Genomic DNA, 57671 nt, shown 5'->3' with positions numbered 1-57671 from the left:
CCGCCGGCAAAGGTGGCGTGATCAAACGTATCACTCAGCGTCTGAACCCTCGCACCTGCCGCGTGGCCGCGCTGCCGGCCCCGAACGATCGCGAACGCACCCAGTGGTATTTCCAACGCTTTATCGCCCATCTGCCGGCGGCCGGTGAAATGGTGCTGTTCGATCGTAGCTGGTACAACCGCGCCGGGGTGGAGAAAGTGATGGGCTTTTGTAATGACGAGGAATATGAAGAGTTTTTCCGTAGCGTACCTGAGTTCGAGAAAATGCTGACGCGCAGCGGCATTCAAATCGTCAAATACTGGTTCTCGATCACCGACGATGAGCAGGAGTTGCGTTTTCTCAGCCGCATCCACGATCCGTTAAAGCAATGGAAGCTCAGCCCGATGGATTTGGAAAGCCGCCGCCGCTGGGAAGACTACACCGAGGCCAAGGAAATCATGTTAGCGCGCACTAACATTCCGGAAGCGCCATGGTGGGTGGTTCAGGGGGTCGACAAGAAAAAGGCGCGTTTGAACTGCATCAGCCACCTGCTGGAACAACTGCCCTATGAAGAGGCGGAAGGCAATGTGATCACCCTGCCACCGCGCAAACGCAGCCCGGATTACAACCGCCACCCGGTGCCCGACACTATGGTAGTGCCTGAAGTGTATTGATTTATCCAGGGAGGCGGAACACCGCTTCCCTGCCTTTCGCCCGCAATAACGTCACCGCTGGATCCTCATCTCGTTACAACACCACCCTATTTTCTCCACATTTGCTGTGCAGACTCTTGCTGATATTCCTTCACCTGTCAGGACACAGTTACGGTCACCATGTCTTTATTTAATTCCCTTACTCGTCTCCCCATCCGCCGCTTCGGCGCCATTCTGGTTCTCTTTCTGTTGTTGGTTGCGTCAGCCGCGCAGGCCGCTGCACCGCTGGCGCTGCACTCAACATCGGTGTTGGTGGTCAATCAACGCACCGGCAAAACGCTTTATCAGAAACAGGCCAATCACGTGCAACCCATCGCCTCGCTAACCAAGCTGATGACCGCCATGGTCGCACTGGACAGCAAACGCCCGTTAGGCAACAGGATGCGGGTCACCCCCGCCGACCGGGATTTGCTGAAAAAAACTCACTCACGTCTGACCATCGGTTCCACCCTTAGCCGTCGCGATATGCTGCACATCGCATTGATGTCGTCGGAGAATCGCGCCGCGTCGGCACTGAGCCGCAACTATCCCGGTGGTCGCAAAGCCTTTGTAGCGAAAATGAATCAAAAAGCGCGTGCTATCGGCATGAAACATGCGCGTTTCTACGATCCGACCGGGCTGACACCGCGCAACGTCGCCAGTGCCAATGACCTGTTGAAAATGGTTAACCACGCTTACCGTTATCAGACCATCCGTCGTTTCAGTACCGACAAACAGCAAATCGTGCGTCCTGGCCGCGGTCAGTTGGTCTACCGTAGCTCCAACGGTCTGATCAATAATTCCGCCTGGAAAATCCAGTTGCAAAAGACCGGTTTCACCGACGAAGCCGGCCACTGTCTGGTGATGCGCACCCTGATCAAAGGGCAGCCGGTGGTGATAATCCTGCTCGGCTCGAAACAGCGCTACGGCTACTATAAAGACGCCATTCGCCTGAAGGCCTGGCTCGAATCCTGATCTGATTCGGGCGCGTCAATCACGCGCCCTTTTACCATTCTGAGCATATCTAAATCCGTTTTTTATCAATGGAATATCCTATCCAAAATCAGTATTAAGCCTGTTGGATTGGGCATGCTATTTGTCATGGATAATTGATGATAAAGGAGCAGGAAAATGGCTTATGCCCTGAGCGTGTTGGAAAAAAGTCCGATTGCCGAAGGAGAAACTGCCGCCCAGGCGTTGACGCGTACGCTGCATTTGGCGCAGCAGGCAGAAATCTGGGGCTACCGCCGTTTCTGGCTGGCCGAGCATCACAATACCGCGCAGTTGGCTTGCCCTTCGCCCGAAGTGTTGATCGCCTATTTGCTCGGACAAACCTCTCGTATCCGTATCGGCTCTGGCGGCGTCATGCTGCAACACTACAGCGCTTACAAAGTGGCGGAAAACTTCAATCTGCTGGCGACGCTGGCACCGGGTCGGGTCGATCTGGGGGTGGGCAAAGCGCCCGGCGGGCTACCGCTCTCCACCCAGGCACTGCAGGCCGCCCACGATCAACAGAATAAGCCGGACTTCCCGCAACAGTTGGCTCAGCTCAATGCCTACCTGAATGACGACGCGCAACCCGGCCTGAGTGCCACACCGCAACCAGTCCAGCCCGCACAGCGCTTTCTGTTGGGGGCCAGCAGCGAAAGTGCCCAACTGGCTGCCGAACACGGCTGGGCCTTTGTGTTTGCTGCGCAGCTCAATGGCAACCCAGAGGATATTCAGCGCGCGCTGGCACATTACTCTGAGCAGAGTGGTGGACGTAAAGCTCTGCTGGCGGTCGCGGTGATCGTCGCCAATACGACCGAACAGGCCCAGGCTTTGGCGGCCGGGATCCAACAATACCGGGTGCATGTGGCCGGAGGACAAAGCGTGACGGTCGGTAGCCTGGAGCAGGCTGAAAGTTATGTTCAGCAGGCCGGGGCTACCGATTACCGCATCGAACCGCGTGAAAGCCATATTTTGCTTGGTACCGCGCAGCAGGTGCGCAGTCAGTTAGACCAATTGCACCGGCAATATGGCGTAGAAGAGTTTGTGATCGATACACCGATCAGCGAACCCTCTGCCCGCCTGGCCTCTTTGCAACTGCTGGCGCAGGCCTGATCAGTTCACCACCGCACCAGAGCCTATAGCGACCGCCAGATCCTGCGCCAGTGTCTCCAACTGTGCCGGGATCAGGTTAGCCAGACTGACACGGATAGCCGGGCCGCTTTTCAGGCGGAACGGCTCGCCGCCCTGTACCAGCCAGCCGCGCTGCGCCATGATTTGGCCGGCGGCGGCTTCCGAACGCACCGGCAGCCAGATATGTACCCCTTCCCCCGCTGGCAATGGTGCACCGGTCAATGCCTGCAACCGTTCCGCCAACGCATCGCGCCGCTGTTGATAGGCTTGCTGCGCGCGAACCAGCAAACCCTCGCGCTGCGCCTGCGTCCATAATTTGACAGCAATTTGCTGCAGGATATGGCTGACCCAACGTTCGCGAATGTATTGATCGGCACGCATCGCCTGTAGCAATTGCGGCTTGCCGCAGGCCAGCGCAATACGCAGATCCGGGCTGAGGAATTTACTCAGCGACAGCACATACAGGCCATTGTCGGCAGTACAGGGCAAATGCAGCGGTTGTTGCGACAGCGGCCCCCAAAAGTCATCGACGATCGCCAGACAGCCCGGGTTTTGCGCCAGAAACTCACGCCAGTGGTTGGCGCGGGCCGCGCTAAGCGACATGCCGGTTGGGTTCTGCGCACGCGGTGTCAGGATCACTGCACACCCCTGCGGGCCGGCATCTTTCTCCGGCAATCGACACCCTTGCTCATCCACCAGCAACGGCAGTGGTTTGAGGCGAAGATGCCGCAGCAGCGTCAGTAACGGCGGCCAGCAGGGATCTTCCACCCACACCGACGCCCCCGGCGCCGCATGGCTGCGCAGCGCCTTTTCGATGGCGTCCAGCGCCCCCGAAAACACCGCTGTCTCACCCAGAGATGCACCCTGTTGGCTCAACCAGTCACTGGCAAGCTGACACAAAGCCGGTAAATCACCGCTAACGTCATAGCCATTCTGCTGCGGGAAGATGTCATCCACACTCATTGACAGCTCCGGTAGCAAAGCCCCATCCAGGTTGCCGCTGGCCAAATCACGCATGCCTTCGGGCACTTGACGGATATGGCGCGCCGCCATCAGGGGTTGCTCCAGCACCTGCGTACCGGCACGCCCGCGGGTAGCGACCAAACCGGCATCGCGCAGCTTGGCATACGCACTGGCGACGGTATTGGGATTCACCCCCAGTTGACCCGCCAGTTGACGCACCGGTGGCAACAGGTCACCCGGCTGCAAATCCCCCTGTTTGATCTGCGTGCTGATCTGCTCAGCAATCTGGACAGCGCTGCCGCCTTTTGCATACAATGAACCCATACATAAAACCTTTTTGTATTAGTTCAAAACAGATTACCTGTTTCGAATGGAAAAGTTAAGGGGTAAAGATGGAAAAACATTACGTACTCGATATTCAACACGGCGGGAAAGCGTTTGCCCGTTTGCAAATGTTCACCCCCTGGGCTGCCGACCAACTGCAGCAGGCCCAGGCACTGTTCCCTGCCGATCAGGGCTACCAATTGCACATCAGCCAGGTCAAAGAGCGTCGGATAGTTTATCAAAGCGGCATCAACGGCATCACCATCCTCGGCGATACGCTGGAACTGGAAGTTTATCCCCACAGCACAGAGGTACAGCAATGAAAAAAGTTGTCGCTATCAGGCATGTGAATTTTGAAAACCTCGGTATCCTGGGCTCACTGCTTTCACTGCGGGGTTATCAGATTGATTATTACGATGCCGGCCGTGACGATATCCGTGCCATCGATAATGAGGAGACCGACCTGCTGGTGGTGCTCGGCGGACCGATCAGCGCTGCGCAGCATTTTGCCGGCCAACAACACTATGCATTTCTCAACGACGAATTAGCACTGGTAACACAGCGACTTCAGCAAAAACGGCCTACGCTAGGCATCTGTCTTGGCGCACAGGTGATGGCTCAGGCTCTGGGTGCCGAGGTGGTTTCGCTGGGTGTCAAAGAGATCGGCTTCGAACCCTTGACGCTGGCAGAGCATAAAGACTCGGTACTGGCCCCCCTGGGGACAACGCCGGTACTGCATTGGCACGGCGATATGTTTATGATCCCAGAGGGCGCAACCTGCCTGGCTGCTACCGAAATTTGCCCTAATCAGGCATTTGAATATCAGGATTTCGCGCTTGGGCTACAGTTCCATCTGGAGGCCGATCATCGCGATCTGGAACGCTGGCTGGTTGGCCATGCTTGCGAGCTGGAGTTAGCCGGTATCCTGCCGCAGCGCCTGCGTCAGCAAGCCTCTCGCTACGGCACAGAATTAGAACAGCGCGCCCGCCAGGTATTTGCGCGGTGGCTGGATAAAATCGAACCAAGGAAGTTATAGATGCAACAAATGTCTCAATTACAGCCACCGCAGATTGATGTGATCAGCATTCAATCGCAGGTGGTTTACGGCAGCGTTGGCAATGGTATCGCTTATCGCACCCTGTTGAAAAAGGGGCTGGAAGCACTGCAAGTGCCCAGCGTACTGTTCGGTTGCCCGCCGTATTACGGCGCACCCAGCGGCGGCGTGATCCCTGCCGAGTGGTTCAGCGGCTTTCTGGAAGATTTGCTGGCACGCGGCGTGATGAAACGTACCCGGGCGGTGATCGTCGGTTATCTTGGCGATGTCGGCCAGTGCCACATGCTGGACACTTGGCTGCAACGCGTACGCACTATTAATCCGCAAATAAAAATCTATATCGATCCGGTGATGGGTGATTACGGTGAAGGCGTGTATGTGGATGAGCGTATCGTCAGTTGCTATCGCTCGCCGTTCCTGCAGTTGGCCAATGGTCTCACCCCCAACGGCTTCGAACTGGAGCAGCTTTGCGGGCACCCGCTGACCAGCCTGGAGCAAACACAGCATGCCGCACAGGCGTTGTTGAATGACACCACCGAGTGGGTCCTGGTGACCAGTGCGCCCGGCGTGGCAGAAAACGACGATCAGGTTGGGCTCCTGCTGGTCAGTCGCAGCCAGGTGCAAAGCTATACCCATCCTAAAATTAAATCGAAGGTTAAAGGCACCGGGGACATGTTCGCCGCGTTGCTGGTCAGCCACCTGCTGCACGGCAAAAGCCTCAATGACGCGATTGTCACTGCCAGTGGCGAGGTCTGCGATGTGCTGGCAGAAGCGGAGCATTTTGGTTGGGAGGAGATTGGCAGTCTGCGCGCCTTGAAATAGGCCGGGGTGATGGGGCAGCCTGCTGCCCCTCTGGTGACTATTTAACGTTTTTTCTTTTTATTAAAATCCAGTTCGAACGCAAATACCGCACTCTGAATTTTTCTTTCCATCGCCAGGCCCAGTTTCATAAAACGGCACGACAGGCGCGAGAAACGCACCAGTTGGTCGTCGTCATCCAGTTCCTGGTCTTCGTTGATCACTACCAGTTCCATATTGACCTTGAAACTGCCGTAGCTGCCAAAATCCAACAAAGCCTTTTTGAACTGGAATCCAGGCTGAAGGTTTTCCGGCAACGGACCGTCAACGCGCAAGCCAACGCCACCCGCAGAAAGATCGTGGATCCTCAACTGGTATTCGCTACCGTCAGCGTATTCGCCGCTGCAGAGAAACTCACGCCAGTGGGGAGTGGTCACACGAAACTGACGGCGGCGCTGGATGTACACCAGTTCCTTCGGCAGCCGGGTTGAACAGGCGTTAACGCCCTGATGGTTGGTAAATTCAGCCTGATCCACGGAGAATTCGATCTTCGCATCATGGCTTTCAATCACAATGGTACATTCACCGTCGACCGTCGTGTCCGCCTCATCGCCGCTGAACACAATATTATCCGGTCCGACGCTCAACAGCAGACTTTGAAACTGCTGCTGATCATTGACGACCTTCAGTGGCGTGCGCTGTTTACAAATTTCACGCAGGATCGCCAGTACTTCAAAGCGCTCCTGCTTGATAAACAATCCGTTATCATTCTGCTCCACTCGTCGCTCCTGACTCTTCCCAATGACGATTTACACTTTCCTTACAGTTATCATCACTGGGAATATTCCTAAAGTCAAATTTGCCAGCGATGCCAGGCCTGTGGCAGCAGTCTGGCGAAGCGTTCCGCCCAGGCTTGCTGACCCTGTTGATCGGCGATCAAATCCTGGCGGATCTCAATGCCAACGTAAGGAAGCTCCCGCCGCTCGGCATGCACCGGCAGGGTGTAATCCGTAGCATCGGTCATGGCGTAAGGCTCGTTAACGCCGACCTGCAAATCCCCTTCCTCCCGCAGCAGCTCTGCCAGCAGCAACGCAAACTCCGGCTGACGGTTAAACAGCAGCCCCACCTGCCATGGCCGCTCGTTGCCTTTGAATACCGGCGTGAAGCTGTGCATGGCGATAATCGCCGTCGGCAGTCCGCTGCGCTGGCGTTGATCCAGACTGTCGGTTATCGCCTGGTGATAAGGCCTAAAAATCTCATGCTCGCGCGCCTGCGCATGTCTGGCATCAATACCGACATTCCCAGGGATCGGCGTCAATTCTGACAGTGACGGGATCGAACTGGCGATGCCGGGCGTGCGGTTACAGTCAATGACCAAACGTGAGTAACGCTGATGAATCAACGTGGTGTCCAGCTGACGGCTGAGATGGCGCGAAACGCTTAATGCGCCGATGTCCCAACCGATATGACGGTCGATTTCACCGGGCGGCAGACCCAAGTTACCCAACTGCTGCGGTATCGCCTGGCCCGCGTGATCGCACAGCAATAAAAAGGGCGCGACGCCCCTGGGCGTTTCAATCGCCACGGCGGCGGGATCTTCGGCGGATAATAAAGACGAGACAAACGACTGTGGCATGCAAGACTCCGGCGGAGGAACAAAGCCTTATCTTAGGCTAGATCCCACCGCCGACGCCAAGTTTCGAATTAGATCAAAAATGCATGAATGAGAAGCCAATCATTCTATGCAAGCCTCCTGCGGCTGGTGCACCGCGATGTACCGTTGGAACCGTGCGGGCTTAAGCCGGGTGAGATCGACCAGCACCAGGCCGTCAATACAGTTATTGAAGGCGGGATCGGTGCCGAAATCAATAAACTGCACCCCGCCCGGTTCACACAGCTCGGTATATTGTTTATACAGCGTCGGGATCGAGCAGCCGATGTTGCTCAACAGGCTTTTCAGCCGAACCAAATCTTCCTGATAGTTATCGCCGGCAAACTGCGCCAACACCTGCGGCAGCGAGGCAGGATAAGGCTGACGCGACTGCGCCAACGCATGATTTGGCGAGAAATACAGCCGGTAGAAGGCAATCAACAGGTCACGCGCCGTCACCGGCATCCCGCCGGAAATAGAAACCGGACCAAACAGATAGCGATACTGCGGGTATTTTGCCAGGTATGCGCCAATGCCTAACCACAGATAGTCCAGCCCACGCTTGCCCCAGTAAGCCGGTTGAATGAAACTGCGGCCCAGTTCGATACCCTGCGCCAGGATCGGCGCCATCTCACGGTCATAATGGAACAGGCTGTTGCTGTAGATACTTTCCAGCCCCTTGCGCTCCAACTGCTCGGCGGTAGGAATAAAGCGATAGGCACCGACAATTTCCAGTTCGTCTGCATCCCACAGCACCAGGTGGTAATAGTCGTCGTCATAGCTGTCCAAATCACGACGACGGCCAGAGCCTTCCCCCACTGCACGGAAGGCAATCTCACGCAGGCGACCGAGTTCACGCAGAATAGGCGCACGCGCCTCACCCTGACGGCGATACAGGAAGATGATTTTTCCGTCCGGGGTGACCCCAAGACGCTCACAGTTTGCCAGCGCCTTTTTCAGCTCCAATCGGTCTTCAGGCAGGGCAATCGGCGATTCACTGGCGAACAGCCCTTCTTTGCCCTGGCCCAGGCGGTAAACGTGACGACGAAAGCGTTCGGCCAGATCTTTGGCGCTGGTGTGGCCGTCGTGCCAGTTGGTAAAGGGAATACGGCCACCTACGCGAATTTTGATGCGGCCACCCTGCTGCTGGAACATTTCGCGCACCAGCAATAACGTAGAAAGCGGTCGATAAACCATTGAGGTGAAATAGAACAGGTTGCTGTTACGCGCACTGATGTGGATCGGCACAATCGGCGCTCGTGCCTTGGCCGCCAGGCGTAAAAATCCGGTATGCCAGTGGCCGTCACGAATGCCTTTCGGGCTCATGCGTGACACCTCCCCGGCGGGGAACAGGATCAGCGCGCCCTGCTTATCCAACTGCGCCTGCATGCCTTCAATTTGCTTGCGGTTGGTCTTGTTGCCCACGTTGTCCACCGGCACAAACAGGTTGCGCAGCGGTTCTATGTAGGTCAACAGTTGGCTGGCGACCACTTTGACATCCGGTCTTACCGCCGCCACCGCACGCAGCAGCACCAGGCCGTCCAGCGAACCGATCGGGTGGTTAGCCACCAGCACCACCGGCCCCTGGCTCGGGATGTTTTCCAAATCGCCATCGACCAATTCACAGCTGAGGTTGAAGTAGTCCACCACCTGCTCGATCAAATCCAGCCCTTTCAGGTGCGGATAATCGGCGGCAAACTGTTTGAATTCTTTTTCGAAGAGTAAAGTTCTCAGCAGGCTACGCTGCCAGGCAGGGGTCTTGCGGTGTGGAAATGCATCATGCAACAGAGAGTCCAAGCTAAACATCGCGTTATCTCCTGGCTTAGTCGCTGCAAACTTAAGCCAGCGCCATGACCCTAACATGTCAGTAACATGACAAAAAAATGAATCCCTCAGCTATCAGTTATAGCAAATTATTGAAAACTTGGTGGCGAAGGGATCCCCATCGCCACCCTGCCGCATTTTATGCCACCGAAATTAAGGCTTCGATGCGCTGATTCACCACTTCCCGTAACCGCAAAAGCGGCTCCGCCTGATGGGGATAGCGTTTAAAAGTGATGTGCATCCCCAATTGTTGTTCAATCAAGGCTTCTACCGTCGCACGATCGGTCAGGCTTTCCAGCAGTTGCAGGGCTCGCATGTCCTGCAGGCCCTGATGCAGTACCCGTAAACGCAGTGACTCCACCGGCATCAGGTTTTCTCCGGGATAAACCACAAAGGCATCCCCTGAGGGAAACGCATTGCGGCAATCCGTCACCGCGTAGGGATTGAGCTTCTCCCGCGAATGCCCGCTGTTATAGAAATTAAAACCCCAATGCAGAAAACCGGCGATGTGGTACCGGTAAAGCTGGATACCCAAAATGCGGTTGCGCGCCGAAGGCTGGGCAAAGAAACGGTTGGCCACCTCGGTTTTTTGTACACAGCAATAATAAGCCCACAGGCCAGGTACCCGGTTTTCGATAAAAGGCTCGATATGGTCGGTGGCGGCCACCGGCGTTTCCACCAGACCCTGCTGGTAAAAAGCATAATCTGACAACGCATCAAAAGTATGAAAGCCGGCCAATAGCGGGCGCAAGGTAGCGCTGGCACGCTGGTAAACAGCAATATTTTCCAGCGTCGGCTCATCAGAAATGTGAAACCACACTCGTTGTTGTAACTGCCGCTCGCGGAACCAGCCGGTCAGAGCCGGCAACAAGGCTTGCAGGAACTGTTGATACTCTTCAGCATGGGCATCGGTATGCCAGCCGAACAGTGGACTAAGCGTGCCGTCTGTCTCCACCATGATTTTTGGCGCATGGGCGGCCCCCCACTGGGTAAACAACGGGGCAATCTCAAAGTGTTCAATGCCCTCTTCCTGCGCCATATCCACCCATTGGGCCAGACGCTGGAAATCGAACCGGTAGCCCTGCGCAGAGCGCTGCACGCCCACCAGTTGCACCGTGGTGCGCTCACCACCGACGGCGGTATCCAGCGGTGGCGTGAAGATCGGCGTCAACAGCATATTTACTCCGCTGTTAACCGCGGTACGGACAAAGTTGCGCGTCGCCAGCCAGTATTCTGGGCTGAACACCGCAAGATGGTAATAATCTGCCAGGCAATCGGAATGCAGCCATTCGGTGTGCAGCAAGGTTTGCGGCGGCAGTGCGGCCGCCACGATATGCAGCGTCAACTCAGCACTGGCCAGTACCTCCTCACTGGCCACATCAAACAGCGTCAGCGTCAGGGGGTAATCCCCGCCCGCCACCGGTATCGACGGTGGGGTTAAGGTTAACCACAGGCTGCCGTAATAATTGCAGGCGGCAAAGAAACGCCGATCGACCAGCGGTACCAGCGGGTCGGGAAATAACCCCGGCTCGGTGCGTAGATAGTTTTCATCGGTCTGGGCATAACAGGGAAAGTGGCTGGGTACCGACTGCACCTGACGCACGCTGATATACTCCGCCAATGGTCCCTCAATACGGTAGCCTAATTCACGTCGCGTTTCGTTATCGGCCCGCTGCAGGCAATAAACCCCCTGCCAACACATCATTTCGTTATTCAGCCCGTTGAGTTTATTTATCTGTGTGATCTGCGGAGCGTTATGGCTATGAAATATTTTTTCCAGGCAATGGGTAAAGGTCAATGAAAGACGCATAACCGTAATCTCGCTTTAATTGTAAAATACCGTGGAGTGATTTTCAGGCTAAACCAATTTATCGATTCAAACAATAGACCTCATTCAAAAACCGACGGCAAGAGGCTTCGAATGAAGTCATATACGATTTTTTTGTTTATTTGCATCACAAAAATGAAAGATAACCCGGCATGCACAATAAAAATGTTTTTAATCCCCATTATGGTGCAAGGGTTATCACTTATTCCTATGACGCCAGCAGCCCGTAATTGCTGCGCGGCAGGGCTAAAACCGGCCCGAAAGGTTAACAAATTGTGAACAAGTAACGCTTTCGGTTTAGGCTTCAACCCTTTCGATTTTAACAACAACGAAACATTCATGCCCCATTTTTGGGCAGATCGGGGTGTATTGACACATTGAAAGTTAAGGGATAGAAAGAATTCACATTACGAAAATATTGATTCGTCGTTCACCGAGGGGAAAGCAATGTCACCGATAAAAAATACCGGTCGTCTTCTGGCACACTCTGCCATTGCGGCTGCATTATTATTGCCAACCATGTTATATGCCGCCGATCAAATAACTTTGCGTTACGCCGTATGGGACAGAAATCAATTACCTGCCGAGCAGGAGATTGCCAAGCGATTTGAAAAAGAAAACCCTAACATTAAAATCGCCATAGAATTAACTCCCTCGGCACAATACTTTGTTAAATTAGATTCCGCCGCTGCCGGCGGCGTCACGCCAGATATATTCTGGATAAACATGCCTTATTTTGTGCAATACGCCAAGAATGGCATCATGCAACCCTTAACGCCGTATATTACCGGCAGCAGTGTGCAATTAAATAATATCGTCACCAGTTCGGTTAAAGCCTATCAGTATGACGGCCAGCAGATGGCCATTCCCCGCGATGTTGACTCGATCGCGGTGTGGTACAACAAAAAACTGTTCGACCAGGCTGGCGTCAGCTACCCCACCAATGACTGGAGCTGGGATGACCTGAAGAGCAAAGCCGCCGCACTGAAAACCGGTTTGAAAGGCAGCGCCTTCCCACTGGTCATGGATCTGAGCATCGACGGCCAGGACAGCTATATGAACCTGCTGTTCCAGAACGGCAACCACATTGTGCCAAAAGACGGCCAGCCGACCGACATTGCCAACGAAAAGTCGATCTGGGTCTATCAACAACTGCAATCCATGATGAAAGACGGATTGATGCCCAGCGCCCAACAGATGAGTGAAGTCAAAACCGAAAACATCTTCCAGTCCAACCGTGCGGCGATGGTGTATGCCGGTTCCTGGCTGGCGGCCCCCTTCGCCAACAACCCGCTGATTAACGACCATATCGGCGTGGTGATGATGCCGAAAATAGAGCGCCAGTCCGGCGTTGCGCACAGCTTGGCGTTTGCCATGTCCGCCAACAGCGCGCACAAGCAGGAAGCCTGGAAATACATTGAGTTTATGAGTTCCGAAGCCTCACAGACTGAGTTGGCGAAAGCGGTGATCCCGGCCAACAAACTGGCGGCCAAAGCCTGGGCGGCAGAGATCAAAAAGGTCGATGTGACGCCTTATATTGAAACGCTCAACGTCACCGAAGCCTACCCCACTGCCGGGACCAACACGCCAAAATGGCAGAACATGTGGATCGCCAGCCTGAAGAAAATCTTTATGGGCGCGGATGCCAAACCTGAAATGGACAAATCGGTTAAGAAGATTGAACGCGTGATGGAGCAGTAATCACCCCGTGCCGGTGACGCCTGCCCGAAGGCGCACCGGCCGCGGAATACCGCAGAGCAGTTACAGGTGAGGAAAGGCAACATGTCGCTGGCAGAAAGCTACGGTGCCCTAAAACAACAAAAAAGTACCCCACGACCGGCACTCAGCCGCCTGGAGCGTGCCGAGCGCTTCTGGGGCTGGGTGATGATTTTGCCGCTGCTGATTGGCTTGACGGTGTTTTACCTGGTCCCTTTTTTACAGAACATCTTTTACAGCTTTACCGACCTCAACCAGTTTATGCGCTGGAGCACCCTCAGCGTCGATAACTACGTCAATCTGTTTGAAGACGACGACTTTTACACCGCCGCCGCTAACACGTTGTTCTATGTGGTGGTGTGCGTGCCGATCAGCCTGAGCCTGTCACTGCTGCTGGCGATTGGCCTGAACCAGAACATCCGCGGCAAGGCGTTGTTGCGTACCCTCTTGTTCCTGCCGGCGGTCACCATGCCTGCCGCAGTGGCAATGGTCTGGCAATGGCTGTTCAACAAGGACTTCGGCCTGATCAACCAGGCGACGGGCCTGCTGGGTATTTCGCCGGTGGCCTGGCTGTCCGATCCGGACGTGGTGCGCATCAGCGTTTCCATCATCATTATCTGGTCGTCGCTGGCGCTGAAAATCATCATTTTGCTGGCCGGGTTGCAAAGTATTCCACGCCAGCTGTATGAGGCCGCCGACATCGACGGTATCAGCACCCTGCGCCGCTTCTTCCGCATTACCCTGCCGATGATGGTACCGACACTGTTCTTCGTCTCGGTGATGAGTTTTATCGAGATCCTGCAAGTCTTTGACGTGGTGTTCCTGATGTTTGACCGCGCCTTGGTAGAAAGCGATGTGATGACCGTGACCAACCTGTTCTACAAATATGCCTTTTACCTGCAGGAGAAAGGCTACGCCTCCGCCATTACCGTGGTGCTGTTCGCCGTCACCCTGTTGATCACCCTGATTCAAATGGTGATTGGCAAACGCCTGAAAGTCAGTTGAGGAGCCATGACGATGAGCATAAGTAAAAGAACGCTGGTGTATTTGTTTATGGTTCTGGCGGCGCTGGCCTCGGTGGTGCCCTTTATCTGGATGCTGGTGACCTCGCTGAAAACTCAGGCCGAGAGTATCCAGATCCCACTGACACTGTTACCGGCGCACCCGAGCCTGCAGGCCTATGGCAAGGTTATGCGCGAAATCCCCTTCACCGACTTCTATGTGAACTCGCTGCTGGCGACCTTCTTCACCGTCACGTTGCAGATGGTGATCGCCACCATGGCTGCCTACGGCTTCTCTCGCCTGCACTTTCGCGGCCGTGATGCGGTGTTCCTGGTGTGTATTTCGATCCTGATGGTGCCGGGTCAGGCCTTTCTGATCCCGCAGTTCCTGGTGGTACAGAAACTGGGGCTGGTGAACAGCATCACCGGTCTGGTGCTGCCGGGTATTTTCAGCATTTACGCCACCTTCCTGCTGCGCCAGTTCTTCCTGGCGGTGCCAAAAGAGATGGAGGAAGCGGCGCTGATCGACGGTTACAGCTACTTCGCTATCTTCTGGCGCATCATGCTGCCGCTGATCCGCCCCGGCATTATCGCCTGCATCATCATTAACGGCCTGTGGAGCTGGAACAACCTGATGTGGCCACTGATCGTCAACACCACCACCGAGAAACTGACGCTGCCGGTCGGGCTGGCGTCGCTGTCCAGCCGCGCCGGGGTGGAATACCCACTGCTGATGGCCGGTGCGCTGATGGCGGTGATCCCGATGCTGATGCTGTTCATTCTTTTCCAACGCTACTTCATCCAGGGCATCGCCAGCGCTGGGGTAAAAGGCTAACTACGAACACAAGGTAAAAAACATGGCCGGTATACAGTTAAACAATGTGAAGAAGGTCTACCCCAACGGATTCAATGCGTTACAGGGTGTCGATCTGGACATTAAAGACGGCGAATTTATGGTGTTTGTCGGGCCCTCCGGCTGCGCCAAATCCACCCTGCTGCGGATGATCGCCGGGCTGGAGAGCGTTAGCGAAGGTCAGATACTGATCCACGATCGCTGCGTTAACGACACCATGCCGAAAGATCGTGGTATCGCCATGGTGTTTCAGAACTACGCTCTGTATCCGCATATGACGGTCTACAAAAATATGGCGTTTGGCCTGATCGGCAAGGAAAGCAAGGCCGAAATCGACCGCCGGGTGCGAGATGCCGCCGAAAAGCTGGAAATCACCAATCTGCTGCAACGTAAGCCGGGTCAGTTATCCGGCGGCCAGTGTCAGCGCGTGGCGGTCGGCCGTGCCATCGTGCGTAAGCCCAAAGTGTTTTTGTTCGATGAGCCCTTGTCCAATCTGGATGCCAAGCTGCGGGTCACGATGCGCGTACAGCTGATCGAACTGCATAACCAACTGAAACAGGAAGGCGCCGCCGCCACCATGGTGTATGTCACCCACGATCAGGTAGAAGCGATGACCATGGGTGATCGCATCTGCGTGATGAACCGGGGGGCCATTATGCAGGTGGATAAGCCGATCAACCTTTACCACCAGCCCGCTAACCGCTTTGTCGCCGAGTTTATCGGCAGCCCTTCGATGAACCTGCACGATATGGCGATTACCCGCAGCGTGCAGGGTATCGGGCTGCAAATCGGCAATCAGCACCCTCTCGAACTGCCGGCGGTGCTGCAACAGCAGTTGGCAAATTACCCCCATGCACGTGTGTGCCTCGGCATTCGCCCGGAGTCCCTGCGGCTGTGCGCGCCCGGCAGCAGCAATTGCTTCCCGGCGAAGATTGTCACCATCGAACGAATGGGCAACGAAGAGTTACTGCACTGCGAACTGGTCGGGCTGCGCTTTGTGTTGCGCATGGCGTCACAACCTGACTGGGAACCGCGTCTGGGGGAACAGATCCACCTGGCTTTCGATCTGTCCCGCGCGCACCTGTTTGACGAAATCAGTGGCCAAAACCTCAAATAACTAGATCGGAGAATGTGCAATGTCGTCAGCTCAACAACATGGTTATGCCGGTCGCCCGGTTCGGGTGCTGGTGATTGGTGCCGGGGCACGCGGGGAAATTTACTCGCGCTACGCGTTGGCGCACCCGGATTTGATGCAGGTGGTGGCCGTGGCCGAACCGCGTGATGTCTACCGCCAGCAGTTTGTCGAACAACATGCCATAGCGGCGGACAAGGTGTTCACCGACTGGCAGCAGGCCGCAGACGCCGGCAAATTGGCCGACGCAGTGCTGATTTGCACTCAGGATACTTTGCACCTCGAACCGGCGCTGGCCTTCGCCAAACAGGGTTATGCCATGCTGCTGGAAAAACCGCTGTCGCCGGATGCCAGTGAATGCCGCACTATCGTTGAGGAAGTGGTGCGCCAAAAGCTGATTTTCTCGGTCGGCCACGTGCTGCGCTATACGCGCTATACCCAAAAGCTGAAACAGCTGCTGCGCGATAACGTGATTGGTGACATCGTCAGCCTGCAGCACCTGGAGCCGGTGGGTTACTGGCATCAGGCTCACTCTTTCGTGCGCGGCAACTGGCGCAACGACGGTGAGGCGGCCTTTATGTTGTTGCAGAAGTCCTGCCACGATATCGACTGGATCCGCTACATCATGGAATTACCCTGTGAGCAGATCAGTTCCTTCGGCGGCCTGCGCCACTTCCGCCAGGAAAACCAACCGGCCGGTGCGGCGGACAACTGCCTGGACTGCGCAGTAGAAGCCAGCTGCCCTTACTCCGCCAAACGCATTTATCTGGGCGACGACCACAAAGCAACGCCGGGTTTTCTGCGGGTGTTAACACCCGAGGTCGATCAGCCGCATCTGCAGGCGGCGCTGCGCGACGGTCAATATGGCCGCTGCGTCTACCGCTGCGACAATAACGTGGTCGACCATCAGGTGGTCAATATGCAGTTTGCCGGTGGCCGTACCGCCTCCTTCACCATGACCGCCTTTACCCGACTGGAAGATCGCCAAACCCGTATTTTCGGCAGCCACGGTTGTCTCGAGGGCGACGGACGCTACATCCGTATTACCTCTTTTGTCGACGACAGCGAAAAGGTCTACGACGTCGATGAAGCCGAAGATCTGCACGCCATGGCCGGTCACGGTGGTGGCGATTACTACCTGATGCAACATTTTATCGACGCGATCCGAACCAACGATCCTTCCCAGATACTTTCCGGTCCGGCAGAAACGCTGGAAAGTCATCTGATGGTGTTTGCGGCGGAGCGCGCGCGCCGTGAATCCGCCGTTATCACCCTGAGCGGAGCCTGAATACGTGGAAATATCCCAGATACGCTACGGTTTCGACATCGGTGGTACCAAGATCGAAATGGCGGCCTACGACCGGCAGCTCAAGCAGGTGCTGTGCCAGCGGATCAGCACCCCCACCGGCGATTACCGCGAATTTTTGTCCTGCATCCACCAATTGGTCGAGCAGGCCGATAGAGAGTTGCACACCCAGGGCAGCATCGGCATCGGTTTACCGGGCGTGACCGATCCCCGTAGTCGCCGACAACTGGCGGTGAATGTGCCCTGCCTGACCGGCCACTGTCTGGCGGACGATCTGGCGCAAGCCTTGGCGCGGCCGGTTGAAATTGAAAACGACTGCCGCTGCTTTGCCCTTTCCGAAGCCAGCACGCCGCAAACCGATCATCTGGCGCTGGTGTTTGGCGCCATTATCGGCACCGGGGCCGGCGGTGGCCTGGTGATGAACAAGCAGTTGCATAAAGGCCGCAACGGGCTGGCCGGGGAATGGGGGCACACCCCTATCTCCGCCCAGTTGGCACAGCGCTACGATTTACCGCTGTTCACCTGCAACTGTGGACTCACCGGCTGCTTTGAGCGCTATGTTTCCGGCAGCGGTCTGCTGGCCTTGAGCCGCCATTTTGGTCATCCCGCGGAGAACGTCCCGGCGTTAATCGTCAGTTTTCGACAGGGAGAACCGCTGGCACAGCGGCTGATGGCCATGTATGTCGATATTCTGGCCAGCGCGCTGGCCGGGCTGCAATTGCTACTGGACGTGGATGCCTTCGTGCTCGGCGGCGGACTGTCCAACGTTGGCGAGTTGTACTCCCTGCTGCCCCCAGCCATGAGTCATTGGCTGTTGCCCGGTACCGAACCGGCGGCAGTCTACCCACCGGTGCACGGCGACAGCAGCGGCGTACGCGGCGCTGCATTACTACGCCAAAGTTGGCAATAAAAAATATGAAAAGACCGCCAGGAAAAAATCAACGGTGCGGCTTTCATCCTGCTTTCGGCAAATTAACCCGGGCGACAAGTTGCCGCCTGATAAATAACGAATTACGGCTTTTCACTTTATTTCCCAGCACCTTTCGGTTGAGGGTTAACCGAAAGGTTTGTTAAACATAAACAATTGATACGTATGACTTTTTAAAAAATAACCGGTTGCATTTCACTGTTTCGTTTGCTGTAATTCGCCACGAACAACTGAAAGCACTCCTGCCAGATTAACTGCGACGCATTGCGCCGCGGCCGGGTATGGCTACAGCTAAATCAGGAGTCACGCGTTAATGATCAATACCCTAAAACGACGGGAATTAATTATCGACCAGCTTTGTCGCGAAGGCACAGTGCGCGTTGAACAACTCAGCGCCCAGTTTGCGGTTTCCAGCGTCACTATCCGCAGCGATCTGCGTCAACTGGAAAAAAGCGGCTGTGCCGTTCGTGCCTACGGCGGTGCGATGCTCAACAAGCAGTTCGCCTTCGATCGCCCGTTACAGGACAAGGGGCGCATCAATCGCGACGTGAAATACGCCATTGCCTGTGCGGCGGCGGCGCTGGTCAACGACGGCGACGCCATCATTCTCGACTCCGGCTCCACCACCAGCCAAATGGCACAGCAGTTGGTCGGTAAAAAAGATCTGGTGGTGATGACCAACGCGTTGAATATCGCTTTCGAACTGGCCAACAACGAACAGGTTGATTTGATGGTGGTCGGCGGCAGCGTACGGCGCAAATCCTGGTCTCTGTACGGCCCGGCCGCCGAACAGCACATGCGCCAGTTCCGTTTCGACAAGCTGTTTCTCGGCGTCGACGGTTTCGATTTGCACAGCGGCATCACCACGCCGGATCCCGGCGAAGCCCAGCTCAACCGCGCCATGTGCGACGTAGCGCGCGAAGTGATCGCCGTGGCGGACGCCAGCAAGTTCGGACGCACCAGCTTTTGCATGATCCGTGAAATCGGCCAAATCCAGCGTTTGGTCACCGACAGCCGCATCCCGGAAAGCTACCTGCATGCGCTGAACCATTTAGGGGTCGACGTGATTATCGCCGACCGTTAACCAAGGTTATTTAAGGAGTTTTCAACATGAACGGTTATTTTGCTTACGATGCGGGCTGGCTGGAACAACGACATGCGCTGCATACCGCCCGTGAGATTTGGCAGCAGCCGGATTTATGGGCCGCCCTGCACCAGCAGTTACAGCAGCAACAAGCGCTGTGGCAGCCTTTCCTTGACCCGCTGCTGGCTAATCCTCGCCTGCAGATTGTGCTGTGCGGAGCGGGCAGTTCGGCCTTTGCCGGCCGCGCGTTAGCGCCCTGGCTACGTGAGAAAACCGGCCGTGACGTGGTGGCCTACGGCACTACCGATATTGTCGCCAACCCGCACCAGTACCTCGATCTTACGCGCCCAACGCTGCTGGTCTCTTTCGCCCGTTCCGGCAACAGCCCGGAAAGCGTGGCCACGGTGGAACTGGCCGACCAACTGCTGCCGGAAAGCTATCACCTGATGCTGGTGTGCAACCCGGACAGTCAGTTGGCGCAATATGCCCATCAGCGCGATAACGTTTGTTCACTGGTGATGCCGCAGGGGTCCAACGATCAAAGCTTCGCCATGACCTCCAGCTTTAGCTGCATGATGCTGTCCGCTGCGCTATTACTCGGCCCGCACTCCCTGGCCGAAGCCCAGCGGCCTCTGACGGCGATGGTCGCACGCTGCAATGAACTGCGTGAAACCCTGCAACCTCAGGTGAAGGCGTTGGCGGCCAGCGGTTTCCGGCGTTACATCACGCTGGGCGGCAGCTGTTTCACCGGGCTGGCAGAAGAGGCTTCGCTGAAGATGCTGGAGCTGACGGCCGGACAGATTGTCACCCGCTACGATTCGCCGCTCGGCCTGCGCCATGGCCCCAAGTTTATGGTCGATAACCAAACGCTGGTCCTGCTGATGTTCTCCAGCGGCGACTATGCCCGTCAGTACGATCGCGATTTGTGGAACGAGCTGCAACGTGACGGGCTGGCGATGCAGATGGTCGGCCTGGCCGGCAGCACCCAACCGCTGTGCGACCTGATACTGAACCTGCACCACGCCGAAGATGACGTCTGGCTGCTGTTCCCTTACCTGTTATTCACCCAGATGCTGGCATTTGAAAGCTCGCTGGCACTTGGCCTGACGCCGGATAACCCGTGCCCGACCGGTGAAGTTAACCGGGTGGTGAAAGGCGTCACCATTTACCGTTATCCGTCATCTGTGGCGTAAGGAATCTCTATGTACCTGATATCCAACCGCGAAATGCTGCTGAAAGCGCAGCGCCAGGGGTATGCCGTACCGGCATTCAACGTTCATAATCTGGAAACCGTGCAGGTGGTGGCGGAAACCGCCGCCGAACTCCGCTCACCGGTGATCATGGCCGGCACGCCCGGCACCTTCAGCTATGCCGGCACCGACTATTTGATCGGCATCTGTCAGGCGGCCGCACACCGTTACGATCTGCCGTTGGCGCTGCATCTGGACCACCACGAAGAAATGGATGATATCGAACACAAGGTCAAAAGCGGTATCCGTTCGGTAATGATCGACGGCTCACACCTGCCATTCGCGCAGAATATTGCCAAGGTGGCCGAGGCCGTGGCGCTGTGCCACCGCTACGGTGCCAGCGTGGAGGCCGAACTGGGCCGCCTTGGTGGGCAGGAAGACGATCTGATTGTCGATTCAACCGACAGCTTCTTTACCGATCCGGCTGCCGCGCGTGAATTTGTCACCGCAACCGGTATCGATTCGCTGGCCGTGGCGATTGGTTCCGCCCACGGGTTGTACCACGGCGAACCCAAACTGGATTTTGATCGTCTGGCGCTGATCCGCGAGCAGGTCGATATCCCGCTGGTGCTGCACGGCGCTTCCGGCATTCCTGAAGCCATGGTAAAACGCGCCATTTCACTGGGGGTCTGCAAGGTCAACGTGGCGACCGAACTGAAAATCGCCTTTGCCGACGCGGTGAAGAGCTACTTCTCTCAACACCCGGACGCCAACGATCCACGCAAGTACATCGTGCCCGGCAAACTGGCGATGAAAGAGGTGGTCGCCGAAAAAATCCGCATCTGCGGCAGCAGCGGCATGCTGTAACTCAGAATAAAGCACCAAGTCTGGCCGCCGTTTCAGACTCAACGGCGGCCATAACCATTTTTTTAACGTGACGAAGCTCACAGTACATCGGCTACATTCGCCTGCTAATCATTAAGCCACCTTCACCATGATCTAAATCATGGTTTTTCCCACCTCCCTCCCTATTATCAAATCTATCGGCACTAAAAATTAAGAATAGTATATAAAACATTAAAGAAGGAGAATCGAAAGCCTTTGTTTACGGATGACATCAAGTTTATCTGTTTAGACTTTATTCAATTGGATTCACTTATTTTATCAGTTCATTTTAAAAAGGAATTAATAATGAAAAACCCTATCATGGCATTGGTGTTGCTAGCCCTCCTCCCTGCTACCTTACAGGCAGCTCAGGGCGGCACCGTCCGCTTTACGGGTAAAATCACCTCGCCGGCCTGCACTATCAAACATCAAGATGAAGGAATCATCTCCAGTTGCTTTGGTCAAACCTCGACGAACGGGAATGGCTATACCATCACCCCATTAAATAAAATATCACCTGAACTAGTTTCCAACGTGACAACTGAAATGATTAATAATAACGACAGATTAAAAAACGTCACGATAAGCTATAAATAACTTGCTGTGTCTTTACTAATAACCTGGGTTACTTTTATTAATAACCTGCGGTATTTGTTTAGTATTAATTTTGACTTAATTGAATAAATTAATTGATGATTTATAAATTTATTTTATAAATTTGATAATAAAACGGCCCACACCACATCAATGCTCACAATGTGGGCAACTTCAGGTTGCCCATCTTCATGTCCGGAATCCGCCATCACTCCCCCCTATTTCGTGCAATAATCTGCTCATCAAACGAGAGGAGTGTCACATGCAAACTTTTTTTATTGACCGTATGGCGACGCCGGTGGGTGAACTGGTGCTGATTGCCGATGAGCATGATCGTTTACGCGCCATCGACTGGACAGAGCATGAAGCGCGGCTGATGAAGCTGCTGAATACCCACTACCGTGCCGATCGCTTCCAACTGATAGACAAAACCAACCCTGGCGGCCTGACCGAGGTCATGCAGCGCTATTTTTCGGGTGAACTGGGTGTCATTGACCAGTTGCCGGTCATGACCGCCGGCACCGAGTTCCAGCGTAGTGTGTGGCAGCAACTGCGTCAGATCCCATGTGGGGAGATCATTACTTACGGCGAATTGGCGAAACGCATCGGTCGCCCGACCGCCTCACGCGCGGTAGGTATGGCCAACGGATCCAACCCCATCAGCATCGTGGTGCCCTGCCACCGGGTGATTGGTTCGCAGGGTGCATTGACTGGCTATGCCGGCGGTGTTCAGCGTAAACAGTGGCTGTTGAAACACGAAGGTTATTTACAGAACGAACTGCTTTAATCCCCTCCGTCGGCGACTGATTTGTTGCGGTTACTAGTGTGGAATATAGTCCGGTGGCACGCCGCTGCTCGTTGCCGATGGAGAGTAGTCTGGCGGTACCGGTGAGGTCTGCGGCACATCGGTGCCACTGTAACCGTAAGCCACCGGTACTTTATTGCCTTTGGCATACATACACTGGCTGTAAACGCTATCGTAGCGGTCCTGTAAATCCTCATTGCTGCCCGAGGCATCGCTAGCCGCCATTGAACTGCCTACCAGCATTCCCCCACCAGCGCCGATCAACGCCCCTGGCCCAGCATGACCGGATGCCGCACCGATTAACGCCCCAGCAGCAGCCCCCACCAACGTGCCTTCCGCAGCGGTGCCTGCGGCATTGTTAGCCGCCGTCTGGGCGCCGCCACCCACACTGTTTTGTGCATAAGCGCGGCACAACACCTCATCACGGTTAAATTGCTCATAACTTTTTCCCGTCCCCGGTAAAGCTATCACTTCTGGCCCTGAGGGCGGGGAAACGCAGCCATTTAATCCGATCCCCAAAGCCAGCAAAGTTAATGCAGGTAATAATTTCATCACTGATCCGCCTCAGGCTTATCGGGAAGCCGGACTGTCTGTTACCACTTTCATCCATCCGTCAGGGCAACGTGCCACCTGCGGGTAATAGCCTGCAGGACGCCGACAGTAGTAGGCATACGTCGGCGCCCTTTCGATGTAGTTCTGCGGTGGCGGCGGAGTTACATACACCACTGGCGGTGGGGCATAATAGACCGGCGGCGGCCCCCAAGGGATACCGATCACCACTCCCGGACCGTAATACCCGTGTCCATAGTAGCCATGGCCATAGTAGCCATGACCGTAATAGCCATGGCCGTAATAACCATGAGCAGACGAAACCGCGCTGGCCGACATTAATGCTCCTGCCACCAGCATCAATAACATGACCTTTTTCATCATTCACTCCTGAGCCAGATTGTCACCGCACTCCTCCAAGATAACGCCAATCAAGGGGTTATCTGTGGCAACGATTTGGATGAATGCGATCGGTTTTCGCCAGCAAATGTGTACAAATATTGACTTGGTTTTGCCAAAAAAGACCGTAATGATGAGGGTTAAATATTGCTTACCTAAACAGACTCAGTGCTGTCCCAGGTTTTCTGACTGGCCGCCAGTGAATGCCGCCACCCTGGCCCGTTTGCGTAAGTGGCAAATAAATCAAAATATTTCAGTTAACTACAGAACAATCGGCGGCATGGTTGCGCAAAATTCGCACAGAATGCCCCCGTTGTTATTAATGCTACCCTTATCACCTGCAAGAAAAGATGTTAAAATTGACGCATATCAATTATTGAATGAGCGTAATCTATGATCCCGGAAAAACGCGTGATTCGTCGTATCCAGTCTGGTGGTTGTGCGATCCATTGTCAGGATTGCAGTATCAGCCAACTGTGTATTCCTTTTACTCTTAATGCTCATGAGCTGGACCAGCTCGACAACATTATCGAAAGGAAAAAGCCTATCCAAAAGGGCCAGACCCTGTTCAAGGCCGGTGATGAACTGAAATCGCTGTACGCTATCCGCTCCGGGACCATCAAGAGTTACACCATTACCGAGCAAGGTGATGAGCAGATCACCGGCTTCCATCTGGCGGGCGATCTGGTCGGTTTTGATGCTATTGGCGGCCTGAAGCACCCAAGCTTCGCTCAGGCGCTGGAAACCTCCATGGTGTGTGAGATCCCATTCGAAACACTGGATGACCTGTCCGGCAAAATGCCAAACTTGCGCCAACAAATCATGCGCCTGATGAGCGGCGAGATTAAAGGCGACCAGGACATGATCCTGCTGTTGTCGAAGAAAAATGCCGAAGAGCGCCTGGCGGCGTTCGTCTATAACCTGTCGCGCCGCTTTGCGGAACGAGGCTTCTCACCCCGTGAGTTCCGCCTGACCATGACCCGTGGCGACATCGGCAACTACCTTGGTCTGACGGTAGAAACCATCAGCCGCCTGCTGGGTCGCTTCCAGAAAAGCGAAATCCTCAGCGTTAAAGGCAAATACATCACCATCGAAAACGTCGACGCTCTGTCGGTGCTGGCCGGTACGCCACGGATTAACGTGACCGTAAACGCCTGATCCTAGGCTGGGTTGGTAATTCAACAGAATTATTGACCCAGCACATCTCTGCCACTGTTCTGTTTTTCAATGTTGGGTTACTCTGTAAATTGACAGACTGTTGATTTTCAGCTGTAAGGAGGCCCTATGGCGAAGTATCAGAATCTTCTGGTGGCTATTGACCCCAATCAGGACGACCAGCCGGCACTGCGCCGGGCGGTATACCTGATAAAACGAAATGGCGGGCGCATTAAGGCCTTCCTGCCTATTTACGACTTCTCTTACGAAATGACGACCTTGCTCTCCCCGGACGAAAGAACGGCGATGCGACAAGGCGTTATCAGCCAACGCGCCGCGTGGATCAACGAGCAATGCCGTTTTTACCTCGACGAAGGCGTTCCTATCGAAATCAAAGTTGTCTGGCATAACCGTCCTTATGAGGCGATTATTCAGGAAGTGATCGTCGGTAAGCACGACCTGCTGCTGAAAATGGCGCATCAACACGACCGGCTGGAGTCCGTTATTTTTACCCCAACCGACTGGCATCTGTTACGCAAATGTCCTTGCCCGGTGTGGATGGTCAAAGACCAACCCTGGCAGGAAGGCAGCAAAGCGGTGGTGGCGGTTAATCTGGCCAGTGAAGAACCCTACCATGACCCACTGAACATCAAGCTGGTGCAGGAAACCGTTGAACTGGCACAAAACGTCAACCAAACCGAAGTTCACCTGGTCGGCGCCTACCCCGTCACTCCCATCAATATCGCTATCGAACTGCCTGATTTTGACCCCAGCGTTTACAACGATGCCATTCGCGGGCAGCACCTGATCGCCATGAAGGCATTAAGGCAAAAATTCTGCATTAAAGAAGAATTTACCCACGTTGAGAAAGGCCTGCCGGAAGAGGTGATCCCCGATTTGGCCGAGCACTTGCAGGCGGGGGTAGTGGTGTTAGGTACCCTGGGCCGTACCGGCATTTCGGCCGCGTTTATCGGCAACACGGCAGAACATGTGATCGATCATCTGAAATGTGACCTGCTGGTGATTAAGCCGGAAAACTTCAATTGCCCGATCGAAACTGACGAAGACGATGAGCACGACGACGAGGATTGATGTTTAACGCATAAAAAAACGGGCCCTGACAGGCCCGTTTTTATTGGCTTTCGTTACGCCTGCAGCGCACGCAGTATCGCTTCCACACTCTCTTTGGCATCGCCAAACAGCATCTGGGTGTTCTCTTTAAAGAACAACGGGTTCTGCACGCCGGCATAACCGGTGTTCATCGAACGTTTAAAGGCAATCACGTTTTGCGCTTTCCACACTTCCAACACCGGCATCCCGGCGATTGGGCTGCGTGGATCCTCCAACGCGGCCGGGTTCACCGTATCGTTGGCACCGATCACCAGTACGGTGTCGGTATCCGCGAAATCGTTATTGATTTCGTCCATCTCCAGCACCACGTCGTACGGCACCCTGGCTTCGGCCAGCAGCACGTTCATGTGGCCCGGTAAACGCCCGGCAACCGGATGAATACCGAAACGCACCTTGATACCGCGTGCACGCAGTTTTTCGGTGATTTCAGCCACTGGGTATTGTGCCTGCGCCACGGCCATGCCGTAACCTGGGGTGATGATCACCGAAGTGGAGTTCTTCAACTGCTCGGCCACTTCTTCCGCCGTCGTTTCGCGGTATTCGCCCATTTCTTCCGCATTACCGGTCGAAGAGCCATCGGTACCGAACCCGCCAGCGATCACGCTGATGAACGAGCGGTTCATTGCCTTGCACATGATGTAAGACAGAATGGCACCCGAAGAGCCCACCAACGCACCGGTCACGATCAGCAGATCGTTGCTCAGCATGAAGCCTGCCGCCGCTGCCGCCCACCCCGAATAGGAGTTGAGCATCGACACCACCACCGGCATGTCAGCACCGCCGATGGATGCCACCAGATGCCAGCCAAACGCCAGGGCGATAGCGGTCATCAGCACCAGTGCCACCGCCTGCCAACCCACGCTGTCGGCACGAACAAACACCACCAGCAGCAGGAAGGAAACCACCAGTGCCGCCAGGTTCATTTTATGGCGATTTGGCAACGCCAGCGGTTTGGATGAGATGATGCCGCGCAGTTTGCCGAAGGCCACAATCGAACCGGTAAAGGTGACCGCACCGATAAAGATGCCGAGGAACACTTCAGTCAGATGGATATTCTCCATCACCGGCTCCATTGCCGCACCGTGATCCAGGTAGCTGTTTAACCCCACCAGAACCGCTGCCAGACCCACAAAGCTGTGTAGCACCGCCACCAGCTCTGGCATTTCGGTCATTTCGACCTTTTTCGCCAGATAGATCCCAATGGAACCCCCGATGATCATCGCGATGATGATCCAGCCCACGTTGCCGGAATCCGGCCCGAGGATGGTGGCGAACAGCGCAATCGCCATCCCGGCGACGCCAAACAGGTTGCCGCGTTTTGACGTTTCATGGCGTGACAGACCGGCCAGGCTACAAATAAACAGGATAGCGGCGACAATGTATGCAGCTGTAACTAATCCTCCAGACATATGCTACCCCTTAGTTCTTGCGGAACATCTTCAGCATGCGCTGAGTGACGGTGAATCCACCAAAAATGTTGATGCTGGCGATCAGCACGGCGATAAAGGAGAGGAAACTCACCCAGCCGCCATGGCCAATCTGCAATAACGCACCGACCACGATAATCCCTGAGATCGCATTGGTGACCGACATCAACGGGGTATGCAATGCATGACTGACGTTCCACACCACGTAGTAACCCACCACGCAGGCCAGCGCAAACACGGTAAAGTGAGACAGGAACTCTTTCGGTGCGGCGTTGGCCAGCCAGCCAAACAGGATGATGGCCAGCGCCATCAGGCCATATTTCAACCACGGAGAAACCGGTTTTGCCTCTGGTTTTGCAACGGGTGCGGCGGACTGCGCCGGTTTAGGCTGAGCAGAAACCTGGATTGGCGGTGCCGGCCAGGTGACTTCGCCACTGCGTACTACGGTAACGCCGCGGATCACGGTGTCTTCGAAATCAACGTCGATTTCACCGTTTTTCTCTTTCGACAGCAGCTTCAGCAGGTTAACCAGATTAGTGCCGTAAAGCTGTGAAGACTGGGTCGGCAGGCGGCTTGGCAAATCGGTATAACCAATGATTTTCACGCCGTTATCAGTGACGGTTACGCGGTCCGCGACGGTCAGCTCACAGTTACCGCCATTTTGCGCAGCCAGATCGACGATCACACTGCCCGGCTTCATTGAAGCCACCATCTCTTTGGTGATCAGCTTCGGTGCAGGTTTGCCCGGGATCAGCGCGGTGGTGACAATGATGTCAACCTCGGCCGCCTGAGCGGCGAACAGTGCCATCTCAGCCTTGATAAAGGCTTCGGACATCACTTTGGCATAGCCGTCGCCGCTGCCCGCTTCTTCCTCAAAATCCAGCTCGAGGAATTCTGCGCCCATGCTCTGTACTTGCTCTTTGACTTCCGGACGGGTGTCGAAGGCGCGAACGATGGCCCCCAGGCTGCCTGCGGCGCCGATCGCCGCCAGCCCCGCAACGCCGGCACCGATGATCATGACCTTGGCTGGCGGTACCTTGCCCGCAGCGGTGATCTGGCCGGTGAAGAAGCGGCCGAATTCGTGTGCGGCCTCAACAATCGCCCGATAACCGGCGATGTTGGCCATTGAGCTCAATGCATCCATGGACTGCGCACGTGAAATACGCGGCACCGAGTCCATTGCCATCGCGGTGACGTTACGTGCAGCCAGCTTCGCGATCAGCTCCGAGTTTTGCGCCGGCCAGATAAAGCTGACCAGAGTGCTGCCCTCACGCATTAACGCGATCTCGTCCTCAAGCGGTGCGTTAACTTTCAAAATCAGATCCGACTGCCAAACATCGGCCGTGTCGGTGATCGTTGCCCCAGCGGCTTCATAAGCGCCATCGTCAAAACTTGCCAGTTTACCCGCCCCGCTTTCAATCGCGACGGTAAAGCCCAGCTTCAGCAATTGTTCCACCGTTTTCGGCGTTGCTGCGACCCGGGCTTCATTGGCCAACCGTTCTCTTGGTACACCAATACGCATAATGTTCCCTTCTCACCTGTCTTTGATGATGTTTATTATCTTCCTACCCATAGCGATGGCCCCGGCCGACAAGCTTTTTGTTAACCTTGTCGGCAGCGAATTAAGGCGCCATCTATAACCTACTGAAAATATGACCGATGATCCATAATTGCTTACGCATTCAGGTCTGTTTTTACATAAAAACGCAGGCAACGACATGACAAATCGCAATTTAAAGTTAAAAAGCCCGGTGGAATGGCATTTTTGCGGCCATATTGTGGCCGCCCTTAGGTTGAGAACTTCCAGCATTGCGCGGCTGTCGCGCATAAAAGTTATAAAATTGTGAATAATTAACACTTATGACATCAAAGGCTTTATTATTGAAACTTATGACGATTCTGCGCAAAATAACGGGCACGCTCGTTCAAGGGATTTGTCTCATGGGATGACATAAAATGCTGAGACACTGCTCGAGATTACATGTAATAATCGGCGGCTGAATTACACCTAAACAGTTCAGCACGTTATCAACGTTAATGCGCTAGGCGAAAGGATTTTTTATGAAGCTGAAGAACACGATCATCGCATCAGCCTTGTTATCACTCACTGCGCTGTCTGCTCAGGCGGCACAAGAGCTAACTCCTGAAAAAGCAGCGGCGCTGAAGCCGTTTGATCGCATCACGATTACCGGCCGCTTTAATGCCATCAATGAAGCCGCTGATGCCATATCCCGCCGTGCAGACAAACTGGGTGCAGACTCCTTCTACATTCAGGACAGTAATAACAGCAATAACGGCGGCAACTGGCGCGTCACCGCAGATCTTTATCATAAAGATGCGCCGGAAGTGAGCAAAGAGCCGAAGTACCGCGTGATTAACGGCGTTACCGAGCTGCCGAAAGAACAAGCCTTCCTGCTGGAGCCGTACGACACGGTGAGCGTCAGTGGTTTCTACCGCAGCCAGCCGGACATTAACGATGCCATCACCAAAGAAGCGAAAAAGAAAGGTGCAGCCTCCTTCTTTATCGTGCGTCAGGTTGATGCCAACCAGGGTGGCAACCAGTTCATTACCGCCTATATCTACAAAGCCGATGCGCCTAAACGCACAGTACAGAGCCCGGATGCCATCCCGGCTGACTCTGAAGCCGGTAAGGCCGCACTGGCTGCCGGTGGCGCTGCTGCTGCCAAGGTTGAAATTCCGGGTGTTGCCTCTTCCGGCTCACCAAGTCGCGACGTAGGCCGTTTCTTCGAAACCCAGTCTTCTACCGGCAAACGTTATACTGTCACTTTACCGAACGGTACCCAGATTCAGGAAGTGAACAACGTGACTGCTGCGCAGATGGTGCCGTTTGATTCTGTGACCTTCACTGGCCACTTCAACAGCATGACCGACGTTTCTACCGAAGTCGCTAAACGTGCTGCCGAGAAAGGCGCCAAGTACTATCACGTGACCCGCCAGTGGCAGAACAAGAGCGGCGGTAACCTGACCGTCAGCGCCGACCTGTTCAAATAAGTTTCACTTTGCGGTTTACCATCGGGCAGCCATTGAGCTGCCCGTTTTTTTTTGGTCGCGCACCGTCCTGCCAGTTGAATAGTTTTTTGTAAATTACGCATACTTAATCATTGCATCCATAGGCATCCATCCGTAGAATTTGCGCCAATTTTTAGGGCTATTGTCTACTCGTTCAGTAATTGCCATTACGTTGTTACTGCCAAGCAGTTCCCTCCCAGTTGTTTATTCTGCGTTCAGGATCCGTCATTGGAAAAAAAACTAGGTCTTACCGCGTTAACCGCATTGGTGCTGAGCTCAATGCTGGGTGCCGGGGTTTTCAGCCTGCCACAAAACATGGCGCAGGTCGCCAGCCCGGCGGCCCTGCTGCTGGGTTGGGCGATTACCGGCGTCGGCATCCTGTTTCTGGCTTTTGCCATGCTGTTGCTTACCCGCCTGCGTCCCGATCTGGACGGCGGCATCTTCACCTATGCGAAAGAAGGTTTTGGCGAACTGGTCGGGTTCTGTTCCGCCTGGGGCTATTGGCTGTGCGCAGTGATCGCCAATGTCTCTTACCTGGTGATCGTATTTGCCGCGCTGAGTTTATTCACCGATCGCGGCGATGAGGTCATTCTGGGCGACGGCAATACCTGGCAAGCGCTGCTGGCGGAGTCCGTATTGCTGTGGATCGTCCATGCGCTGGTGCTGCGGGGTGTGCAAACCGCCGCCAGTATCAATCTGGTCGCGACCCTGGCCAAGTTGTTGCCGCTGGGGATGTTTGCCGTGCTGGCCGCGATGGCGTTCAACATGGACGTCTTCACGCTGGATTTCCACGGCGTTGCTCTCGGTAAGCCAGTGTGGGAGCAGGTGAAAAATACCATGCTGATTACCCTGTGGGTATTTATCGGCGTGGAAGGTGCAGTGGTGGTTTCAGCGCGGGCCCGTCATAAAAAAGATGTTGGCCGTGCCACCATGCTGGCAGTGATTTCCGCACTGGCGGTGTATCTGTTGGTGACGTTGTTATCACTGGGCGTGGTACCGCGCAGCGAGTTGGCCGAAATGCGCAATCCTTCTATGGCGGTACTGATGGTTGATCTGATTGGCCCCTGGGGTGATGTGATTATCGCGGCCGGGCTGATCGTTTCGGTCTGCGGGGCTTACCTGAGCTGGACGATTATGGCCGCCGAAGTGCCGTTGCTGGCCGCTCAACACGGCGCTTTCCCGAAGATTTTCCGCAAGCAGAACAAGAACCACGCGCCCTCGGCTTCGCTTTGGCTGACCAATATTGCGGTTCAGCTCGCTCTGGTACTGATCTGGCTGACCGGCAGTAACTACAATTCTCTGCTGACTATCGCCTCGGAAATGATCCTGGTGCCTTATTTCCTGGTTGGTGCCTTCCTGTTCAAGGTAGCGATCCGTCGTCAGGACAAACGGCTGATGTTCGCCGCAGCAGGTGCCTGCCTGTATGGCATTTGGCTGCTCTACGCTTCAGGATTGATGCATCTGCTGATGTCGGTGCTGCTGTATGCGCCGGGGCTACTGGTGTTTATCTATGCCCGCAGCGGACATGATGACGTCAAATTGCTGAATCAACTGGAGAAAGGCAGTATTTTTCTGTTGCTGGTGGCCACGGTACCGGCCGGCTGGTTTATGCTGCAGTAGGTGAAGAATGGCCGGGTGGGATCACCCGGTCAGTAACTTTTAGACTGGTGCAGGCTGATGGTCATGCGTTCCCCAACCTGAGAGATGATAACCCCCTCAACGCACTCTTGCTGAATGGTCGCCAACTGCTGCGTATCCAGAGCATAGGGCAGCTTAATGTCGAATACTGTCAGCCCCTGCTGTTGCGCCAGATCGATCAGGCGCACGATGTTGGTTTCGTCGCTGACCTGGGTGGAAACCACCTGCAGCGCCAACGCCTTCAACTGCTCTTTCCGCGTTTGTGAAGCGGAAGCCTGAGATTTCAATACCATGCCAAAAAATGGCATCACGCCATAGATTGCATCAACAAAGCGCCAGTGCTTCTTGCACGATGCGGACAGAAAATCCATGTAATCAAAGCAGATTCTCTCACTGCGGGCGACGGGTGCAAGGTGACTGCTGTTCATCCCTTCCTCTCATTGCCGGTGTATTACATCCTGAAATGGATAATCGATGCGAAGCTTTAACGAATTTCCGCCGTATAATGGCATAATTCCCCTATTGTTTGCCAGTCTGTCCAGGAGCTTTAATCAATGGAACATCACAACTCAGCCCCGGTGCTGATTACGGGCGGTGCACGCCGGATTGGACTGGCACTGGCCAGGTCATTCTTGCAACGCGATATTCCCGTGATCATCGCCTATCGCAGCGACTACCCGGCACTGAGCGAGCTGAAAAGACTAGGGGCAATCTGTATTCAGGGCGATTTCGCGACGCACGACGGCATTTACCGTTTCGCTAAGCAGGTCCGCCAGGTGGCACCCAAACTGCGCGCGGTGATCCACAACGCCAGCGCCTGGCAGGCCGAATCACCGGAAGTGCCGCCGGAGCAGGTCATGGCAGCGATGCTGCAAATTCACGTTTATACCCCTTATCTGCTGAATCAATTGCTGGAGCCCTGCCTGCTGGGCCAGGGACAAGCCGGTGCGGATATTATCCACCTGACCGACTATGTAGTGGAGAAAGGCAGCGACAAACACATTGCCTATGCCGCCAGTAAAGCCGCATTGGACAATATGACCCGTTCATTTGCCCGCAAGCTGGCGCCAGAGGTCAAAGTCAATGCCATCGCGCCGGCGCTGATTATCTTCAATCCGGGTGACGACGAGCCTTATCGCCAGCAGGCACTGGCAAAGTCACTGATGAAAATCGCCCCTGGCGAGAGTGAAGTGGTCAATCTGGTGAACTACCTGCTGGAAAGCCGCTATGTCACCGGCCGTACTCATGGTGTAGACGGTGGCCGTCCACTGCGCTAGCGCACAGATCTGCATGGTATATCGCGGCCCCCCGCGTTATGCTGAATTTCGTTATTCTGATAAAACCGCTGAATATGCATAAAATTGTTTTTGTGGAAGACGATCCGGAAGTCGGCAAACTGATTGCCGCCTATCTGGGCAAGCACGACATTGAGGTATTGATTGAGCCACGCGGCGACAGTGCACAGGCACGTATCGAGCTGGAACAGCCGGATCTGGTACTGCTGGACATTATGTTGCCCGGCAAGGACGGTATGACGCTGTGTCGCGATCTGCGCCCGACCTTTCCCGGTCCGATTGTGCTGCTCACCTCACTCGACAGTGACATGAACCATATCCTGTCGTTGGAAATGGGCGCCAATGATTACATCCTGAAAACCACGCCACCGGCAGTATTACTGGCGCGGCTGCGTTTGCATCTGCGTCAGCATGGCAATCAGCCAAAGGAAGAGTCGACTCAGCCGATCACTCAACATAACGCCTTGCACTTCGGCTTGCTATGCATCGATCCGGTCAACCGCCAGGTGACGCTGGGCGAAGAGATCATCACCCTTTCCACCTCAGATTTTGATCTGCTGTGGGAACTGGCCACCCATGCAGGGCAAATCATGGATCGCGAGGCCCTGTTGCAAAACCTGCGCGGCGTGAGTTATGACGGCCTGGACCGCAGCATCGACGTGGCGATTTCCCGCCTGCGACGTAAGCTGTACGACAATGCGCTCGAGCCGTTCCGCGTCAAAACCGTGCGCAATAAAGGTTATCTGTTCGCCCCGAATGCCTGGGAGTTCGTGCAGCAATGAGAAAGCTTTTTGTGCAGTTCTTCCTGCTGCTTTTCGTTTGCTTCCTGGTGATGGCGATGCTGGTGGGGTTGGTGTACAAAGTCACCGCCGAACGCGCCGGCCGCCAGTCGATGGACGATCTGATGAAAAGCTCGCTGTACCTGATGCGCAGTGAACTGCGGGAAATTCCGCTGAAAGACTGGAACAAGACCATCGCCACGTTGGACTTGAACCTGTCGTTTAAACTGCACATCGAACCGCTCGGCAAGCAGGAACTGAGTGAAGATCTGATGAAACGATTACGTCTTGGGGAAATTATCGCCCTCGACGATCAATACACCTTTATGCAGCGCATTCCACGCAGCCACTACGTGCTGGTGGTCGGACCGATCCCTTATCTGTTCTATTTGCATCAAATGCGGCTGCTGGATTTAGCCCTGCTGGTGTTTATCGGCATGTCGCTGGCACTGCCGGTATTTTTGTGGATGCGCCCGCACTGGCAGGACTTGCTCAAGCTGGAAAACGCAGCTCAGCGCCTCGGTGCCGGACATCTTGATGAACGTACCTCTTTTGATCCCACCTCCAGCCTGAACCGGCTCGGGGTGGCGTTCAATCAGATGGCAGATAACGTCAATACGCTGATTGCCAGCAAGAAACAGCTGATCGACGGCATCGCCCATGAGCTGCGAACGCCGCTGGTGCGGTTGCGCTATCGGCTGGCGATGAGCGATAACCTGACCGATAGCGAGCAGCAGGCGCTGAACCGCGATATCGGTCAGTTGGAGTCACTGATCGACGAACTGCTGACCTATGCACGCCTCGATCGTCCGCAGGTGGCACTCAATATAGAACCTCTCGATTTGCCCAAGTGGCTGGAGGACAAGGCTGACGACCTGCGCCTGATCCACCCGGAACGGGAAATCGAGTTGGATATCCCGCACGTCGGCGATTTTGGCGGCGTCGATTTACGGCTAATGGAGCGAGTGCTGGATAACCTGGTGAACAATGCGCTGCGTTATTCTGAGCAACGCCTGCGTATCGGCCTGTGGTTTGACGGTGACAACGCCTGCCTGCAGGTAGAAGACGATGGCCCGGGTATTCCACCGGAAGAACGTGAACGGGTATTCGAACCCTTTGTGCGTCTCGATCCCAGCCGCGATCGCGCCACCGGCGGCTGCGGGCTGGGCCTGGCCATTGTTCATTCTATCGCCGTGGCCTATCAGGGTCAGGTGTACGTAGACGCCAGTTCACTCGGCGGTGCCAGCTTCCGCTTCTGTTGGCCGCTAAAGCCCACTTTCAATTTAAAAGCAGACCCGGTGTAACCCTGTTTACGCGGCAGCATGAAAACGCGAAAGAGTTATCCGGTTTACAATAAAATGGAGCTAAACGATGACATCTGCACATTCCCCTTCTTCCTACGACGAGCTGCGTGCCATTTTCACCCGACTGTCGCGCTTCGGCCACCTCTCTGCCATTGCCGGCTGGGACATGCAAACCATGATGCCGCCAAGTGGCAGCAAAGCACGTTCGGAAGCGCTGGCCGAACTGAGCGTACTGCAACACCAAATTTTAACGGCGGAAAAAACCGGTCGTTTGTTTGAACGCGCACAGCAAGAAACATTGGATGACATCGATCAGGCTAACTTGCTGGAGATGCGCCGTCAGTATGACAATGCGGTGCTGGTACCGGAATCGCTGGTTGAAGCCAAGTCGCTGGCCGGCGCACGCTGTGAGCACGCCTGGCGCTCCCAACGCCCGGCCAACGACTGGGAAGGTTTCTCGGAAAACCTGCGTGAAGTGGTCAAACTGAGTCGGCAGGAAGCGCAGATCCGCGCCGAAGCGGCAGGCTCCAGCCGCTATGATGCCCTGCTGAACCTGTATGAACCGGGGATGCGCAGCAGCGACATTGACCGTATCTTTGGCGATCTGAAAACCTGGCTGCCCGATCTGCTGCAGAAAGTGGTGGCCAAACAGGCTCAGGAACCTTGCTTGGTTCCGCAAGGACCATTCAATATGGATACCCAGCGTCAATTGAGCCTGAGCGTGATGAAACTGCTTGGTTTTAACTTCGACGGCGGCCGGGTAGACGTCAGCGCACACCCATTCTGCGGCGGCGTGCCGGAAGATGTGCGCATCACTACCCGCTACAATGACAAAGAATTCCTGACCGCTCTGCTCGGTATCGTGCATGAGACTGGCCATGCCCGCTACGAACAAAATCTGCCGCGTGAATGGTTGGGCCAACCGGTGGCGCAGGCACGCTCTACCGCTATTCATGAATCACAAAGCCTGCTGTTTGAAATGCAACTGGCACGCGGCAGCGATTTCCTGAAAATTCTGCGCCCGCTGGTCGTCAATCAATTCGGGGAGCAGCCAGCACTGGAAGAAAGTAACTTCATCCGCCTGAATCAACGAGTGAAGCCAGGCCTGATCCGCGTAGACGCTGACGAAGTCAGCTACCCGGCGCACGTGATCCTGCGTTATGAAATTGAGAAGGCCCTGATCGAAGGCGAGATTGAGGTGGAAGACATCCCGGCGCTGTGGAACGAAAAAATGCGCGGCTACCTGGGCCTGGACACCGTCGGCAACTACCGCAACGGCTGTATGCAGGATATTCACTGGACCGATGGCGCATTTGGTTATTTCCCGACTTATACCCTGGGCGCCATGTATGCAGCGCAACTGTTCCATAGCGCACGTGAAGCACTGCCGACGTTGCACAGTGACATCGCCGAAGGCAATCTGAACCCACTGTTCCACTGGTTGAAGCAGAATATCTGGCGTCACGGTAGCCGTTTCCCTACCGATACCCTGATCGCCAATGCGACCGGTGAAACCTTGAACCCGAGCTATTTCCGTAAGCATCTGGAAAGCCGTTACCTGTAATATATTCCCCAGGCACGGCTAACCCCGTGCCTTTCCCCCTGCTTTGCCGCAAGTATTCCATAGCGCACTTCCCCTACCTCAGACACCTCGGCCGCAGAGTGCGGGTTGGCTAACCCGCATATGTATGTTGTAACTAAAGTGAGAATGAAAGGTCACCGAACCCGGTGGATTAACCGGCCAGTATCCACGATGTACATTAGGTTACACGCCGAAACCAATCACTCACGGAAAGCATCCCGCCGTTTGCCTACTATCTTATCACCGGCCCCGCAGTGGGCTTGATACATGATGAGTAATTTGAGGAATCAACAATGAAAAAAGTATTAGCTCTGGTTGTTGCCGCTGCAATGGGTCTGTCTTCTGTTGCCTTCGCTGCTGACGCTGCCACCACCACGACTACCGCACCAGCGGCAACGGCTACCACTACCATGGCTGCACCGGCCAAGACCACTCACGTGAAAAAACATCACGCGAAGAAAGCACCGGTTCAAAAAGCCCAGGCGGCTAAAAAGCACCACAAAGCCACCGCCAAGAAAGCGCCGGCTCAAAAAGCCCAGGCAGCCAAAAAACACCACAAGAAAACCAGCCATAAAAAAGCGGCGTAATAGCAATCTGATGTGAGGCTCCCCTCACCAGTCCAGACTTGAGTTGTCCAACACCCGGTTCGCCGGGTGTTTTTTCATCGGGGGTTCTCATCATGCTGCGTCGCTACTTATTTGAAATCATTCTGACCACGCTGATCCTCTGCGGTCTGATCGCCGCCTTTTTTTACTTGTAGCCGCACAGCCCCTCTGGATTAGAAATTATTGAAAAATCAATCACTGCCCATCCACACGGCGACTAAATCAGTCTATAGTTACCATTCAGTGTGTTTATGGATGATCCGTATTTTCCAGGCAAGAAACCTATGCGCATAACCGTTTTGCTGTTGCTGTGCTCATTCCTACTCGCACTTCCCCTCTCAGTACGGGCTGACAGCCCATCCGACGCGTCGGCCGCTGAGCAAACTCGTTTATTTTTTGGTAAAGATGACCGCATAAAGGTGACGGAAACCAACGGTTGGCCATGGCAGGCCATTGGGCAAGTGGAAACCGCCAGCGGTAACCTGTGCACCGCCACGCTGATCTCTCCTCATCTGGCACTCACCGCCGGCCACTGCGTACTGGCGCCACCGGGCCAGTTGGACAAGGCGATTGCGCTGCGTTTTGTTTCCGGTAATAAGACCTGGAAATACCAGACCGACAATATTGAGACGCTGGTGGATCGCAAGCTGGGGAAAAAACTCAAGCCAGATGGTGATGGCTGGATTGTGCCGCCGGCAGCGGCGGCCTATGACTTCGCGCTGATCCGCCTGAAGGATAAAAAAACCTTGCCGATTAAACCCTTGCCGTTGTGGCAAGGTGACAGTAAGGCACTGACTCTGGCACTGAAGCAGGCCAAACGGCTGATTACCCAGGCAGGGTATCCGGGGGATCATCTGGACGACCTCTACAGCCACCAGAACTGCAAGGTGACAGGCTGGGCGCAACAGGGCGTGCTTTCGCATCAGTGCGATACCCTGCCCGGTGATAGCGGCTCACCGTTACTGCTGAAAACCGCCGACGGCTGGCGGCTTATTGCCATTCAAAGCTCCGCACCGGCAGCCAAAGATCGTTACCGCGCCGATAACCGCGCGCTGGCAGTGACCGGTATCCGCGATGCGCTGGACGCGCTGGCTGCGGGGAAATAAATCGTTATGTTCCGGCGTGGGATCCCGCGCCGGGCTCAGTAGGCAATTCTCCCACCATAAAGCGCCTGGGTGTGGTAGCGGTAAACTGACGGAAAAACGCTATGAAAGCGCTATCGCTGGAAAACCCCAGGCGTTGGGCTACCGAACTGACTGAAGGCATCTCCGCCAACAGTTCAATCGCCCGCATCAATCGCCATTGCTGGCTCCACTGTTGATAACTCAATCCGCTCTCGCGCTGAAAAATGCGCGTCAGCGTTTTGGCATGCAGGTTCAGATCCTGCGCCAATACCGCCAATCCCGGCAGTTCATCCCGCCGATCAAGTTCCTCCAGCCAGTGGGCCAAACGCCGGTCATGGGGTAACTTCAGGCCGGTATTCTCCAGCCGTGCCGCATGCAGCTCATTCACCAACACCGGCAGCAGATCGCGCGCCGTCCGATGCTCAACAGCCTGATTGAATGGCCAATAGGCAATACGGTCAATCATCGCCGCCAGTAAGGGATTAACTGCCAGCACCGCACATTCTTGCGCCATAGCGCAGACCAACGACGGCTCAAGCCAGATCGAACGATAGGCGACCTGACCGCGGAGTTGAACCCGATGGGGTATGCCACCGGGGATCCACAGGCAGCGCGTGGGCGGTAAGATCAACCACCGATCGGCAAGCGTTACCGTCATACAGCCACGCGGGGCATAGAGTAACTGAGCACGGCGATGCAAATGTTCTTCAGAATCATGCCCTCTGACTAACTCCGCTGCGACCCCCAATACCGGTGCCGGCCAGGCGTCCGGGTCAAAACTCTCCCGTTGGTCGATCAACGCCATCACACCGTCCTTTTTTCATTGTTTTTTGTCCTTATGATTGTAATCGAACCTTTGGCATTTCCCTATACTGGCGCGATTCTTCACCCATCAAGGTTAATTCCCATGTCACGTTTACCCCTACCGTTGATGGTAGCCACCATCATGGCTCCCCAGGTGCTCGAAACCCTCTACAGCCCTGCGCTCACGGCAATACGTACCGATTACAACGTCAGCGCCGCCCAGGCCAGCCAAACGCTGTCGATCTATTTCTTTGCTTTTGCCTGCGGCGTCGCCATTTGGGGTGTCATGTGCGATCGCTTTGGCCGCAGAGTCACCATGCTGGCAGGTTTGACGATCTATCTCATCGGCGCAGTGATGGCCCTGCTTAGTCAGAATTTTACGCTGTTGCTGGTCGCACGTGCTGTCGTCGCTTTTGGTGCAGCGGTCGGCTCCATAGTGACGCAAACCATGCTGCGCGATGTTTATCAGGGACAGTCGTTGGGAAAAGTATTTTCGACCCTCGGCATCGCCCTGTCAGTCAGCCCGGTACTGGGCATGTTGGTTGGTGGGACAGTCGTCGGCTGGGGAGGCAGCATGGCCATATTCGCCGCCCAGTGGCTGCTGGCACTGGTTCTGTTGATTTGGTGTTGGCGTGCCCTGCCGGAAACGAAACCGGCAACACTCTCCGTGGAGGTCACCACCCCAGGCAGTGGCTGGGATATTCTGCGCGACCGACAGATCTGGTACTCCGCGTTATTGGTCGCAGGCTTTAATATCATGGTGTTCAGCTACTTCAGCCTGGCCCCGTTCATGTTCGAACAATTGGGGTTGAGTAGCCAACAGTTCGGCTACTCCGGCATGGCATTAGCACTGGGCAGCCTGCTTGGCGCGCTGTTGAACCGTTATCTGCTGGCTCAGGGCATCAGCGCAAAAAAACAAATCCTGCTGGGCAGTCTGTTGGCATTCGGTGCCGCACTGGCTTTAGGTTACTGGCAACACAGCCTGATGCTGCTGTTACCCTGCACGCTGATCACCCTGGCCTTCGGATTGGCTATCCCCAACGTGTTAAGCCAGGCGCTGAACCGCTACCGGCAGCGCTTGGGCACCGCCGGTGCAGTCTTTGGCCTGCTCTACTATCTGCTGATTGGCGCCGGGCTGTCTCTGGCCGCCAGCGGGCAAAACCTGGCCGCGACGCTGTTAGTGTGCAGCCTGCTGTGCCTGGGTTGCGCAAGCTGCCTGCGCGCGTCACCTAGCCCGAAAGCTGCTCGATAGTCTGCAGGATGCGCTTGTCCGAGATCGGATAAGGCGTGCCCAGTTGCTGAGCAAACAGGCTGACGCGCAGCTCTTCGATCATCCAGCGCACCTCTTTCACCTCGTCATCCTGGAGGCGTTTCGGCGGCAGCTTGTTCAGCCACTGCTGCCAGGCCTGCTGCACCTGTTCCACCCGCAGCATTTGCGCGCGGTCGCGGTGCGGGTCGATAGCCAGCTTCTCCAACCGGCGTTCAATCGCCTGCAGATAACGTAGCGTATCCGGCAGGCGTTTCCAGCCGTTATTGGTCACGAACCCACGATAAACCAAAGCACCGAGCTGGGTTTTGACATCCGACAGCGCCAGCGCCAACGAGATATCAACCCGGCCTTTCAGGCGTTTGTTGATGTTGAATACGGCCGTCAGGATTTGTTCGACCTGTTTGGCGACACCCACCACCGTTTCGTTCAGTTCACCACGCACCCGTTCTTGCAGACGGGCGAAGTTTTCCTCCTGCCACACCGGTCCACCGTGTTCGGCAATCAGTTTGTCGATGCCGCACGAGATACAATCATCGATCAGATCCAGCACCCTGCCATAGGGGTTAAAATACAGCCCCAGCTTGGCTTTATTAGGCAGTTTTTCATGCAGATATTTGACCGGCGAAGGAATATTCAGCAACAGCAGGCGACGCGTACCCTGCCACATCGCCTGCTGCTGCTCTTGCTCACTGTCGAACAGCCGGATCGCCACGCTGTCTTTTTCGTCCACCAGCGCCGGGTAGGCCTTCATCGAATAGCCACCGCGTTTCTGTTCATAAAACGCCGGCAGTTTACCGAAGCTCCAGATATGCAGATTGCTTTGCTCCAGCCCATCGTCCGCCACCGCCGACAGCGTTTCCTGTACCTTGTCCTTCAACTGCAGTTTCAGCGCCGTCAGATCTTTGCCTTCACGCAGGGTTTTGTGCTTTTCATCCACCACGCGGAAAGTCATCTTGAGGTGATCGGGCACCTGATCCCATTGCCAGTCCTCACGTGACACCGTCACGCCAGTCATGCGGCGTAACTCTCGCTCCAGCGAATCCAGCAGCGGCAATTCCAACGCGGTCACCCGCCCCAGGAAAGCCTCGGTGTAGTTGGGTGCCGGCACAAAGTTACGGCGCACCGGCTTCGGCAACGACTTGATCAGAGCTATGATCAGTTCACGGCGAATACCCGGGATCTGCCATTCAAAGCCCTGTTGCTCAACCTGATTAAGAATAGGCAGCGGAATATGTACCGTAACGCCATCAGCGTCGGTGCCCGGTTCAAACTGGTAGCTCAGGCGCAGCTTGAGGTTATCCTGGTACCAGGTATTCGGGTAGTCCAGCGCACTGACCTGGTTAGCGCCGTCTTTGATCAGCATTTCTTTTTCAAAGCTGAGCAGGTCTGCATTTTGCTTACCGGCGTTTTTCCACCAGTTATCGAAATGGCGTCCGGACACCACATCGTTCGGAATACGCTGGTCGTAGAAGGCAAACAGGGTTTCGTCGTCCACCAGAATGTCACGGCGACGCGATTTATGTTCCAGCTCTTCCACTTCGGCACGCAGTTTGAGGTTAGCGCCAAAGAACGCATGTCGCGTCTGCCAGTCACCTTCCACCAACGCATGGCGAATAAACAGCTCACGGCACAGCAGCGGATCGATGGTGCTGTAATTGACCGCCCGTGCAGCCACAATCGGCAACCCGAACAACGTCACTTTTTCGCTGGCCATCACCGCTCCCTGGGATTTAGACCAGTGCGGTTCACTGTAGCTGTGTTTCACCAGATGCTGGGCCAGCGGTTCTATCCACTCCGGCTCGATGCGCGCGGCAATGCGTCCCCACAGGCGGCTGGTTTCCACCAGTTCGGCCACCATGGTCCACTTCGGCGGCTTCTTGAACAGGCCGGAACCCGGGAAGATCGAGAAACGCGCGTTGCGGGCACCGGTGAACTCCTGCTTGTCGGCATCTTTCTGGCCGATGTGCGACAGCAACCCGGTCAGCAGCGCAGTATGCACGCTGCGGTAATCGGAAGGCTCGCTGTTAACCGGCAGCCCCAGCTCTTTCACCACCTGACGTAGTTGGGTGTAGATATCCTGCCATTCGCGCACCCGCAGATAGTTCAGGAAGTCATTGCGGCACAGCCGGCGGAACTGGCTGGAGGAGTGCTCTTTTTGCTGCTCTTTCAGCCAGTTCCACAGGTTCACGTAGGCCAGGAAATCCGAGTCTTTGTCGGCAAAGCGACGGTGTTTTTCGTCCGACGCCTGCTGTTTGTCCATTGGCCGTTCACGCGGATCCTGGATCGACAGCGCTGCGGTGATGATCATCACCTCACGTACGCTACCGCTCTTCTGTGCTTCCAGCACCATGCGTGCCAGCCGTGGGTCGATCGGCAACTGAGCCAGTTGACGGCCCTGCGCGGTGAGCTGGTAATGGCCGTTCTCTGCCGTTTTGATCGCACCCAGCTCTTCCAGCAGGCGCACGCCGTCCAGAATATTGCGCTTGTCCGGCGCCTCCACAAACGGGAAAGCGGCGATATCCCCCAGCCCAAGCGAGGTCATCTGCAGGATCACCGATGCCAGGTTGGTCCGCAGGATCTCCGGGTCGGTAAACTCCGGTCGCGACAGAAAATCCTGTTCCGCATACAGGCGAATACAAATACCGTCCGACACGCGTCCACAGCGACCTTTACGCTGATTGGCAGAGGCCTGCGACACCGGTTCGATCGGCAGCCGCTGTACCTTGGTACGGAAGCTGTAACGGCTGATACGCGCGGTACCCGGGTCTATCACATACTTGATGCCAGGAACGGTCAGTGAGGTTTCCGCCACGTTGGTCGCCAGCACGATGCGCCGACCGTGGTGCGACTGGAACACCCGGTTCTGTTCGCTGTTCGACAGCCGCGCATACAGCGGCAAGACTTCGGTATGCGGCAGATTCAGGCGGTTCAAGGCGTCGGCGGTGTCGCGGATTTCGCGCTCACCGCTCATAAAGATCAGGATATCCCCCGGCCCTTCGCGGCCAAGTTCGTCTACCGCATCGAAGATCGCCTGCAGTTGATCGCGGTCGGTATCCTCGGCGTCATCCACCACCGGACGGTAACGTACCTCAACCGGATAAGTCCGGCCGGAAACTTCGATAATCGGCGCATTATTGAAATGGCGTGAAAACCGCTGCGGATCAATGGTTGCCGAGGTGATGATAACTTTCAGATCCGGGCGTTTCGGCAGCAGCTCACGCAGGTAACCGAGAATAAAATCGATGTTCAGGCTACGTTCATGCGCCTCATCGATAATCAGCGTGTCGTACTGCATCAACAGCCGGTCCTGCTGAATTTCCGCCAGCAGGATGCCGTCGGTCATCAACTTGACCAGGGTATTTTCCCCAACCTGATCGTGAAAACGCACCTTATAACCGACACTGCCGCCCAACGGGGTTTCCAGCTCGTCAGCAATGCGATTGGCCACGGTACGCGCAGCCAGACGTCGTGGCTGGGTATGGCCGATCAGCCCTTTCACCCCACGCCCCAACTCCAGACAGATCTTCGGCAACTGCGTGGTTTTACCCGAACCGGTTTCACCGGCGACAATCACCACCTGGTGGTCACGGATCGCCTGCAGAATATCCTGTTTTTTCTGGCTGACCGGCAGGTTGGCCGGGTAGGTTATTTTTGGGCAACTCGCGGCACGAGACTGCGCCTTGCTCAACGCCAGCGCGATGTCACTTTCGATTTCAACGGCAGCTGCCAACAGAGCATCGGGATTTTTGATTTTTCGTGCGCCCTGCAGCCGACGTTGCAGGCGTTGTTGATCACGGAGCATCAGCTCGCCCAGTTGGGCAGACAATGCCGCGAGCGGAGATTTCACGTTCGGTATTCCTTGTTTCATCGCTGCTGTATCAAGCTTTAGCAACGGTTTGGTAATGGGTTAGCCAGTTTTTAGCTTTGGACGCGCAGAATATCACAAGCCGCTTTCTCCCCATAATCCCGCAGCTTATGGCCCAACAGGTCATTCAATAAAATCGAACAAAGGCCTCGAAATATTGCGCTATCACTGCTGGAAAAATGTGAATAGAGTGTACTGCATGCAAGGGACGCACCGTCCTGATGTCACTGTCATAACGTAAGGAATTACCGATGAGCAAAGTATTGGTTCTCAAATCAAGCATCCTGGCGGGCTACTCTCAGTCTAATCAACTGGCCGATTTCTTCGTTGAACAGTGGGCAAACGCTCATGGCAACGACACCATCACCGTACGTGACCTGGCTGCACAGCCAATCCCGGTACTGGATGGCGAACTGGTGGGTGCACTGCGTCCTTCCGATACCCCGCTGACACCACGTCAGACCGAAGCGCTGGCCTTGTCTGATGAACTGATCGCTGAGCTGCAGGCCAATGACACCATCGTTATGGCGGCGCCGATGTATAACTTCAACATCCCGACTCAGCTGAAAAACTATTTCGACCTGATTGCCCGTGCCGGCGTGACCTTCCGTTACACCGAAAACGGCCCGGAAGGCCTGGTGAAAGGCAAACGTGCCATCATCCTGACTAGCCGCGGCGGCATTCATAAAGACACCCCAACTGACCTGATTGAACCTTATCTGCGTCTGTTCCTGGGCTTTATCGGCATCACCGACGTTGAGTTCGTGTTCGCTGAAGGCATCGCTTACGGCCCGGATGTCGCGACCAAAGCGCAGGCCGATGCCAAGGCCGTGCTGACTCAGGTGGTTGCTGCCTGATGTCCCTCGCAGGGGTGTGATGCCCCTGCGAAGCCACAACAGAAAGACCCAAGTCCTGTCACACCTGTTCTACCCTCATAAAAATCCAATGCTGTATTTTATTGCGCGCCTGACGGCGCGCTTTTTTTATTTCTTCAGCCACTGGCCGTTAATACCGCGTACGTATTCTCCAGCCGCGGCTCGCGTTACCAGCTTCTGCCCAGCCATGCGCGCCACATCGTCGATGGCGATATGATTGCCGTCCGCCACTTGCTGGTATTTTTCGGTGCGACCGGCATTAATGCTTTTCACCAGCGTCAGCGTTTCGGCGTCCTGCTTCACCGGCGCGATATAACCGCTGAGCGTTTCCCCTACGCGGCCCTGCTGTTTGGCCTCATCCAACGTCAGCGCCATCGCCATGCTGCTGAACAACCACCCGGCCCCCATCAAGCCTAAATAACGTTTTTTCATGTTGGCTCCTAGAAAAGGCCGCTTTGGGTTTTCAGCAGATTATCGACGTCCTTATCCACCTTGATATGAATTTCATGTTCGATCTTCACGTTCATGTTGATGGTGATCGGATCTTTAGGCGTCGCGACCTCAATACGCGGCACGCAGCCACTCAGCATCGAGGTGCCCAGCACGGCGACCAACAATGGCCCGCTGATGATTTTCATGGTTGTTCCCCAGGTTTTGAGAGGGCCTGTTCCAGCCACTCCTGTAAATTGTCGCCAAAGCGCAGACTGCGCCACAGCTGAAACACGTTTTCCTGATGGCTATAGTTCAGGATAACCTCTCGTTTGGCACTTTTTTGCGGGTTGACCCCGTCGATACGCGCCTTCAGCGTAAGTTCACCGAGATTGTCCAGATCGACCCTGGCCTTGGAGCGGTTAATCTCCATATAGCGCAGCCAGTCGATCGCCGCGCCGGTGGCCAGATTATTACTGCCGATGGCATCGGCCATATCCTTGTCCAACCGCAGCGTCAGCATGCCGGCATTGGCGATCCAACCGTTGTGCACCAGCCATTTGGGGTGATTCAGGTACAACGGCAGCTCGCCGTCCACCCGCCCGGACATGGCAAACTGTTTGGGCTTCAGCGCGGTGAACAAGGCGCTAAGATCGACCTTATCCAGTTTCAGTACCGCAGCATCGTGCTGTGGCATGCGCAGCGCTGACAGGCTGATACGGCCGTTCAGCGCGTCCACCCCGACGTTGCTCAGCGTCAGCGGTGCCTGCTCGCTGTAAGGATAGGTACCTTGAAGATCGGCGCTAATATTCTGCATTTCGAACAGGTTGCTGAATGACTTGATGCGTAACGTCACCGGCTGCTTAGCCCCCAACTGCCACAGATGATTTTTCAGTCGGTAGGACATCACAAAGTCCAGACCGCTCATCTCGCCGTCTTTCAGCCACATGCCGCCATTTTTCACCACCCAGTGACCACCGGCCTCAAAGCCCTGTACCCGGGCAGCGGAGAAGGCGGACTGAGCATAAAACTCACCGTCGCGCAGTTTGATATTCAGATCCGGCGAGATCAGCGGTTGGAACACTTTCAGCGATTGTTTCGGCCACCAGCCCTCTCCGCGTAAACGCTCGCCGTCCCAACGGCCCCGCAGGGCTATCGGCCCTATCTGTTCTGCCTGCAGCTTGCCTTGTAACTGGAAGCTGTCTGGCGTCGTGCCCTTGAGCTGTAATGCCAGCACAGGGGCCGGCAGGTAACCGCCGTTGGTGAAGCTGACCTTGCCCGAGACCAGTTGCAGTTCACCATCGAACGCCGGTGCCTGCGGGTCACGCTGCCAGCGCAGCGGCTGGCTGAGGCTGAGGCGCGGCGCATCCACCGTCACTATGCTGTATTTCAACTGATCAAAACCGGTAGAAAGGCGATCCAGCACCAGGGTGGTATCTTGCCAACTGCCGCTGCCGGCGACGTCCCAGGCGGCCTGCAGCGGTGGCAACTGACCGTTACCCCAGTAGCGCCATTGCCAGTTGCCGTGGTCTGGCCAAAAGTCCTGTGCCTTGCCGTCCAGATGCAGCTTAAAGCGGCCCCAGTAGCTGTCACTGGCGTTAATGATCGCCTGCAGACGGCCGGTAATACCGGCGGCAGTGACTTTCACACCGGCCAGCGGTAGCCGCGCCTCTTCCAGTTTCATTTCCGGCGTGGCGTTGCCCCACAGCCGCAGCAGTGAACCTGACTGCAATACCAGCGTCGGGTTAAGAATAGTGCCACTGATGATGCCGGGAATGGAGGCAGTCATTGAAAAATCGGCCAGATTCGCCTGACCGGTCAGTTGGAAGCGTAAATCGCTGTCGATCAGGCCAACCTTGCCCGGCCCCAACGTCAACACCGCGTTGCCTTTACCGTTGTGGCCGTCGGTAATGACGTTTAAACGGGCGCTAATCTGGGTTTCATCAAAGCCTTTGCTCCAGTCATGTAGCGCAATACTCAGGCCGCCGTTAAGCGGTTGCTGGCTGTACGGCCAACGCCACTCACCCTGTTTAATACTGACCTGCTGCGGGTTGATTTCCCACGGCAAGCTTGCCAGCGGTTTATCTGCCCCTTTTTCCGTCAGCGTCAGCACCCCCTGTTGCTGTTGCCAGCGCATGTCCAGCAGCAAAGGTTTTTCCAGATAGGCAGTCTGTATCTCGCCCTGCAGCGCCCCTTGCGTCGGCATGCTGTCCAAATCCAGCGGAATGGCAATCTTGCCGGTCAGGTGTAGCGGCTGTGGGCTGTTTGGCGCCTTGAGCGTCAGGCTGTTCAGGGTCAGTTGCTGATGGGGATCCAACAGCGCGTCGACGCTGATGTTGGGGCCCTGATACTGAAGACGCTGGCCTTCTGTGGTGGCATGTACCTGCAGTTTACCGGCGTAGTACTGCCATGGCAGCACCGAGAGATCCTTGATGGTGATATCCAGCAGCGGCAGTTGTTTTTGCAATTGGTCTAGCGCCAAAGGCGCACTGTTGTCGTCACCGGCGGGCAATTTTGATAAACAGGCGCTATCGACGTTCAGCTTGTCGCTGACGAGTTGCCAGCGGCCCTGCTGATAAGCCAATCGGGTTGGGCCGACGGCGGCAAGTAAACAATCCTGGGCTAAAAAACGGGCGCCATCCAACTGCAAGGCTCCTTGCCGCCACTGTAGTTTGCCCTGCAAAACCAACTGACTGCCCTGCGGCAACCAGTGCGAGAGTACTCGCGGCAGCCAGCGCGGCAGAGTTTGCCACAGCGCCAGCAGCAGGATCAGCATACTCACCACAATCCCTATGAATACTTTCAATCGCTTAGTCATTAAATGATTGTTTCATTCCTGAGTTAGGCGCCCTTTACCCGGGCTAAAGGCCGTTTAGGCTAAGTCTATGCCTGAATTGGCAATAATGATGGCATGAATTTGACATAGGGTGAAGCCGAGACCGAAGAAGATGCCCCGGACAGGGGCTTTTATAGCCATTGATGCGGATGCTGTAAGCTTTAGTTACATATTCATCACATGAATGTGACCTGTTTCAGACTTTTGTTATTGTCGTTAGATTTGATCATTAATAGTCTTGCAAGCATTCTAACAAAAGTCAGCTACTAGCTAACTATACTAGAGAAGCCATTCCCCACACCCCCGTGGGGATTTTTTTTGGCTCTGACCAACAAAGTTAACTCATCCCTCATACTCGCCACGAATATCCGCCACGCTCCAGCGTCGCCAACTACCCTTAATGGATACCGCCCCTATTGATATCGCTTACCCGTTTTTAGCGTTACCGAAACAGGCTAACCAATTGTAGAATTTACTAAAATCTGTTAAATTGATCACAAAATCAAGCTGGAGAAACCACGATGAAACTGGCGATATACAGCACTAAACAATATGACCGTAAATATCTCGAACTGGTGAATCAGCAGTTTGGCTACGAGCTGGAGTTCTTTGACTTCCTGCTCAGTAAAAGAACCGCCAAAAACGCCGCCGGTTGCAAAGCGATCTGCATCTTCGTCAATGACGACGGCAGCCGCGAAGTCCTCGAAGAGCTGGCGGCATTGGGCGTTGAAATACTGGCCCTGCGCTGCGCCGGCTTCAATAATGTGGATTTGGACGCGGCTAAAGAATTGGGCATCAAGGTCGTGCGCGTGCCGGCCTACTCGCCGGAAGCGGTCGCTGAACACGCCGTGGGGATGATGATGTGCCTTAACCGCCGTATTCACCGCGCTTATCAACGCACCCGTGATGCCAATTTTTCGCTCGAGGGGCTGATCGGCTTCAACATGCATAATCGCACCGCCGGGGTGATTGGCACCGGTAAAATTGGCATCGCCACCATGCGGATCCTGAAAGGGTTCGGCATGAAGCTATTGGCTTATGATCCGTACCCAAGCGAGCAAGCACTGGAGCTGGGTGCCGAATATGTCGATCTGAAAACGCTGTACGCGCAGTCTGACGTGATCACCCTGCACTGCCCGCTGACGCCGGAGAACCACCACCTGCTGGACAGCGACGCTTTTGCGGTGATGAAAGACGGTGTGATGATCATCAACACCAGCCGTGGCGCTCTGATTGACTCCTCAGCGGCCATTGACGCCCTGAAGCAGCAGAAAATCGGCGCTCTGGGGATGGACGTGTATGAGAATGAGCGCGACCTGTTCTTCGAAGACAAGTCGAATGACGTGATCCAGGACGATATCTTCCGTCGCCTGTCAGCCTGCCATAATGTGTTGTTCACCGGTCATCAGGCTTTCCTGACCGAAGAGGCGCTGACCAGCATCTCGGAAACCACGTTGAAAAACATTAACCAATTGGATCGCGGTGAGAACTGCCCTAATCAGCTCAATGCCTGATGATTTTAGCAAGGAAGAAAACATGAAGAAGTCCATCTCAGTGGCGTTAACGGCGCTGCTGTTAGCGGGGTGTGGAATGAGCCAGAATGGTAAAACGGTGACCGAAAGCGACCTGTTGCATCATAATTTTGCGCTGCAAAGCGTCGACGGCGTGGCGGTGAAGTCACGTCCCGGTAACGGACCCAACCTTGAGTTCGGTGAGAAAATGCATATTTCCGGCGCCATGTGTAACCACTTCTTCGGTAGCGGTCAATTGCAGGATGGCGTGTTAACCGTGCCGGGGCTGGCTTCTACCCGTATGGCCTGTTCTGATCCGCAACTCAACCAGTGGGACTGGGTGATTGGCGACGTACTGGCTAAAGGGGCGAAAGTCGCCCTTAGCGCTCAGCAGTTAACGCTGAGCGGCAGCGGCCACGTCCTGGTCTATACCCAGCGAGACTGGGTGCAGTGATCCTTGTTCACCAGGCCTGGCGGCCTGGTGTTCCTTTCTGCTTACCCGGCGGTTGAGCAGGCTCCCTGACCCAGGGTCCATTCTTCACACTGCTTGCCGTTCGGCATCTGGCACATTCTTACTGCCTCACCGTTTAAATTGTGGGCCACGGTTGTGGTGCCGCCCACGCTGGCGCAGTTCGCGCTGGTCTGTAAGGTATTGATTCTGGCACTGTTGCCCTGCTGCACTGGCTCTTCATTCTTGCTGCTGCATGCGGCCAAAAGCAGTACGGCGCTGGCCAGCAACCATTTTGATGTCGTCATTATTCCACTCCTGAACCCGGAACTACGCTGTGTAAAATCGCCATTGCTGATAACTCGCATCACTTTATGCGGACACGTTTTGTTATCTTTGATGCAAACCTGTTTAATCTAGCCTGATATATAAATAATGAAAATATATTCCTGCAATTATTTGGCGTTCATTTGAACACTGTGATCTTTATTAGGGTTGCCGGCGTTTTCATCCGGGGCACTGAGCAGCCACAGCAGGGTCTGAACGCAGGGAGCACTAGCCGGTTTGAAGGAGGGATTGAGCAGCAGCAGACGGGTTAGGAATAGTCAGACAATAGTAAAAAAACAGCACCTGTTTTGTTACTGAGTGGATATAACTAACTCATTATTTTTAGTTATTATTTCTGCGTCATTCAGCCAGCGCCACTGAATGTCACGCTGGCTGCTTTCACTTTAAAATAACAATTAGTGCGCCGCTGTTTTCGACAGTAAATTAATCACCAGTACGCCGGCAATAATTAACCCCATGCCAAACATCGCTGGCAGATCCAGCTTTTGCTGATAAATAAATACTGCCGCTATCGACACCAGAACAATCCCCATGCCCGACCAGATTGCATAGACAATGCCCAGTGGCATGGTTTTAACCACCATAGACAGCCCCCAAAAAGCGACCGCGTAACCGACCACCACCACCAGTGACGGCCACAGACGGGTAAAGCCTTCAGAGGCTTTCAGCATGGTGGTGGCGATGACCTCCGCCACAATCGCCATGGTCAAATACATAAATCCGCTCATCGTTTTTTCTTCTCTAAGTTCACCTGTTCAACAGTATGACGTGCCGGAAATAAATTGTCGTTAAACAACCGCAACAATTCTTCGTTACCGCGCGGTTTTAATTCAGGAAATATCAGCTTACAGCAAATTTTGTCGATTTTTGCTCCGCCACACAAACGCGATAAAGGGCCAATATATCCCTCTGCTAGACTTTGTTAATTACTGCGAGAGGTGACTTTTGCAGCTTTTTGAGCAATGAAAGGTAAAGTCGAATGATTACTACAGATGGTAATAATGCAGTCGCTTCTGTCGCCTATCGCGCCAGCGAAGTGATTGCCATCTACCCGATCACCCCCAGTTCGACCATGGCGGAACAGGCGGATGCCTGGTCCGGCGACGGGCGTCAAAACATCTGGGGAGACGTACCGCGAGTGGTGGAAATGCAGTCGGAAGGCGGAGCGATTGCCACGGTGCACGGTGCGTTGCAGACCGGTGCGTTGTCGACCTCATTTACCTCATCGCAGGGCCTGCTGCTGATGATCCCGACGCTGTACAAACTGGCCGGTGAGCTGACGCCGTTTGTCCTGCACGTCGCCGCGCGCACCATCGCCACCCATGCCCTGTCGATTTTCGGCGATCATTCCGATGTGATGGCGGTACGCCAGACCGGCTGCGCCATGTTGTGCGCCAGTAACGTACAGGAAGCGCAGGACTTTGCATTGATTTCTCAAACGGCGAGCCTCAACAGTCGCCTGCCGTTCATTCACTTTTTTGATGGTTTCCGCACCTCGCATGAAATCAATAAAATCGTCCCCCTGAGCGACGATACCCTGCGCCAGATGCTGCCTCAGGAGGCGATTGATGCGCACCGCAGCCGCGCGCTGTCGCCAGACCATCCGGTGGTGCGCGGTACTTCCGCTAACCCGGACACCTATTTCCAGTCGCGTGAAGCGACCAACCCCTGGTACGACGCGGCCAGCCGGCACGTGATTGATGCGATGGACAAGTTTGCCCAGATCACCGGCCGGGCCTATCAGCCTTTTGAATACTACGGCCATCCGCAGGCCGAGCGCGTGGTGATCCTGATGGGTTCCGCTATCGGTACCTGCGAAGAAGCGATCGACGCCCTGCTGACCCGTGGCGAAAAAGTCGGCGTACTGAAAGTGCGACTGTTCCGGCCATTCTCCGCACAATATCTGCTCAGCGTGCTGCCGGAGAGCGCCAAGAAAATCGCCGTGCTGGACCGCACCAAAGAGCCGGGGGCACTGGCGGAACCGCTGTATCTGGACGTGATGACCGCACTGGCCGAAGCCTTCAGCCGTGGCGAGCGCGCCCATATGCCGATGGTGATCGGTGGCCGTTATGGGCTGTCCTCGAAAGAGTTCGGGCCAGACTGTGCGCTGGCGGTGTTTAACGAACTGACGCTGGACAAACCGCGCCCGCGCTTTACCGTCGGTATTTTTGACGATGTGACCGGCCTTTCTCTGCCGCTCAGCGGAGAAACCCTGCCGCAACGCGCCTCGTTGGAAGCGTTGTTCTACGGCCTGGGCAGCGACGGTTCGGTTTCCGCCACCAAGAACAACATCAAAATCATCGGCAACAGTACGCCACTGTACGCCCAGGGCTATTTTGTCTACGACTCGAAAAAGGCCGGTGGCCTGACGGTGTCGCATCTGCGCGTCAGCGAGCAGCCGATTAACTCAGCCTATCTGGTCAGCCGTGCCGATTTTATCGGCTGCCACCAGTTGCAGTTTATCGATACCTACCAGATGGCAGAACGCCTGAAACCCGGCGGTATCTTCCTGCTCAACACGCCGTACGGTGCCGAAGAGGCGTGGTCGCGGCTGCCGCAAGAAGTGCAGGCCGTGCTGCTACAGCGTCAGGCGCGTTTTTATATCATCAACGCCGCAAAACTGGCGCGTGAATGTCGGCTCGGTGCGCGCATCAATACCGTGATGCAGATGGCGTTTTTCCACCTGACCCAAATTCTGCCGGGTGAAGTGGCGTTGCAACAGTTGCAGGACGCCATTGCCCGCAGTTACAGCAGCAAAGGCCAGGATATCGTCGAACGCAACTGGCAGGCACTGGCCGCCACGCTAGAGGCGCTGATTGAGATCCCGCTGCAGCCGGTTAACGACAGCAGCCCAATGCGGCCGCCGGTGGTTTCCGATGCTGCCCCCGACTTTGTTAAAACCGTCACTGCCGCGATGCTGGCCGGGCTGGGTGATGCACTGCCGGTATCGGCCTTCCCGCCGGACGGCACCTGGCCGGTGGGCACCACCCAGTGGGAAAAACGCAATATCGCCGAAGCGATCCCGATCTGGCAACCGGACCTGTGTACCCAGTGCAACCACTGCGTTGCCGCCTGCCCACACTCCGCCATTCGCGCCAAAGTGGTGCAGCCGGAGGCGATGGAGCATGCCCCTGCCTCGCTGCAGTCGCTGGATGTGAAGGCGCGAGATATGCGCGGCCAAAAATACGTGCTGCAGGTGGCTCCGGAAGATTGTACCGGCTGCAACCTGTGCGTTGAGGTGTGCCCGGCGAAAGACCGCCAGAACCCGGACATCAAGGCGATCAATATGGCACCACGGCTGGATCATCTGGCCGTAGAAAAGGAACACTACGACTTCTTCCTGCAACTGCCGGAGATTGATCCGGCGCAGATCGAGCGGATCGACATTCGTACCTCACAGTTGATCTCACCGTTGTTCGAATACTCCGGTGCTTGTTCCGGCTGCGGAGAAACGCCGTACATCAAGCTGCTGACCCAGCTTTATGGCGACCGGTTGCTGATTGCCAACGCCACCGGCTGCTCATCCATTTACGGCGGTAACCTGCCCACCACGCCTTACACCACCAATGCCGAAGGGCGTGGACCGGCCTGGGCCAACTCGCTGTTTGAGGACAACGCCGAATTCGGTCTGGGTTTCCGCCTGACGGTTGACCAGCACCGCAGCCGCGTATTGCGCCTGCTGAATACTTTGGCACCGCAGTTGCCGGCACAGCTGGTTAATGCTCTGCAGATGGAGGAGATCGCGCCGGAACCTCGCCGCAAACAGATCGCGGAACTGCGCAGCCTGCTGGCACAGATCGAAGGTAACGACGCTCGTCAACTGGCGACCGACGCCGATTATCTGGTGGATAAATCCATTTGGCTGATTGGGGGTGACGGTTGGGCTTACGACATCGGGTTTGGTGGGTTGGATCACGTCCTCAGCCTGACAGAGAACGTCAACGTGCTGGTATTGGATACCCAATGCTACTCCAACACCGGGGGCCAACAGTCGAAAGCCACCCCGCTGGGCGCAGTCACCAAGTTCGGTGAGCACGGCAAGCGCAAGGCGCGCAAGGATCTGGGCGTCAGCATGATGATGTACGGCCATGTGTATGTGGCGCAGATCTCGCTGGGCGCGCAGCTCAATCAGACGGTGAAAGCGATCCAGGAAGCCGAGGCCTACCCGGGCCCGTCGCTGATTATCGCCTACAGCCCCTGTGAAGAACACGGTTACGATCTGGCGCTCAGCCACGACCAGATGAAACAATTGACCGCTACTGGTTTCTGGCCGTTGTACCGCTTCGATCCGCGCCGCGCTGATGAAGGCAAACCGGCATTAGCGTTGGACTCCCGACCGCCAAACAGCAACCTGACCGAAACGCTGCTGAAAGAACAGCGCTTCCGTCGCCTGAACTCGCAGCAGCCGGAGGTCGCCAGCGCGCTGTATCAGGCGGCAGAGAAAGAGCTGAAGGAGAAATACGACTTCCTCAGCCTGCTGGCCGGTAAAGGGGAAAAAACCTCCGCCGAGTAACTCATCGGGGCGCGACCGGTTCGCGCCCCGCTTCCAGCCAACTTTGCCGCTGCGCTTCTTTTACCGCCCCCCGTACATAGTTCGCCTTCCCCTGCCATTGCGCCGCATTAAATTGCGCCTTTTCAATCACCGCCTGATAACGCGTGGTTTTCAGCATGCTGTCAGCCTGGATCAGCAATGGAACGATGCGAACCCCAACCCGATCCAGACTCGGATAAGGCCATGGATGCGCCGCATCAACATAGGGCGCCATAAAATCCAGCGCTGCCAACAATGAACTGCCTTGTTCCGTTCGGTAGTGCCAGAGATCAATCCCCTGTCGTTGCGCCAAACCGGCCACCAGTACCAGCGCCTGCAAGTTAAAGTAGCTGTAATGGAACGACCGGGTGCGCAGCAACTCCTGCGGCTGCGAGCCATCGGCAGCAAGCTGCAAGTCCAGCTTTTGCTGCATCAGTATCGCCATGTCGCGCACGACCTCATCGCGCCCTAGCCAGGCGGCAATCCCTGCTATCTGTAGTGCATACCAACTGCCATGATTATTCTTCGCGGCAGCCTCCTGCTTGCCGGCGGGACCGTGCAACAACCCATCGAGATAACGGCCAAACCATTGCCGCATCTGGCTTTCATCATGCGCCGTCCAGCCCGGTGTTTGCTGCAGCAATAACAGGCTGTCGACAATACGAGTGGCAAAATAGCGCCCATCCAGAATACCGTTACCACGGCCACTGTCGCGTCCCGGAATACCCTGGGCGTAGTTGAGATTTGGGTTCATCCGCGTTTGCGGGTTGATAAACCAGGTACGGATCAGCGCAATGGCCCGATCGCTGTAGCGCCGCTGACCGGAGAAATAACCCGCCAACGCCAGAGTCTGTACTCGCTGGGTGAATTCGGCCAAACGCACGCCGTCACTTTGCTCATTCTTACTGGCCGGATTCACTTTCCCATCATGGCGAACCCAGGGCAGCCCATTGGGTTGACGGCTATCCGGCCACCAATAGGCTCCCAGGCTCAGATAGTCGTGCTTGTCGCCGCTGGGTGGCGTCAGGCCCTTATCGGTGACGCTGAGTAAGGGTTTTGGCAGCAGGCTATCGGCATCGCGCATCAGGCTTTGATAGTTAGCATCTCCCTGAAGATGCGCTTTTACCTGTAACAACTGCGGCTGCTGCAAGAAAATACAGCACTCCGCAGCATTGGCAGCCAACGGCATCAGACAAAGCAAAAAGGCGGCTCGCAAGCGGGTGCATATCATCAAACGGGTTCCCCATTATGATCAGCGGTGACTGCGGTTATCCTGCCCATTTTTAACGCCAAAGGTAAGTACCTTTTCAAAGCAGAATTTTACTGGCTTCGCAATTCACAATATTAATGAATACCACTCATAGTGCCTATCTAAAAATGATATGTTAGGCACTGTTATATAGCTTTATTTTTATCATGCATGGGACAGACATAATGAGTATAAATATAAGACAAGCATTAGTTTCAGATGTAGATAGTATTTTCGAAGTTAGAACTTCGGTTATTGAAAATCATCTTAGTCGCGAAGAAATGCGGCAGATGGGGATCACTGAAAGCATAGTGGCCGATTTGATTCATAAGAGCAGTTGCACTTGGGTTGCGGTTGAGAACGAAAAAATTATCGGTTTCTCAATGATTTTGCCGGACGAAGGCTGCCTATTTGCCGCGTTTGTTCTCCCGGAATATGAAAGTAAAGGAGCAGGACGTAGGCTTGTTATGGCAGCTGAGCAAGAGTTATTCAAACACCATGATATAGCCTGGCTGGAAACCGATAAGAATAGTCGTGCTGCGAAATTTTACAGGCATCTCGGCTGGGGTAATGAAACGTATATTAATGATGTTGATATCAGATTAGAGAAAAAAAATCTTAGAGTTTAATTCACTGCAATCAATGTATATGTCCGCTTCTGGCTGTGAGTTCAACTGATGGACGCAACACATTGGTTAAAACGCTCTGCGGGTGATTCATAGTCTAGCGTTTTTCTTGGCCTATCGTTGAGCTGCCTGG

The 57671-nt window shown here is 55.2% G+C and carries 53 protein-coding genes (1 of these 53 running past the window's edge); 35 read left to right on the top strand and 18 right to left on the bottom strand.

The features are described from left to right. From ppk2 to OC597_RS03990, 3 genes are all read left to right on the top strand, one after another. On the top strand, positions 1–653 hold the 3' portion of the coding sequence (gene ppk2, locus OC597_RS04000; protein WP_262207616.1) for a polyphosphate kinase 2. The gene continues 262 nt to the left of window position 1, outside the view; the window shows 653 of its 915 coding nt (coding positions 263–915); its start codon lies beyond the left edge, outside the window; it ends in the stop codon at positions 651–653. 159 nt (positions 654–812) lie between these two features. Continuing rightward, the gene (locus tag OC597_RS03995) at positions 813–1646 is read left to right on the top strand and encodes a serine hydrolase (RefSeq protein ID WP_262207614.1); all 834 of its coding nucleotides are present in this window, start codon (positions 813–815) and stop codon (positions 1644–1646) included. A 156-nt stretch (positions 1647–1802) separates the two neighbouring features. Beyond that, positions 1803–2774 carry an LLM class flavin-dependent oxidoreductase gene (locus OC597_RS03990; protein ID WP_262207611.1) on the top strand — a complete coding sequence of 324 codons (972 nt, stop codon included), beginning with the start codon at positions 1803–1805 and terminating at the stop codon, positions 2772–2774. Here the strand turns inward: OC597_RS03990 and OC597_RS03985 are convergent, their stop codons facing one another. Further along, entirely contained in the window at positions 2775–4079 is a 1305-nt protein-coding gene (locus tag OC597_RS03985; protein WP_262207609.1) for an aminotransferase class I/II-fold pyridoxal phosphate-dependent enzyme, read from the bottom strand. A 68-nt stretch (positions 4080–4147) separates the two neighbouring features. Here OC597_RS03985 and OC597_RS03980 point away from each other — a divergent pair, with 68 nt between their 5' ends. Genes OC597_RS03980 through pdxY form a run of 3 tightly spaced genes read left to right on the top strand, consistent with a single transcriptional unit; the run spans position 4148 to position 5955 of the window. Then, positions 4148–4402: a hypothetical protein gene (locus tag OC597_RS03980; protein WP_261253856.1), complete on the top strand. Its 255-nt coding sequence runs from the start codon at positions 4148–4150 to the stop codon at positions 4400–4402. Then, positions 4399–5115 (top strand): glutamine amidotransferase, encoded by a 717-nt coding sequence (locus OC597_RS03975; RefSeq protein WP_261423991.1) that lies wholly within the window; start codon positions 4399–4401, stop codon positions 5113–5115. Before OC597_RS03980 ends, OC597_RS03975 begins: the two co-directional genes overlap by 4 nt. Next, positions 5116–5955, top strand: coding sequence for a pyridoxal kinase (pdxY, locus tag OC597_RS03970; protein ID WP_261463457.1), 840 nt, complete (start codon positions 5116–5118; stop codon positions 5953–5955). It abuts the gene before it with no gap. A 41-nt stretch (positions 5956–5996) separates the two neighbouring features. On the opposite strand, the gene OC597_RS03965 is transcribed toward pdxY, so the two are convergent. The 4 genes from OC597_RS03965 to OC597_RS03950 all read right to left on the bottom strand — a co-directional run bounded on the left by OC597_RS03965 (position 5997) and on the right by OC597_RS03950 (position 11216). After that, on the bottom strand, positions 5997–6710 hold the full coding sequence (locus tag OC597_RS03965) for a flagellar brake protein (RefSeq protein ID WP_261423993.1): 714 nt from the start codon (positions 6708–6710) through the stop codon (positions 5997–5999). A 74-nt stretch (positions 6711–6784) separates the two neighbouring features. Next, entirely contained in the window at positions 6785–7567 is a 783-nt protein-coding gene (locus OC597_RS03960) for an N-formylglutamate amidohydrolase (RefSeq protein ID WP_262207607.1), read from the bottom strand. 99 nt (positions 7568–7666) lie between these two features. Beyond that, on the bottom strand, positions 7667–9388 hold the full coding sequence (gene olsF, locus OC597_RS03955) for an ornithine lipid synthase OlsF (protein ID WP_262207605.1): 1722 nt from the start codon (positions 9386–9388) through the stop codon (positions 7667–7669). A gap of 157 nt (positions 9389–9545) precedes the next feature. Next, positions 9546–11216: a DUF4091 domain-containing protein gene (locus OC597_RS03950; RefSeq protein ID WP_262207604.1), complete on the bottom strand. Its 1671-nt coding sequence runs from the start codon at positions 11214–11216 to the stop codon at positions 9546–9548. Positions 11217–11681: 465 nt separating this feature from the next. Between OC597_RS03950 and OC597_RS03945 the strand changes: the two genes are divergently transcribed. The 11 genes from OC597_RS03945 to ogt all read left to right on the top strand — a co-directional run bounded on the left by OC597_RS03945 (position 11682) and on the right by ogt (position 22710). Next, positions 11682–12935 (top strand): ABC transporter substrate-binding protein, encoded by a 1254-nt coding sequence (locus OC597_RS03945; protein ID WP_261284713.1) that lies wholly within the window; start codon positions 11682–11684, stop codon positions 12933–12935. Between the two features lie 81 nt (positions 12936–13016). Next, positions 13017–13955, top strand: coding sequence for a carbohydrate ABC transporter permease (locus OC597_RS03940; RefSeq protein ID WP_261253843.1), 939 nt, complete (start codon positions 13017–13019; stop codon positions 13953–13955). Positions 13956–13967: 12 nt separating this feature from the next. Next, the gene (locus OC597_RS03935; RefSeq protein ID WP_012145301.1) at positions 13968–14786 is read left to right on the top strand and encodes a carbohydrate ABC transporter permease; all 819 of its coding nucleotides are present in this window, start codon (positions 13968–13970) and stop codon (positions 14784–14786) included. A gap of 22 nt (positions 14787–14808) precedes the next feature. Beyond that, entirely contained in the window at positions 14809–15921 is a 1113-nt protein-coding gene (locus tag OC597_RS03930; RefSeq protein WP_262207600.1) for an ABC transporter ATP-binding protein, read from the top strand. 19 nt (positions 15922–15940) lie between these two features. Continuing rightward, the gene (locus tag OC597_RS03925) at positions 15941–17224 is read left to right on the top strand and encodes a Gfo/Idh/MocA family protein (protein ID WP_261284714.1); all 1284 of its coding nucleotides are present in this window, start codon (positions 15941–15943) and stop codon (positions 17222–17224) included. Positions 17225–17243: 19 nt separating this feature from the next. Further along, positions 17244–18152 (top strand): ROK family protein, encoded by a 909-nt coding sequence (locus OC597_RS03920; RefSeq protein ID WP_262208074.1) that lies wholly within the window; start codon positions 17244–17246, stop codon positions 18150–18152. Positions 18153–18483: 331 nt separating this feature from the next. Continuing rightward, positions 18484–19254, top strand: coding sequence for a transcriptional repressor AgaR (gene agaR / locus OC597_RS03915; protein WP_261423998.1), 771 nt, complete (start codon positions 18484–18486; stop codon positions 19252–19254). 26 nt (positions 19255–19280) lie between these two features. Then, on the top strand, positions 19281–20447 hold the full coding sequence (locus tag OC597_RS03910; RefSeq protein WP_261463454.1) for an SIS domain-containing protein: 1167 nt from the start codon (positions 19281–19283) through the stop codon (positions 20445–20447). A 9-nt stretch (positions 20448–20456) separates the two neighbouring features. Further along, entirely contained in the window at positions 20457–21311 is an 855-nt protein-coding gene (locus OC597_RS03905) for a tagatose bisphosphate family class II aldolase (protein WP_099062936.1), read from the top strand. Between the two features lie 324 nt (positions 21312–21635). Continuing rightward, positions 21636–21926, top strand: coding sequence for a YmdA family protein (locus OC597_RS03900; protein WP_261284718.1), 291 nt, complete (start codon positions 21636–21638; stop codon positions 21924–21926). 259 nt (positions 21927–22185) lie between these two features. Next, positions 22186–22710, top strand: coding sequence for a methylated-DNA--[protein]-cysteine S-methyltransferase (gene ogt, locus OC597_RS03895; protein ID WP_262207594.1), 525 nt, complete (start codon positions 22186–22188; stop codon positions 22708–22710). A gap of 33 nt (positions 22711–22743) precedes the next feature. Here ogt and OC597_RS03890 read toward each other — a convergent pair whose 3' ends face one another. Both OC597_RS03890 and OC597_RS03885 read right to left on the bottom strand, forming a co-directional pair. Beyond that, the gene (locus OC597_RS03890) at positions 22744–23280 is read right to left on the bottom strand and encodes a glycine zipper family protein (protein WP_262207591.1); all 537 of its coding nucleotides are present in this window, start codon (positions 23278–23280) and stop codon (positions 22744–22746) included. Between the two features lie 18 nt (positions 23281–23298). Then, complete coding sequence (locus OC597_RS03885; protein ID WP_315902153.1) at positions 23299–23661, bottom strand: hypothetical protein; 363 nt, start codon at positions 23659–23661, stop codon at positions 23299–23301. Positions 23662–23722: 61 nt separating this feature from the next. Between OC597_RS03885 and OC597_RS03880 the strand changes: the two genes are divergently transcribed. The 3 genes from OC597_RS03880 to uspE all read left to right on the top strand — a co-directional run bounded on the left by OC597_RS03880 (position 23723) and on the right by uspE (position 25923). Next, positions 23723–24073 (top strand): hypothetical protein, encoded by a 351-nt coding sequence (locus OC597_RS03880; protein WP_261463451.1) that lies wholly within the window; start codon positions 23723–23725, stop codon positions 24071–24073. Further along, positions 24070–24834, top strand: coding sequence for a fumarate/nitrate reduction transcriptional regulator Fnr (fnr, locus tag OC597_RS03875; RefSeq protein WP_012145310.1), 765 nt, complete (start codon positions 24070–24072; stop codon positions 24832–24834). Before OC597_RS03880 ends, fnr begins: the two co-directional genes overlap by 4 nt. 126 nt (positions 24835–24960) lie before the next feature. Then, entirely contained in the window at positions 24961–25923 is a 963-nt protein-coding gene (uspE, locus tag OC597_RS03870; RefSeq protein WP_261253829.1) for a universal stress protein UspE, read from the top strand. A gap of 53 nt (positions 25924–25976) precedes the next feature. Here uspE and pntB read toward each other — a convergent pair whose 3' ends face one another. Further along, a complete protein-coding gene (pntB, locus tag OC597_RS03865; RefSeq protein WP_262207588.1) occupies positions 25977–27371 on the bottom strand; it encodes a Re/Si-specific NAD(P)(+) transhydrogenase subunit beta in 1395 nt (464 codons plus the stop codon). A 10-nt stretch (positions 27372–27381) separates the two neighbouring features. Then, entirely contained in the window at positions 27382–28911 is a 1530-nt protein-coding gene (pntA, locus tag OC597_RS03860) for a Re/Si-specific NAD(P)(+) transhydrogenase subunit alpha (protein WP_262207587.1), read from the bottom strand. Positions 28912–29450: 539 nt separating this feature from the next. Here pntA and ydgH point away from each other — a divergent pair. After that, positions 29451–30401 (top strand): DUF1471 family protein YdgH, encoded by a 951-nt coding sequence (gene ydgH, locus OC597_RS03855; RefSeq protein WP_261256769.1) that lies wholly within the window; start codon positions 29451–29453, stop codon positions 30399–30401. Positions 30402–30647: 246 nt separating this feature from the next. Continuing rightward, complete coding sequence (locus OC597_RS03850; protein WP_262207585.1) at positions 30648–32039, top strand: amino acid permease; 1392 nt, start codon at positions 30648–30650, stop codon at positions 32037–32039. A gap of 29 nt (positions 32040–32068) precedes the next feature. Here OC597_RS03850 and OC597_RS03845 read toward each other — a convergent pair whose 3' ends face one another. Then, positions 32069–32485, bottom strand: a complete 417-nt coding sequence (locus OC597_RS03845) for a hypothetical protein (RefSeq protein ID WP_262207584.1) — start codon at positions 32483–32485, stop codon at positions 32069–32071. 126 nt (positions 32486–32611) lie between these two features. On the opposite strand from OC597_RS03845, the gene folM reads away from it, so the two are divergent. The 7 genes from folM (at position 32612) to OC597_RS03815 (ending at position 38728) form a co-directional block, all read left to right on the top strand. Then, complete coding sequence (gene folM, locus OC597_RS03840; RefSeq protein ID WP_262207581.1) at positions 32612–33334, top strand: dihydromonapterin reductase; 723 nt, start codon at positions 32612–32614, stop codon at positions 33332–33334. Between the two features lie 74 nt (positions 33335–33408). Then, positions 33409–34134 (top strand): two-component system response regulator RstA, encoded by a 726-nt coding sequence (rstA, locus tag OC597_RS03835; protein ID WP_261256763.1) that lies wholly within the window; start codon positions 33409–33411, stop codon positions 34132–34134. After that, entirely contained in the window at positions 34131–35435 is a 1305-nt protein-coding gene (gene rstB / locus OC597_RS03830; RefSeq protein WP_261256762.1) for a two-component system sensor histidine kinase RstB, read from the top strand. Before rstA ends, rstB begins: the two co-directional genes overlap by 4 nt. Before the next feature lie 67 nt (positions 35436–35502). Next, entirely contained in the window at positions 35503–36999 is a 1497-nt protein-coding gene (locus OC597_RS03825) for a carboxypeptidase M32 (protein WP_262207579.1), read from the top strand. 311 nt (positions 37000–37310) lie between these two features. Continuing rightward, positions 37311–37604, top strand: coding sequence for an acid resistance repetitive basic protein Asr (gene asr, locus OC597_RS03820; protein ID WP_099062925.1), 294 nt, complete (start codon positions 37311–37313; stop codon positions 37602–37604). Between the two features lie 92 nt (positions 37605–37696). Beyond that, on the top strand, positions 37697–37777 hold the full coding sequence (gene ydgU, locus OC597_RS26690) for a small membrane protein YdgU (protein WP_455431200.1): 81 nt from the start codon (positions 37697–37699) through the stop codon (positions 37775–37777). A 129-nt stretch (positions 37778–37906) separates the two neighbouring features. Further along, positions 37907–38728: a trypsin-like serine peptidase gene (locus tag OC597_RS03815; protein WP_262207576.1), complete on the top strand. Its 822-nt coding sequence runs from the start codon at positions 37907–37909 to the stop codon at positions 38726–38728. A gap of 4 nt (positions 38729–38732) precedes the next feature. Here OC597_RS03815 and OC597_RS03810 read toward each other — a convergent pair whose 3' ends face one another. Then, entirely contained in the window at positions 38733–39551 is an 819-nt protein-coding gene (locus tag OC597_RS03810; RefSeq protein ID WP_261284724.1) for an AraC family transcriptional regulator, read from the bottom strand. A gap of 102 nt (positions 39552–39653) precedes the next feature. Between OC597_RS03810 and OC597_RS03805 the strand changes: the two genes are divergently transcribed. Beyond that, positions 39654–40802: a Bcr/CflA family efflux MFS transporter gene (locus OC597_RS03805; RefSeq protein WP_262207574.1), complete on the top strand. Its 1149-nt coding sequence runs from the start codon at positions 39654–39656 to the stop codon at positions 40800–40802. On the opposite strand, the gene hrpA is transcribed toward OC597_RS03805, so the two are convergent. After that, positions 40780–44667 (bottom strand): ATP-dependent RNA helicase HrpA, encoded by a 3888-nt coding sequence (gene hrpA, locus OC597_RS03800; RefSeq protein ID WP_262207571.1) that lies wholly within the window; start codon positions 44665–44667, stop codon positions 40780–40782. The two genes, OC597_RS03805 and hrpA, sit on opposite strands and share 23 nt — an antisense overlap. 269 nt (positions 44668–44936) lie before the next feature. Here hrpA and azoR point away from each other — a divergent pair, with 269 nt between their 5' ends. Beyond that, a complete protein-coding gene (gene azoR, locus OC597_RS03795) occupies positions 44937–45542 on the top strand; it encodes an FMN-dependent NADH-azoreductase (RefSeq protein WP_261256751.1) in 606 nt (201 codons plus the stop codon). Positions 45543–45668: 126 nt separating this feature from the next. On the opposite strand, the gene OC597_RS03790 is transcribed toward azoR, so the two are convergent. The 3 genes from OC597_RS03790 to OC597_RS03780 are packed head-to-tail and all read right to left on the bottom strand — an operon-like array spanning position 45669 to position 48807. Beyond that, a complete protein-coding gene (locus tag OC597_RS03790; protein ID WP_261284727.1) occupies positions 45669–45992 on the bottom strand; it encodes a YdbL family probable chaperone protein in 324 nt (107 codons plus the stop codon). An 8-nt stretch (positions 45993–46000) separates the two neighbouring features. Then, positions 46001–46198 (bottom strand): YnbE family lipoprotein, encoded by a 198-nt coding sequence (locus OC597_RS03785; protein WP_085116986.1) that lies wholly within the window; start codon positions 46196–46198, stop codon positions 46001–46003. Beyond that, positions 46195–48807: a YdbH family protein gene (locus tag OC597_RS03780; RefSeq protein ID WP_262207569.1), complete on the bottom strand. Its 2613-nt coding sequence runs from the start codon at positions 48805–48807 to the stop codon at positions 46195–46197. Before OC597_RS03780 ends, OC597_RS03785 begins: the two co-directional genes overlap by 4 nt. 539 nt (positions 48808–49346) lie before the next feature. On the opposite strand from OC597_RS03780, the gene OC597_RS03775 reads away from it, so the two are divergent. Beyond that, on the top strand, positions 49347–50339 hold the full coding sequence (locus OC597_RS03775; RefSeq protein WP_261256746.1) for a 2-hydroxyacid dehydrogenase: 993 nt from the start codon (positions 49347–49349) through the stop codon (positions 50337–50339). A gap of 22 nt (positions 50340–50361) precedes the next feature. Then, positions 50362–50790, top strand: a complete 429-nt coding sequence (hslJ, locus tag OC597_RS03770) for a heat shock protein HslJ (protein WP_085116989.1) — start codon at positions 50362–50364, stop codon at positions 50788–50790. Positions 50791–50831: 41 nt separating this feature from the next. Here the strand turns inward: hslJ and OC597_RS03765 are convergent, their stop codons facing one another. Together OC597_RS03765 and OC597_RS03760 are read right to left on the bottom strand one after the other, a co-directional pair. Beyond that, positions 50832–51092: a DUF333 domain-containing protein gene (locus tag OC597_RS03765; protein WP_099062916.1), complete on the bottom strand. Its 261-nt coding sequence runs from the start codon at positions 51090–51092 to the stop codon at positions 50832–50834. Positions 51093–51527: 435 nt separating this feature from the next. Beyond that, positions 51528–51860, bottom strand: coding sequence for an SMR family transporter (locus OC597_RS03760; RefSeq protein ID WP_261256741.1), 333 nt, complete (start codon positions 51858–51860; stop codon positions 51528–51530). A gap of 251 nt (positions 51861–52111) precedes the next feature. Here OC597_RS03760 and nifJ point away from each other — a divergent pair, with 251 nt between their 5' ends. Continuing rightward, the gene (gene nifJ / locus OC597_RS03755; RefSeq protein ID WP_262207562.1) at positions 52112–55645 is read left to right on the top strand and encodes a pyruvate:ferredoxin (flavodoxin) oxidoreductase; all 3534 of its coding nucleotides are present in this window, start codon (positions 52112–52114) and stop codon (positions 55643–55645) included. A gap of 1 nt (position 55646) precedes the next feature. Here nifJ and OC597_RS03750 read toward each other — a convergent pair whose 3' ends face one another. After that, positions 55647–56894, bottom strand: a complete 1248-nt coding sequence (locus tag OC597_RS03750) for an alginate lyase family protein (RefSeq protein ID WP_262208072.1) — start codon at positions 56892–56894, stop codon at positions 55647–55649. A 203-nt stretch (positions 56895–57097) separates the two neighbouring features. On the opposite strand from OC597_RS03750, the gene OC597_RS03745 reads away from it, so the two are divergent. Beyond that, entirely contained in the window at positions 57098–57541 is a 444-nt protein-coding gene (locus tag OC597_RS03745) for a GNAT family N-acetyltransferase (protein ID WP_261284732.1), read from the top strand. Positions 57542–57671: the final 130 nt, after the last annotated feature.

The organism is Serratia proteamaculans (assembly GCF_946227095.1).
GTDB classification, from domain to species: Bacteria; Pseudomonadota; Gammaproteobacteria; order Enterobacterales; family Enterobacteriaceae; genus Serratia; species Serratia proteamaculans_E.
This window is presented reverse-complemented; position numbering and strand designations above follow the sequence as displayed.

Bases quoted from the DNA above. Each gene is read 5' to 3' on its own strand.
- OC597_RS03925 (WP_261284714.1), top strand. From the start codon at position 15,941: ATGTCGTCAGCTCAACAACATGGTTATGCCGGTCGCCCGGTTCGGGTG.
- OC597_RS03975 (WP_261423991.1), top strand. From the start codon at position 4,399: ATGAAAAAAGTTGTCGCTATCAGGCATGTGAATTTTGAAAACCTCGGT.
- OC597_RS03810 (WP_261284724.1), bottom strand. From the start codon at position 39,551: ATGGCGTTGATCGACCAACGGGAGAGTTTTGACCCGGACGCCTGGCCG.
- OC597_RS03825 (WP_262207579.1), top strand. From the start codon at position 35,503: ATGACATCTGCACATTCCCCTTCTTCCTACGACGAGCTGCGTGCCATT.
- OC597_RS03950 (WP_262207604.1), bottom strand. From the start codon at position 11,216: ATGCGTCTTTCATTGACCTTTACCCATTGCCTGGAAAAAATATTTCAT.
- OC597_RS03845 (WP_262207584.1), bottom strand. From the start codon at position 32,485: ATGAACAGCAGTCACCTTGCACCCGTCGCCCGCAGTGAGAGAATCTGC.
- OC597_RS03995 (WP_262207614.1), top strand. From the start codon at position 813: ATGTCTTTATTTAATTCCCTTACTCGTCTCCCCATCCGCCGCTTCGGC.
- OC597_RS03890 (WP_262207591.1), bottom strand. From the start codon at position 23,280: ATGAAATTATTACCTGCATTAACTTTGCTGGCTTTGGGGATCGGATTA.
- OC597_RS03775 (WP_261256746.1), top strand. From the start codon at position 49,347: ATGAAACTGGCGATATACAGCACTAAACAATATGACCGTAAATATCTC.
- OC597_RS03990 (WP_262207611.1), top strand. From the start codon at position 1,803: ATGGCTTATGCCCTGAGCGTGTTGGAAAAAAGTCCGATTGCCGAAGGA.
- OC597_RS03985 (WP_262207609.1), bottom strand. From the start codon at position 4,079: ATGGGTTCATTGTATGCAAAAGGCGGCAGCGCTGTCCAGATTGCTGAG.
- OC597_RS03785 (WP_085116986.1), bottom strand. From the start codon at position 46,198: ATGAAAATCATCAGCGGGCCATTGTTGGTCGCCGTGCTGGGCACCTCG.
- pdxY (WP_261463457.1), top strand. From the start codon at position 5,116: ATGCAACAAATGTCTCAATTACAGCCACCGCAGATTGATGTGATCAGC.
- OC597_RS03885 (WP_315902153.1), bottom strand. From the start codon at position 23,661: ATGATGAAAAAGGTCATGTTATTGATGCTGGTGGCAGGAGCATTAATG.
- OC597_RS03760 (WP_261256741.1), bottom strand. From the start codon at position 51,860: ATGAGCGGATTTATGTATTTGACCATGGCGATTGTGGCGGAGGTCATC.
- pntB (WP_262207588.1), bottom strand. From the start codon at position 27,371: ATGTCTGGAGGATTAGTTACAGCTGCATACATTGTCGCCGCTATCCTG.
- uspE (WP_261253829.1), top strand. From the start codon at position 24,961: ATGGCGAAGTATCAGAATCTTCTGGTGGCTATTGACCCCAATCAGGAC.
- pntA (WP_262207587.1), bottom strand. From the start codon at position 28,911: ATGCGTATTGGTGTACCAAGAGAACGGTTGGCCAATGAAGCCCGGGTC.
- OC597_RS03765 (WP_099062916.1), bottom strand. From the start codon at position 51,092: ATGACGACATCAAAATGGTTGCTGGCCAGCGCCGTACTGCTTTTGGCC.
- rstA (WP_261256763.1), top strand. From the start codon at position 33,409: ATGCATAAAATTGTTTTTGTGGAAGACGATCCGGAAGTCGGCAAACTG.
- OC597_RS03945 (WP_261284713.1), top strand. From the start codon at position 11,682: ATGTCACCGATAAAAAATACCGGTCGTCTTCTGGCACACTCTGCCATT.
- OC597_RS03935 (WP_012145301.1), top strand. From the start codon at position 13,968: ATGAGCATAAGTAAAAGAACGCTGGTGTATTTGTTTATGGTTCTGGCG.
- ydgU (WP_455431200.1), top strand. From the start codon at position 37,697: ATGCTGCGTCGCTACTTATTTGAAATCATTCTGACCACGCTGATCCTC.
- olsF (WP_262207605.1), bottom strand. From the start codon at position 9,388: ATGTTTAGCTTGGACTCTCTGTTGCATGATGCATTTCCACACCGCAAG.
- OC597_RS03750 (WP_262208072.1), bottom strand. From the start codon at position 56,894: ATGATATGCACCCGCTTGCGAGCCGCCTTTTTGCTTTGTCTGATGCCG.
- hslJ (WP_085116989.1), top strand. From the start codon at position 50,362: ATGAAGAAGTCCATCTCAGTGGCGTTAACGGCGCTGCTGTTAGCGGGG.
- azoR (WP_261256751.1), top strand. From the start codon at position 44,937: ATGAGCAAAGTATTGGTTCTCAAATCAAGCATCCTGGCGGGCTACTCT.
- agaR (WP_261423998.1), top strand. From the start codon at position 18,484: ATGATCAATACCCTAAAACGACGGGAATTAATTATCGACCAGCTTTGT.
- OC597_RS03805 (WP_262207574.1), top strand. From the start codon at position 39,654: ATGTCACGTTTACCCCTACCGTTGATGGTAGCCACCATCATGGCTCCC.
- OC597_RS03780 (WP_262207569.1), bottom strand. From the start codon at position 48,807: ATGACTAAGCGATTGAAAGTATTCATAGGGATTGTGGTGAGTATGCTG.
- OC597_RS03900 (WP_261284718.1), top strand. From the start codon at position 21,636: ATGAAAAACCCTATCATGGCATTGGTGTTGCTAGCCCTCCTCCCTGCT.
- OC597_RS03790 (WP_261284727.1), bottom strand. From the start codon at position 45,992: ATGAAAAAACGTTATTTAGGCTTGATGGGGGCCGGGTGGTTGTTCAGC.
- ogt (WP_262207594.1), top strand. From the start codon at position 22,186: ATGCAAACTTTTTTTATTGACCGTATGGCGACGCCGGTGGGTGAACTG.
- OC597_RS03910 (WP_261463454.1), top strand. From the start codon at position 19,281: ATGAACGGTTATTTTGCTTACGATGCGGGCTGGCTGGAACAACGACAT.
- OC597_RS03930 (WP_262207600.1), top strand. From the start codon at position 14,809: ATGGCCGGTATACAGTTAAACAATGTGAAGAAGGTCTACCCCAACGGA.
- OC597_RS03905 (WP_099062936.1), top strand. From the start codon at position 20,457: ATGTACCTGATATCCAACCGCGAAATGCTGCTGAAAGCGCAGCGCCAG.
- OC597_RS03815 (WP_262207576.1), top strand. From the start codon at position 37,907: ATGCGCATAACCGTTTTGCTGTTGCTGTGCTCATTCCTACTCGCACTT.
- asr (WP_099062925.1), top strand. From the start codon at position 37,311: ATGAAAAAAGTATTAGCTCTGGTTGTTGCCGCTGCAATGGGTCTGTCT.
- folM (WP_262207581.1), top strand. From the start codon at position 32,612: ATGGAACATCACAACTCAGCCCCGGTGCTGATTACGGGCGGTGCACGC.
- fnr (WP_012145310.1), top strand. From the start codon at position 24,070: ATGATCCCGGAAAAACGCGTGATTCGTCGTATCCAGTCTGGTGGTTGT.
- OC597_RS03745 (WP_261284732.1), top strand. From the start codon at position 57,098: ATGAGTATAAATATAAGACAAGCATTAGTTTCAGATGTAGATAGTATT.
- OC597_RS03940 (WP_261253843.1), top strand. From the start codon at position 13,017: ATGTCGCTGGCAGAAAGCTACGGTGCCCTAAAACAACAAAAAAGTACC.
- OC597_RS03980 (WP_261253856.1), top strand. From the start codon at position 4,148: ATGGAAAAACATTACGTACTCGATATTCAACACGGCGGGAAAGCGTTT.
- ydgH (WP_261256769.1), top strand. From the start codon at position 29,451: ATGAAGCTGAAGAACACGATCATCGCATCAGCCTTGTTATCACTCACT.
- OC597_RS03960 (WP_262207607.1), bottom strand. From the start codon at position 7,567: ATGCCACAGTCGTTTGTCTCGTCTTTATTATCCGCCGAAGATCCCGCC.
- nifJ (WP_262207562.1), top strand. From the start codon at position 52,112: ATGATTACTACAGATGGTAATAATGCAGTCGCTTCTGTCGCCTATCGC.
- rstB (WP_261256762.1), top strand. From the start codon at position 34,131: ATGAGAAAGCTTTTTGTGCAGTTCTTCCTGCTGCTTTTCGTTTGCTTC.